Annotated in this window: 48 protein-coding genes and 2 tRNA genes; 29 read left to right on the top strand and 21 right to left on the bottom strand. The window is 64.7% G+C overall.

What is annotated here, in order from left to right; genetic code table 11:
* Nucleotides 1–730: 730 nt before the first annotated feature.
* From ACN0T5_RS11865 to prfB, 3 genes are all read left to right on the top strand, one after another.
* Entirely contained in the window at nt 731–2,044 is a 1,314-nt protein-coding gene (locus ACN0T5_RS11865; RefSeq protein ID WP_417768812.1) for an N-acetylmuramoyl-L-alanine amidase, read from the top strand.
* Nucleotides 2,045–2,373: 329 nt separating this feature from the next.
* Nucleotides 2,374–4,833 (top strand): penicillin-binding protein 1A, encoded by a 2,460-nt coding sequence (locus ACN0T5_RS11860; RefSeq protein ID WP_417768811.1) that lies wholly within the window; start codon nt 2,374–2,376, stop codon nt 4,831–4,833.
* 192 nt (nt 4,834–5,025) lie between these two features.
* Nucleotides 5,026–6,157, top strand: a protein-coding gene (gene prfB, locus ACN0T5_RS11855; RefSeq protein WP_417768810.1) for a peptide chain release factor 2 whose coding sequence is annotated in 2 segments (ribosomal slippage) — nt 5,026–5,094 and nt 5,096–6,157 — 1,131 coding nt in all. Because the reading frame shifts where the segments join, the coding sequence is not laid out codon by codon here.
* Nucleotides 6,158–6,265: 108 nt separating this feature from the next.
* Here the strand turns inward: prfB and ACN0T5_RS11850 are convergent.
* The 3 genes from ACN0T5_RS11850 to bcp form a co-directional block, all read right to left on the bottom strand.
* The gene (locus ACN0T5_RS11850) at nt 6,266–7,642 is read right to left on the bottom strand and encodes a peptidoglycan DD-metalloendopeptidase family protein (protein ID WP_417768809.1); all 1,377 of its coding nucleotides are present in this window, start codon (nt 7,640–7,642) and stop codon (nt 6,266–6,268) included.
* A gap of 118 nt (nt 7,643–7,760) precedes the next feature.
* A complete protein-coding gene (locus ACN0T5_RS11845) occupies nt 7,761–8,612 on the bottom strand; it encodes a ferritin-like domain-containing protein (RefSeq protein WP_417768808.1) in 852 nt (283 codons plus the stop codon).
* A gap of 28 nt (nt 8,613–8,640) precedes the next feature.
* Nucleotides 8,641–9,111: a thioredoxin-dependent thiol peroxidase gene (gene bcp / locus ACN0T5_RS11840; protein ID WP_417768807.1), complete on the bottom strand. Its 471-nt coding sequence runs from the start codon at nt 9,109–9,111 to the stop codon at nt 8,641–8,643.
* A 231-nt stretch (nt 9,112–9,342) separates the two neighbouring features.
* On the opposite strand from bcp, the gene ACN0T5_RS11835 reads away from it, so the two are divergent.
* Nucleotides 9,343–12,582 carry an AsmA-like C-terminal domain-containing protein gene (locus tag ACN0T5_RS11835; RefSeq protein ID WP_417768806.1) on the top strand — a complete coding sequence of 1,080 codons (3,240 nt, stop codon included), beginning with the start codon at nt 9,343–9,345 and terminating at the stop codon, nt 12,580–12,582.
* 115 nt (nt 12,583–12,697) lie between these two features.
* Here ACN0T5_RS11835 and tyrS read toward each other — a convergent pair whose 3' ends face one another.
* The 5 genes from tyrS to rpsF all read right to left on the bottom strand — a co-directional run bounded on the left by tyrS (nt 12,698) and on the right by rpsF (nt 16,748).
* Nucleotides 12,698–13,954 (bottom strand): tyrosine--tRNA ligase, encoded by a 1,257-nt coding sequence (gene tyrS / locus ACN0T5_RS11830; RefSeq protein WP_417768805.1) that lies wholly within the window; start codon nt 13,952–13,954, stop codon nt 12,698–12,700.
* A gap of 458 nt (nt 13,955–14,412) precedes the next feature.
* Nucleotides 14,413–15,147 (bottom strand): hypothetical protein, encoded by a 735-nt coding sequence (locus ACN0T5_RS11825; RefSeq protein ID WP_417768804.1) that lies wholly within the window; start codon nt 15,145–15,147, stop codon nt 14,413–14,415.
* Between the two features lie 177 nt (nt 15,148–15,324).
* Complete coding sequence (gene rplI / locus ACN0T5_RS11820; RefSeq protein WP_417768803.1) at nt 15,325–15,936, bottom strand: 50S ribosomal protein L9; 612 nt, start codon at nt 15,934–15,936, stop codon at nt 15,325–15,327.
* 98 nt (nt 15,937–16,034) lie between these two features.
* The gene (gene rpsR / locus ACN0T5_RS11815; RefSeq protein ID WP_029057383.1) at nt 16,035–16,283 is read right to left on the bottom strand and encodes a 30S ribosomal protein S18; all 249 of its coding nucleotides are present in this window, start codon (nt 16,281–16,283) and stop codon (nt 16,035–16,037) included.
* 12 nt (nt 16,284–16,295) lie between these two features.
* Nucleotides 16,296–16,748 carry a 30S ribosomal protein S6 gene (gene rpsF, locus ACN0T5_RS11810; RefSeq protein ID WP_417768802.1) on the bottom strand — a complete coding sequence of 151 codons (453 nt, stop codon included), beginning with the start codon at nt 16,746–16,748 and terminating at the stop codon, nt 16,296–16,298.
* A 390-nt stretch (nt 16,749–17,138) separates the two neighbouring features.
* On the opposite strand from rpsF, the gene fabD reads away from it, so the two are divergent.
* The 7 genes from fabD to gmk all read left to right on the top strand — a co-directional run bounded on the left by fabD (nt 17,139) and on the right by gmk (nt 23,695).
* On the top strand, nt 17,139–18,086 hold the full coding sequence (gene fabD, locus ACN0T5_RS11805) for an ACP S-malonyltransferase (RefSeq protein WP_417768801.1): 948 nt from the start codon (nt 17,139–17,141) through the stop codon (nt 18,084–18,086).
* Nucleotides 18,087–18,120: 34 nt separating this feature from the next.
* Nucleotides 18,121–18,858 carry a 3-oxoacyl-[acyl-carrier-protein] reductase gene (gene fabG, locus ACN0T5_RS11800; protein ID WP_417768800.1) on the top strand — a complete coding sequence of 246 codons (738 nt, stop codon included), beginning with the start codon at nt 18,121–18,123 and terminating at the stop codon, nt 18,856–18,858.
* 291 nt (nt 18,859–19,149) lie between these two features.
* Nucleotides 19,150–19,386: an acyl carrier protein gene (locus tag ACN0T5_RS11795; RefSeq protein ID WP_186389281.1), complete on the top strand. Its 237-nt coding sequence runs from the start codon at nt 19,150–19,152 to the stop codon at nt 19,384–19,386.
* 65 nt (nt 19,387–19,451) lie between these two features.
* On the top strand, nt 19,452–20,717 hold the full coding sequence (gene fabF, locus ACN0T5_RS11790; RefSeq protein WP_417768814.1) for a beta-ketoacyl-ACP synthase II: 1,266 nt from the start codon (nt 19,452–19,454) through the stop codon (nt 20,715–20,717).
* A gap of 156 nt (nt 20,718–20,873) precedes the next feature.
* Nucleotides 20,874–22,055, top strand: a complete 1,182-nt coding sequence (mltG, locus tag ACN0T5_RS11785; protein ID WP_417768799.1) for an endolytic transglycosylase MltG — start codon at nt 20,874–20,876, stop codon at nt 22,053–22,055.
* A gap of 34 nt (nt 22,056–22,089) precedes the next feature.
* Nucleotides 22,090–22,986 (top strand): YicC/YloC family endoribonuclease, encoded by an 897-nt coding sequence (locus ACN0T5_RS11780; RefSeq protein WP_417768798.1) that lies wholly within the window; start codon nt 22,090–22,092, stop codon nt 22,984–22,986.
* Nucleotides 22,987–23,002: 16 nt separating this feature from the next.
* Entirely contained in the window at nt 23,003–23,695 is a 693-nt protein-coding gene (gmk, locus tag ACN0T5_RS11775) for a guanylate kinase (RefSeq protein ID WP_417768797.1), read from the top strand.
* A gap of 39 nt (nt 23,696–23,734) precedes the next feature.
* Here gmk and rsmA read toward each other — a convergent pair whose 3' ends face one another.
* The 6 genes from rsmA to lptF form a co-directional block, all read right to left on the bottom strand.
* Complete coding sequence (rsmA, locus tag ACN0T5_RS11770) at nt 23,735–24,577, bottom strand: 16S rRNA (adenine(1518)-N(6)/adenine(1519)-N(6))-dimethyltransferase RsmA (protein ID WP_417768796.1); 843 nt, start codon at nt 24,575–24,577, stop codon at nt 23,735–23,737.
* Nucleotides 24,577–25,593 (bottom strand): 4-hydroxythreonine-4-phosphate dehydrogenase PdxA, encoded by a 1,017-nt coding sequence (pdxA, locus tag ACN0T5_RS11765; RefSeq protein WP_417768795.1) that lies wholly within the window; start codon nt 25,591–25,593, stop codon nt 24,577–24,579. The genes rsmA and pdxA overlap by 1 nt, the downstream gene beginning before the upstream one ends.
* A 9-nt stretch (nt 25,594–25,602) precedes the next feature.
* Nucleotides 25,603–26,529 (bottom strand): SurA N-terminal domain-containing protein, encoded by a 927-nt coding sequence (locus ACN0T5_RS11760; RefSeq protein WP_417768794.1) that lies wholly within the window; start codon nt 26,527–26,529, stop codon nt 25,603–25,605.
* Between the two features lie 189 nt (nt 26,530–26,718).
* Nucleotides 26,719–29,157 carry an LPS-assembly protein LptD gene (locus ACN0T5_RS11755; protein WP_417768793.1) on the bottom strand — a complete coding sequence of 813 codons (2,439 nt, stop codon included), beginning with the start codon at nt 29,155–29,157 and terminating at the stop codon, nt 26,719–26,721.
* Nucleotides 29,157–30,263, bottom strand: coding sequence for an LPS export ABC transporter permease LptG (gene lptG, locus ACN0T5_RS11750; RefSeq protein ID WP_417768792.1), 1,107 nt, complete (start codon nt 30,261–30,263; stop codon nt 29,157–29,159). Before lptG ends, ACN0T5_RS11755 begins: the two co-directional genes overlap by 1 nt.
* A gap of 1 nt (nt 30,264) precedes the next feature.
* Nucleotides 30,265–31,452, bottom strand: coding sequence for an LPS export ABC transporter permease LptF (lptF, locus tag ACN0T5_RS11745; protein ID WP_417768791.1), 1,188 nt, complete (start codon nt 31,450–31,452; stop codon nt 30,265–30,267).
* A gap of 366 nt (nt 31,453–31,818) precedes the next feature.
* Here lptF and ACN0T5_RS11740 point away from each other — a divergent pair, with 366 nt between their 5' ends.
* The 3 genes from ACN0T5_RS11740 to ACN0T5_RS11730 all read left to right on the top strand — a co-directional run bounded on the left by ACN0T5_RS11740 (nt 31,819) and on the right by ACN0T5_RS11730 (nt 35,070).
* Nucleotides 31,819–33,315, top strand: coding sequence for a leucyl aminopeptidase (locus ACN0T5_RS11740; protein ID WP_417768790.1), 1,497 nt, complete (start codon nt 31,819–31,821; stop codon nt 33,313–33,315).
* Between the two features lie 604 nt (nt 33,316–33,919).
* The gene (locus ACN0T5_RS11735) at nt 33,920–34,369 is read left to right on the top strand and encodes a DNA polymerase III subunit chi (protein ID WP_417768789.1); all 450 of its coding nucleotides are present in this window, start codon (nt 33,920–33,922) and stop codon (nt 34,367–34,369) included.
* A complete protein-coding gene (locus tag ACN0T5_RS11730) occupies nt 34,366–35,070 on the top strand; it encodes a class I SAM-dependent methyltransferase (RefSeq protein WP_417768788.1) in 705 nt (234 codons plus the stop codon). The genes ACN0T5_RS11735 and ACN0T5_RS11730 overlap by 4 nt, the downstream gene beginning before the upstream one ends.
* A gap of 34 nt (nt 35,071–35,104) precedes the next feature.
* On the opposite strand, the gene ACN0T5_RS11725 is transcribed toward ACN0T5_RS11730, so the two are convergent.
* Both ACN0T5_RS11725 and ACN0T5_RS11720 read right to left on the bottom strand, forming a co-directional pair.
* On the bottom strand, nt 35,105–35,809 hold the full coding sequence (locus ACN0T5_RS11725; protein WP_417768787.1) for an HAD family hydrolase: 705 nt from the start codon (nt 35,807–35,809) through the stop codon (nt 35,105–35,107).
* Between the two features lie 21 nt (nt 35,810–35,830).
* Nucleotides 35,831–37,735: an ABC-F family ATP-binding cassette domain-containing protein gene (locus ACN0T5_RS11720; RefSeq protein ID WP_417768786.1), complete on the bottom strand. Its 1,905-nt coding sequence runs from the start codon at nt 37,733–37,735 to the stop codon at nt 35,831–35,833.
* 139 nt (nt 37,736–37,874) lie between these two features.
* Here ACN0T5_RS11720 and ACN0T5_RS11715 point away from each other — a divergent pair, with 139 nt between their 5' ends.
* Complete coding sequence (locus ACN0T5_RS11715; RefSeq protein ID WP_417768785.1) at nt 37,875–38,699, top strand: cyclase family protein; 825 nt, start codon at nt 37,875–37,877, stop codon at nt 38,697–38,699.
* A gap of 93 nt (nt 38,700–38,792) precedes the next feature.
* Here the strand turns inward: ACN0T5_RS11715 and glnA are convergent, their stop codons facing one another.
* Nucleotides 38,793–40,202, bottom strand: a complete 1,410-nt coding sequence (gene glnA, locus ACN0T5_RS11710; protein WP_417768784.1) for a type I glutamate--ammonia ligase — start codon at nt 40,200–40,202, stop codon at nt 38,793–38,795.
* 102 nt (nt 40,203–40,304) lie between these two features.
* On the bottom strand, nt 40,305–40,643 hold the full coding sequence (locus ACN0T5_RS11705; protein WP_186389296.1) for a P-II family nitrogen regulator: 339 nt from the start codon (nt 40,641–40,643) through the stop codon (nt 40,305–40,307).
* Between the two features lie 406 nt (nt 40,644–41,049).
* Here ACN0T5_RS11705 and ACN0T5_RS11700 point away from each other — a divergent pair, with 406 nt between their 5' ends.
* From ACN0T5_RS11700 to clpX, 6 genes are all read left to right on the top strand, one after another.
* Nucleotides 41,050–41,457, top strand: a complete 408-nt coding sequence (locus ACN0T5_RS11700; protein WP_417768783.1) for a VOC family protein — start codon at nt 41,050–41,052, stop codon at nt 41,455–41,457.
* On the top strand, nt 41,454–42,986 hold the full coding sequence (locus ACN0T5_RS11695; RefSeq protein ID WP_417768782.1) for an NAD(P)H-hydrate dehydratase: 1,533 nt from the start codon (nt 41,454–41,456) through the stop codon (nt 42,984–42,986). Before ACN0T5_RS11700 ends, ACN0T5_RS11695 begins: the two co-directional genes overlap by 4 nt.
* Before the next feature lie 154 nt (nt 42,987–43,140).
* Nucleotides 43,141–43,225 (top strand) — tRNA-Leu (locus tag ACN0T5_RS11690).
* A gap of 122 nt (nt 43,226–43,347) precedes the next feature.
* Nucleotides 43,348–44,697, top strand: a complete 1,350-nt coding sequence (gene tig / locus ACN0T5_RS11685) for a trigger factor (protein ID WP_417768781.1) — start codon at nt 43,348–43,350, stop codon at nt 44,695–44,697.
* Nucleotides 44,698–44,970: 273 nt separating this feature from the next.
* Nucleotides 44,971–45,612: an ATP-dependent Clp endopeptidase proteolytic subunit ClpP gene (clpP, locus tag ACN0T5_RS11680; RefSeq protein ID WP_417768780.1), complete on the top strand. Its 642-nt coding sequence runs from the start codon at nt 44,971–44,973 to the stop codon at nt 45,610–45,612.
* A 246-nt stretch (nt 45,613–45,858) separates the two neighbouring features.
* On the top strand, nt 45,859–47,124 hold the full coding sequence (gene clpX, locus ACN0T5_RS11675) for an ATP-dependent Clp protease ATP-binding subunit ClpX (RefSeq protein ID WP_306030140.1): 1,266 nt from the start codon (nt 45,859–45,861) through the stop codon (nt 47,122–47,124).
* A 491-nt stretch (nt 47,125–47,615) separates the two neighbouring features.
* Here the strand turns inward: clpX and ACN0T5_RS11670 are convergent, their stop codons facing one another.
* Complete coding sequence (locus ACN0T5_RS11670; protein ID WP_369293117.1) at nt 47,616–47,729, bottom strand: hypothetical protein; 114 nt, start codon at nt 47,727–47,729, stop codon at nt 47,616–47,618.
* Between ACN0T5_RS11670 and lon the strand changes: the two genes are divergently transcribed.
* The 3 genes from lon to ACN0T5_RS11655 all read left to right on the top strand — a co-directional run bounded on the left by lon (nt 47,677) and on the right by ACN0T5_RS11655 (nt 50,911).
* Entirely contained in the window at nt 47,677–49,998 is a 2,322-nt protein-coding gene (gene lon, locus ACN0T5_RS11665; protein ID WP_417768779.1) for an endopeptidase La, read from the top strand. The genes ACN0T5_RS11670 and lon overlap by 53 nt on opposite strands.
* Nucleotides 49,999–50,181: 183 nt before the next feature.
* On the top strand, nt 50,182–50,457 hold the full coding sequence (locus ACN0T5_RS11660) for an HU family DNA-binding protein (RefSeq protein ID WP_417768778.1): 276 nt from the start codon (nt 50,182–50,184) through the stop codon (nt 50,455–50,457).
* 378 nt (nt 50,458–50,835) lie between these two features.
* Nucleotides 50,836–50,911, top strand: a tRNA-Val gene (locus ACN0T5_RS11655).
* Between the two features lie 37 nt (nt 50,912–50,948).
* Here ACN0T5_RS11655 and ACN0T5_RS11650 read toward each other — a convergent pair.
* Nucleotides 50,949–51,701 carry a FadR/GntR family transcriptional regulator gene (locus tag ACN0T5_RS11650; RefSeq protein ID WP_417768777.1) on the bottom strand — a complete coding sequence of 251 codons (753 nt, stop codon included), beginning with the start codon at nt 51,699–51,701 and terminating at the stop codon, nt 50,949–50,951.
* 189 nt (nt 51,702–51,890) lie between these two features.
* On the opposite strand from ACN0T5_RS11650, the gene ACN0T5_RS11645 reads away from it, so the two are divergent.
* The 5 genes from ACN0T5_RS11645 (at nt 51,891) to ACN0T5_RS11625 (ending at nt 56,337) form a co-directional block, all read left to right on the top strand.
* On the top strand, nt 51,891–52,895 hold the full coding sequence (locus ACN0T5_RS11645) for a TRAP transporter substrate-binding protein (protein WP_417768776.1): 1,005 nt from the start codon (nt 51,891–51,893) through the stop codon (nt 52,893–52,895).
* Between the two features lie 113 nt (nt 52,896–53,008).
* Nucleotides 53,009–53,512 carry a TRAP transporter small permease gene (locus ACN0T5_RS11640; protein ID WP_417768775.1) on the top strand — a complete coding sequence of 168 codons (504 nt, stop codon included), beginning with the start codon at nt 53,009–53,011 and terminating at the stop codon, nt 53,510–53,512.
* Nucleotides 53,513–53,514: 2 nt separating this feature from the next.
* Nucleotides 53,515–54,795, top strand: coding sequence for a TRAP transporter large permease (locus tag ACN0T5_RS11635; protein ID WP_417768774.1), 1,281 nt, complete (start codon nt 53,515–53,517; stop codon nt 54,793–54,795).
* Nucleotides 54,796–54,817: 22 nt separating this feature from the next.
* A complete protein-coding gene (locus tag ACN0T5_RS11630; RefSeq protein WP_417768773.1) occupies nt 54,818–55,564 on the top strand; it encodes a ribonuclease activity regulator RraA in 747 nt (248 codons plus the stop codon).
* A gap of 11 nt (nt 55,565–55,575) precedes the next feature.
* Nucleotides 55,576–56,337 carry an SDR family NAD(P)-dependent oxidoreductase gene (locus ACN0T5_RS11625; RefSeq protein ID WP_417768772.1) on the top strand — a complete coding sequence of 254 codons (762 nt, stop codon included), beginning with the start codon at nt 55,576–55,578 and terminating at the stop codon, nt 56,335–56,337.
* Nucleotides 56,338–56,478: 141 nt separating this feature from the next.
* Here ACN0T5_RS11625 and ACN0T5_RS11620 read toward each other — a convergent pair.
* Nucleotides 56,479–57,056, bottom strand: a 578-nt coding sequence (locus tag ACN0T5_RS11620; RefSeq protein WP_417768771.1) for an ABC transporter permease, incomplete at its 5' end; no start/stop codon positions are given.

The following is a 57,056-nucleotide window of genomic DNA, read 5'->3' as shown; positions in this document are numbered from 1 at the left end:
CGAGCGGAACCGGCGATGCCAGAAACGGCCGCCTTGTGTCCCTGTCGGATCGTCTTCGCGCAAAGGTTCATTGCAGCGCCTAATGGACCATATCTGTAGGGCACCGGCCAAAATGGCGGGCCGTGATTGCATCATGCCAGTTGCCGGGTTGGCGCGCGGGCGGCCGTGAAGCCGGCAAACTGATAAACGGGTCCTGTTCTGGCCCGTCCCTGTTGCCATCATGCGCTCCGGAACCGGCTTTCGCCGCCTGGGAGCTTTCGTACGGATCGATCCTGTTTCCGTCCCGGCGCGATACCGCGTTCGCGAGACCGGGACATTGCAGGCCGCCAGCCGCAACGCACCGCGCTTCCGGCCGGATCCCGAGATTTCCGGAGAGAGCCGGAGACCGAGGGACGCACAATTTTGATGGTCACCCTCACGGGTTCCGACGCCAATTGATCGATCGCGGGTGACGCAAGGACAGTTGGCTGGGCCGGACGCCGTTTCGGGGCACCAGGACGTCCCGACCTGAATCATCTTCAAAGTCGGGACCCGTTCGGTTTCTTTTACGGTCGCGGGCGCCATAAGGCAAGTACGCATACGCGCTTCCGTCGACTTGTGCTTGCGGCTCGCCTCGGGACATGAAGGGGCGTATTGTCAATGAAAGGTTAACTTGCCTAAGGGTATTCCTTGAAACGGCTGGCCCTTGCCACAAGGGCGGGTGAGCAGGATCGGCAAGAGGCGAAATCCGGTGACGAGCTACGGATGCATGGCGCGGCTTCTGGCTTGCGCAATCACGTTCGCATTGCCTGCGGCAACCTGGTCCGTGGTTGCGGTGGCGACGGCTGCGCCCGCGCGCGCCGAAACGCCGGACGTGCCGGTGGCGCGCGAGGCGCGGGTGGCCGGAGACGATGCGCGCACCCGCTTCATCATGGACCTGTCCTCGCCGGTGGAGTTCGCCGTATCGACGCTGTCCGACCCCTACCGCGTCGTCATCGACCTGCCGCGCGTCGCCTTCGATCTGCCGGAGACCGCCGGGCAGGAGGGGCGGGGGCTTCTCACCGCCTGGCGTTTCGGCATGTTCGCTGCGGGAAAATCCCGGGTGGTGCTGGACGCCAAGGGGCCTGTCGCCGTCGACAAGGCCTTTGTCCTGCCGCCGGTTTCCGACCAGCCGGCCCGCTTCGTTCTGGACCTGGTCGGCACCAGCCGCGAGGCCTTCCTGGAAACGGCTCGCAAAAGCGCGCCGGCGCCGGCCGTGGCCCGCAAGGGCGACCGGCTGACGCCTCCGCCGGAGGGCAGGAAGGGATTGCCGGTCATCGTGCTGGATCCCGGCCATGGCGGCATTGACACGGGTGCGGCCGGCAATGGCGGCACGCTGGAAAAGGCCAGCGTCCTCGATTTCGCGTTGATGCTGCGCGACAAGCTGATTGCCACGGGGCGCTATGACGTGCGCATGACGCGCGACACCGACGTGTTCATTCCCTTGCGCGAACGGGTAAAGATCGCCCGCTCGCTGGAGGCGGACCTGCTTTTGTCCGTTCATGCCGACTCTGTGCGAATCGGCCGCGACCAGGTTCGCGGAGCCGGCGTCTACACCCTGTCGGAAAATGCCAGCGATGAGGTTGCCGCCGCGCTGGCCGAGCGCGAGAACCGTTCGGACATCATCGCCGGCATCGACCTTGCCGACGAACCGGACGATGTGACGGACATCCTGATCGACCTGGCCCGCCAGGAAACCAAGAAATTCTCCTTCCTCTTTGCACGCACCCTGGTCAGTGAACTGCGCGGCACCGCGCAACTGGTCAAGAATCCGCAGAGATCGGCCGGATTTCGGGTTCTGACCGCGCATGATGTGCCGTCGGCGCTGGTCGAGCTCGGGTATCTTTCCAACAAGCTGGACGAGAAGCTGATGACCACGGACGAGTGGCGCGGCCGGATGTCGGCAGCTCTCGTGGCCGCGATCGACAGCTATTTCGGGCGTCGTTTCGGCAAGCCTGGAGTGAAGCTGTCGCAGAGCGTGGGCGACGCGCAGGACGGGGACGAGGATGCCAAGGTCGAGCAATAGCGCCGGACGCCTCAGCATCGCCATATTGGTCAAGGATTGAGAGGGTCGGCGCGGGGCTGTTTGCGAGCTCTTCAGGTCCGGTCGCAGGCCGGACCGATTCCGCAGACAAAGACAGGGCGACGAAGGTCGGCGAATCCTGTACCCGCTTGGCACCGGAACCGGACATGGCGCGACAGTCGCCGTTTTCCCGGCCCGCCGCAAAGCGCTGCCAGGGACGCTGAGGTCCCGGCCTCGCAGACTGACAGGGGCCTCCCCGGGCCGCGCCCTCCCGCGCGGAACGGAAGAGGCCAACGGAACAACCGACTTTTCGGGATAGACGAGCCGGATATATGAAGGTCTTGATCAAACTCTTCGGCTACCTGTTCGGCATTGGCGCCGTGCTGGGGCTTCTGGTCGCCGCCGGCGTCTGGATCTACCTGCAGGACATGTCGCAGGACCTGCCGGATTACACCGCGCTGAAGAACTACGAGCCGCCGGTGATGACCCGTGTGCACGCGGCCGACGGCCAGTTGATGGCCGAATACGCCAAGGAGCGCCGGCTGTTCCTGCCGATCCAGGCGATTCCGGAGATGCTGAAGCAGGCGTATCTGTCGGCCGAGGACAAGAACTTCTACTCGCATCTGGGCATCGATCCGGAGGGCATCGCCCGCGCGGCGCTGGCCTATGCGCGCAATTACGGCTCCGGCCGCCGCCCGCAGGGCGCCTCGACGATCACCCAGCAGGTCGCCAAGAACTTTCTGCTCACCAACGAGGTCTCGGTCGAGCGCAAGGTGAAGGAGGCGATCCTGTCGCTCAGGATCGAGCAGGCCTACACCAAGGAAGAGATCCTCGAACTCTATCTCAACGAGATCTATCTGGGGCTGGGCGCCTATGGTGTCGCCGCCGCCTCGCTGCTTTATTTCGACAAGTCGGTGCATGAACTGACGCTCGAGGAAGCGGCCTATCTCGCAGCCCTGCCGAAGGGCCCCAACAACTATCATCCGTTCCGCGAGCGCGAAGCGGCCATCGTTCGCCGCAACTGGGTCATCGACCGCATGGTCGAGAACGGTTACGTCGACAGCGTCGCGGGCGAGGAGGCCAAGGCCAAGCCGCTCGATGTGACGCCCCGCACCCGCGGCTCCCAGCTTTTCGCTTCGGAGTATTTTTCCGAGGAAGTGCGACGCAAGATCGGCTCGCTCTATGGCGAGAAACGTCTCTACGAGGGCGGCCTTTCGGTCCGTTCGACGCTCGATCCCAAGCTTCAGGTGAAGGCGCGCAAGGCGCTGATGGACGGGTTGATCGCTTTCGATCAGCGCCGCGGCGGCTGGCGCGGCCCGATCTCGCGCATCGAACCGGGCGCGGGCGACTGGGGCGCCGAGCTGGCCAAAGTGGAAGGCATGTCCGACGTGCCCGAGTGGCGGCCGGCGGTGGTCCTGTCGGTCTCGGACGAGACCGCGGAGGTCGGCCTGCAGCCGGAGCGGCTGGTGGGCGGAGCCCTCTCGACGGAGCGCGAACGGGTCAGCCTGGCCTTGTCGTCGATGAAATGGGCGCGGGTGAGCGGCCGTGCGCCGAGCCGCGTCGATGACGTTCTCAAGGTTGGCGACGTGGTCTATGTCGAGGCCGTCGACGGGCCGGCCGGCCTCGTGCACGAATTGCGGCAGTTCCCGAGTGTCTCCGGCGCGCTGGTCGCGATGGACCCCTATACGGGCCGGGTGCTGGCCATGGTCGGCGGCTTTTCCTTCGCCCAGAGCGAGTTCAACCGCGCGACACAGGCCTATCGCCAGCCCGGCTCGTCGTTCAAGCCGTTCCTCTACGCCGCCGCGCTCGACAACGGCTACACGCCCTCCAGCGTGATCCTCGACGCACCCGTCGAGATTGCACAGGGGCCGGGCCTGCCGGTGTGGCGGCCGCAGAACTACGGCGGCAAGTTCTACGGTCCTTCGACGCTGCGCCTCGGCATCGAGCTGTCGCGAAACGTGATGACGGTGCGCCTGGCGCAGGACATGGGCATGCCGCTCGTGGCCGAATATGCCAAGCGCTTCGGCATCTATGACGAGATGACACCGGTGCTGTCGATGTCGCTGGGCGCCGGCGAGACCACCGTGATGCGCATGGTCACCGCTTACGCGATGATCGCCAATGGCGGCCGCAAGGTCACGCCGACGCTGATCGACCGCATCCAGGACCGGTACGGCAAGACCGTCTACCGCCACGAGGAACGTGTCTGCGAGACCTGCGCGGCCGACCATTGGGCGGGACAGGGTGAGCCGGAGCTGATCGACAATCGCGAGCAGGTGCTCGACCCGATGACCGCCTACCAGATCACTTCGATGATGGAGGGCGTCGTGCAGCGCGGCACGGCAACCAGCGTTCAGGCGGTCGGCCGTCCGGTCGCCGGCAAGACCGGCACGACCAACGATGAAAAGGACGCCTGGTTCGTCGGATTCACGCCGGACCTGACCGTCGGCGTCTTCGTCGGCTACGACACGCCCAAGCCCATGGGCCGGGGCGCGACCGGCGGCCAGGTGGCCGCGCCGATCTTCACGGAGTTCGTCAGGACGGCGCTGGAGGACACGACGCCGGTCGAGTTCCGCGTTCCCAAGGGGCTTCAGCTGATCCCGATCAACCGGCGCACGGGCCTCAGGGCCTCGGCCGGCACGCCGGGGACGATCCTCGAGGCGTTCAAGCCAGGCACCGCTCCGCCGGACGAATACTCGATCATCGGCTTCCAGGACGATATCGGCATCCCGCGCACGGTTTCCCCGGAAGCCGGGCAGGCCGTGATGAGCGGCACCGGCGGTCTCTACTGATCCACGGACATGGCGGCCGGGCGCGCGTTTGCGAAAGCCCGGCCGATCCACTATTGTCCGGCCCCGAAACGGGTGTCCCGGCTTCGCAAACGCCTTTCCGGCGGCTTGCCGGAGCGGGTGTCCGGCCCCACCTTCCGGACACCGTTCCCTTTTCCGAACACCGACTGCAACACGAGAACAGAAGGACGAGCGATGCGCGCCGAAACCGAGGCCGTCGTTAACGAAATCAAGCAGGCCATAAGCCTGCTGAGGAGGCATCTTTGACTGGGACAACGCGATTGTCCGGCTTGATGAACTGAACGCGGCTTCCGAGGATCCGTCCTTCTGGGACGACCCGGCCAAGGCACAGAAGCTGATGCGCGAGCGCCAGCAGCTCGACGACGGGCTGAACGGCGTGCGCAAGCTGGAGGCCGACCTCCACGACAATCTCGAGCTGATCGAGCTTGGCGAGATGGAAGGCGACAAGGAGGTCGTGAGCGAAGCTGAAACGGCGCTCAAGGCTCTGCGCGGCGAGGTGCAGTCGCGGCAGATCGCCTCGCTCCTGTCGGGGGAGGCGGACGGCAACGACGCCTATATGGAGATCAACTCCGGCGCCGGCGGCACCGAGAGCCAGGACTGGGCGAGCATGCTGCTGCGCATGTACACCCGCTGGGCGGAGCAGCATGGCCACAAGGTCGAGGTGCTCGAGTTCCATGATGGCGAGGAGGCCGGCATCAAGTCGGTGACCCTCAAGATCAAGGGCGAGAACGCCTATGGCTGGCTGAAGACGGAGTCCGGCGTGCACCGCCTGGTGCGCATCTCTCCCTATGACAGCCAGGCGCGGCGGCACACCAGCTTCGCCTCCGCCTGGGTCTATCCGGTGATCGACGATTCGATCGAGATCGAGATCAACGAGAGCGACTGCCGCATCGACACCTATCGGGCCTCGGGCGCCGGCGGCCAGCACGTCAACACGACCGATTCGGCGGTGCGCATCACCCACCAGCCGACCGGCATCGTCGTGCAGTGCCAGTCGGAGCGCTCGCAGCACAAGAACCGGGCGACCGCCTGGTCGATGCTGAAGGCCAGGCTCTACGAGCTGGAGCTGCAGAAGCGCGAGGAGAAGGCCAATGCCGACGCCTCGTCAAAGACGTCGATCGGCTGGGGCCACCAGATCCGTTCCTACGTGCTGCAGCCCTACCAGCTGGTCAAGGACCTGCGCACGGGCGTGGAAAGCACCAGCCCGGACGACGTCCTGAACGGCGACCTCGACGCGTTCATGGAGGCGACGCTGGCGCAGCGGGCCTTCGGCGGCGTTCCCGAGGCGGTCGAGGACGTGGAGTAGGGCGGGTCTCGCCTTCCTGCTTCCTGCGAACGGCATCACGAAACGCGAAGGGCGGCTCTCGGGCCGCCCTTTTGCGTTCACGGAAGACAATGTTACGGGATGTGCGCCTCAGCGGGCGAGAAGCGGAGCGATCTTCTCTCCGACGCGCAGGAAGCGCGCCGGGTTGAGCGGCCGGTCGTCGATGCGGATCTCGTAATGCAGGTGCGGACCCGTGGAGCGACCCGTCGTGCCGACGCGCCCCAGCACGTCGCGAGCGGCGACCTTCTGCCCCTTGGAGACCGAAATGCGGCTCATATGGGCGAAACGGGTGGTGACGCCGCTGGGATGCAGGATCTCGACGGACTTGCCGTAGCCGCCGTTGCGACCGGCGAAGACGACGGTGCCGGGGCCGGGGGCGATGATCTTCGTGCCGGTGACGGCCTTGAAGTCCATGCCCGTATGCATGGCCATGCGGCCGAGAAAGGGATCGAGCCGGGGACCGAAGGAAGACGAGACTGGCGCGCCGTTGACCGGCCGGGCCATGGGGATGCCGCGCGCGGCATCCTTGACGCTGGCGAGCGTCGCGAGCGCCTGCTCGGCGCGTTCCAGGCGGGCGTCGAAGTCGGCGACATCAAGGGCGACGAACGGACCGCCCTGGTCGCTCGCGGTTGCCTTCTGCAGGCCCGCAAGCCGCAAGCCGAGTTCGTCGGCGGCATCGGCGATGGCAACGACGTCGCGTTCCGCGGTCACGGCGATGACGTCGAGGGCGAGATGGGCCTCCTTGTCCATGCGCTCCAGCGAGGCGTTGACGTCGTCGATCAGCTCGACGCGCTTGTCGGAGGGCTGCTCGGGGGGCGGGGCCATGTTCTTGAGCGGAACGCCGGGAGAGCCGGCGCCCTGGCGTGCCGCGGCCTCGGCTGCGGGGTTCGTCTCGCCTTGCGAGCCGCGCAGGCTCAGCACGGGAGAGATTTCGATCGGTTCCGGCGTTCCACCGATGCCCGTGGGGGCGGCGGCTGCCGATCCCAGCGCGATCTGCGGCAGGGCGATGTCCGGTTTGGCCGGCGGTACGGGGCCGCCAAGGGCGACGCGGATGCCGCTTTGCGCCGCACGGGCGAGGAGATTCGCAACCCGCGCCTGACGGGTGTCGAGATCCCGCTGGCGCTCGACCACGTCGTCGAGCTGCTCGTCAATGCTGCGGCGTTCCAGAACGCGGCGACTCGTCAGCTGGTCGATGCGGGAGCGGAGCGAGGCAATACGGTCCTCGTAGGAAAGCTGCATCTGGGCCTGGCGTTCCGCCGACGACTGGATGATGTCGTCGCGCAGGACAAGATAGGCGGTCGCACCGATATAGCCGACGGCCAGCATCGTCCCGAGCGCGGTTCCGAGCCCGGCGATCCAGGGAGAAATCGTGAAACTGCGAACGTTGTCGCCACGGGCTATGATGACCCGATGTGGCTCCTTGCGTTTGCCGAATACCCTTTGGGCGTTGCCAGCGTGTCCTGTCATTACTCTCTGGACCCGTTTCCGACGACACCGCGCTTGCACGCCGCGCCAATGAACAGGGTCCGATTGGACGCCATTAAGGTTAACAAATGCTAAGGAACTGTCGGATTTTGCAGGGAAGTCATCCGATCAGCCGCGCCAGCGGGCGGTAGAACCCTGGCGTCAGTCCGGCCTCGGCACGGGCGCGGTCATTGAAGGGCGGCTTCAATCCGCCGCGGAAATGGCGACGCACGAGATCCTGGAAACGGCGCTCGGGGTCGGTGCGATCCCGGTCGCAGAGAAAGCGGAACCATTTCGCGCCGAACGCCACATGGCGCTTCTCGTCGCGGTAGATGATCTCGAGTATGGCCGCGCTCTCCTCGTCGCCGCGGGCGCGCGCCTTGGCGATCATCGGCGGCGTGATGTCGAGGCCACGGGCTTCCAGCACGAGGGGGATGATGGCAAGCCGGCCGCCAAGATCGTCTCCGGTGCTTTCCGCCGCTTCCCACAGGCCGTGATGGGCGGGAAGGGCGCCATAGAACGATCCGAGATCGTCGAGCCGTTTGCGCAGCAATGAGAAGTGCTTGGCCTCCTCGAGACCGACGCGCACCCAGTCGTCGAAGAACGAGCGCGGCAGGGGGCGATCGGCGAACCGGCCGACCATGTCCCATGTCAGGTCGACGGCATTCAGCTCGATATGGGCCAGGGAATGCAGCATCGCGATCCGGCCGGCCGCGCCGCCGATCGCCCGCTTCGGCATGTCGCGGGGCGGCAGCAGCACGGGCCGATCGGGGCGTCCGGGCTGGCCTGGCATGGGCTCCGAGCCGGTGCGCCGGCGCAGGGACAGGGTCCGGGAGAACCAGGCGCGCGCCGTCGCGTGGGCGACGGTGATCTTCTCGTCGAGGCAGGTGGCGGCAACGACCCGGCGCGCGCCGCAGGCAAGTGACGGCGGCAGGAAGGCTGCGGCCTCGGCCTTTGCGGGAGAAACGCGCATGTGATTGTCCGCCACCTTTTCGATACGCCTAGCCGTTGGCTCTCACGGCCTCGAGAACCGCCTCGGCGTGGCCGGGCACCTTCACCTTGCGCCACGTTTCGGCGATCTTTCCGGTAGCGTCAATGAGGAAGGTCGCGCGCTCCACGCCCATGTATTTGCGGCCGTACATGGATTTCTCGACCCACACGCCATAGGCTTCGGCGACGGCAGTGTCCGTGTCGGCGCCGAGGGTGACGGTCAGCGCGTGCTTGGCCTTGAACTTGTCATGTTTGGTGGTGCCATCGGGGGAGATTCCGACGACAAGGGCGTCGGCCGCGTCGAATTCCGATTGCAGGGCGGAGAAGGCTATGGCCTCCTTGGTGCAGCCGGGCGTATCGTCCTTGGGGTAGAAGTAAAGAACGACCTTCTTTCCGCGCAGATCGGACAGGCGCAACGTGCCACCGCCATCAGTTGCGACTTCAAAATCCGGGGCCATGTCTCCGCTTACGACTTCGCTCATGTATTGCCTTCCTTTCGTCACTTCGGCGGTGAAGAATCGCTTCTTCCCTGTCAGATGCAGATACGGGCGCCAAACGGGCACGGATCCCTCAGCCGACATATTATGATGTGTGCGATTCGCAGGTGCGGATCGCATCATGCCCAGAGGACCAGGACACTGTTTAGACGACTGATCCATCGCGACAAACCGTTGCGAGACGTCTTGCGTCATCGCCGTCGTCGGCGGTGGCCGGTGGCTCTTGCCGTCGTCGGTGTCCTTGTCCTCGCGATGTTCGGCGGCCTGTTGGTCACGCTCTATCACGGGCCGGTCTCGCTTCCCTACCTGGCGCGAGCGATAGAGGACCGCGCCTCGACCGGCAATGCAAGGCTGACGGTCGGTGCCGCGACGATCGACCTGTCGGAAGGCCTGCCGCTGCGCATCGAGCTGGAAAATGTCGCGATGGACATCGGCGGGGGGCGGCCCGTGTCTCTCAGCGTGCCGCGTATCTCCGCGCCTGTCGACCTGTCGGCAGCCTTGCTCGGCAAACTGCAACTGGCCGAGATCGTGCTGGACCAGGCGAGGCTGAAAGTCTCGACCTTGAGCGAATCCACGTCGCCGACCGAGATCCCGGACATGTCCGTCCTGGTCGAGGCGGCGGACCGCACCGCAGGCGCGGCGTTGCACCAGCTTGCCGAGCGCGGGGTCGCCCGCATTGAACTGCTCGCCGCCGAAATCGTCGCGGAAGGGGAGGAGACCTATCGCATCCGGGGCATCGATGCGGTCCTCACCCGGAGCGGACAGGACGATCTCAATGTCTCCGCCGAGGTCGCCGGACGGCTCGGCCAGTGGCGGGCGGAGGTCAGCCGCGTCACGGACCCGACCTCCAGGGAACGCCTCATGCGCGTCGACCTGCACGACGTGTCGCTGGGCGAGTTCATGCCGCTCGAAATGACGATGGGTGCGGGACGGGGGCTGGGTGTCCCGGTCCGGGCCCGGCTTGACGCGACGCTCAACGAGCGCGGCGGGTTCAAGGAGACCCGTGTCGGCTTCATCGTCTCTCCCGGTTGGGTGAACACCGGCCGCTCGATCGTCAGCTTCGACAAGATCGACGTGCAGGCGCTGTGGGAAGCGGGCTCCCCCGGTTTCAAGATCGCGCCGTCGAGCTACATCCGGGGCAACACCTATTTCCCCTTCGAAGGCGTGGTCGAGCCGCCGCGCGAATGGCAGGATCTGTGGTCCTATCGCATCGTCTCGCGCAATGCGGAAATCGGGCCGAGCGACGTTCCGGGCCCGCCCTTCGCCATGGAGGCCTTCGTGGTCGAAGGACGGGCCGACCCGGCGGCGCGCGAGATGCATTTCGACAAGATCCTGCTGCGCTCGGGGTCGGCCAATCTCGACGGCGCCGGGTCGGTGCGCATCGGAGATGACGGCCCCTATCTGGCGCTGGCGATCGAAAGCGGCCCGATGTCTGTCGCGACACTGAAGCGGCTGTGGCCGGTCACCATGATCCCGCCAGCACGAGCCTGGATCATCGAACACCTGGTCGACGGCCGGGTGAACGACGGGCGCGCGACGGTTGCGCTGCAGCCGCCGGCCTTCGATGTCTCCGATCCGGATCCCGGCTGGTCGGGCAATGACGTCAATGTCGATATCAGCTTTTCCGACATGAGCCTGAAGACCGTGGGCACCGTCCCGGTTGCGCAATCGCTGTCGGGCCGCGTGAGGGTCGTGGACGAAGTTCTGACCGTGACGTCCGGGAATGGTGTCATGGTGGCCCGTTCCGGCGAGCAGATCTCGTTGCCGGACGTCGTCTTTTCCGTTCCCGACATCCGCAAGAGCGGCGACAAGACCGGCGTCCTCGAACTGACCGCGAGCGGCCCGGCGCCATCGCTTGCGGCCCTGCTGGATGCCGAACCCTTCACTGTGCTGTCGCGCAACGACCTTGGCCCGGACGATGTCGACGGGACAGGCGAGATGACCCTCAACGCACGTTTCGCACTGGTGAAGGACATGCGGATCGACGATGTCGACTGGAGCCTTGCTGGCGCCTTGCGAGGGTTTTCCAACTCGAAGCCGATCCGCGGGCACAAGCTGGGAGCAGGGAACCTGAGCTTCGATGTCGACGCGCGCAGCATCGCGCTGAAGGGCAAGGCGCGGCTGGACGGGCTGCCCGCCGATCTCGATATCGTCGTGCCGTTCGGGGATGCGGGCCCCGACGGGGTGGCCGCGCGACAGGGCGTCACACTGGACGTGACGGCCCGGCAGCTGGCGGACCGGGGCATCGACCTGCGGCAGTTCGTCAACGGGTCGCTGCGCCTGTCGAGCGAGGAGACGGCCGCAGGCCAGACCTATGACATCGACCTGACGCGGGCCCGCATCGACCTGGCCGAAGTCGGCTGGACGAAGAGCCCGGACGTTGCCGCAAGGGCGCGTTTCACAATGACCGAAAACAACGGGCGCCGGGAGATTCGCGGCTTCACGCTGGACTCCGAAGGGGTGGAGATCACGGGCTCGATCAACCTGACCAAGTCGGGCGACCTCGAGAGCGCGCAATTCTCGCGCTTTGCACTGCGGGCCAATGACGACGCGAGCATGCGCGTGTCGCGGGACGGTCGGCAGATCGTCGTCGATTTCCGCGCCAAGCGGTTCGACGGGCGCGGCCTGATCGCCAGCCTGACACGGGCGCGCGGCGGCGACGGCAGCGGCGGCAATACCGCACTGCGGCTGACTGCCGACATCGAGCAGCTCACCGGCTTCAACGGGGTCAATCTCGCAGGGGTCAAGCTGAACCTTTCCTCCGCCGGCGGCGAGACGCGCAGCCTGTCGGTGAGCGGAACCTCCAGCGGACGGGCGGCATTCAAGCTCGATCTGGCGGGCAAGGGCAGCGAGCGGGTTCTGAGTGGCACCATACAGGACACGGGTGCGCTGCTGCGTTTCGCAAATCTCTACGAACGGATGCGGGGTGGTGTTGGTTCCCTTTCCGTTTCAATGCCTTCGGCGAAGAACTGGACAGGAAGATTCAAGATCAGGCGGCTGGCGATCACCGAGGATCCGGCGATTCGCGAACTGGCCCGCGCCCGTGTCGTGACCGAAACCGGCGATCGGCGCCGGCAGCAGTTGCTGGCCGGCGCCGAGCGCAGCGGAGAAGCCTCGTTCAGCGCGCTCGATCTGGAATTCCGCCGGAGCGGCGATATCCTGACGATCACCGACGGAACGCTTGCTGGGGCGACCGTCGGCGGCACGGTGTCCGGCAATGTCGACCTGGCGACGCGCACGCTCGACATGACCGGCACCTTCGTGCCGATCTTCGCTCTCAACAACCTGTTCGCCAAGATCCCCATCCTCGGTTTCGCGCTTGGCGGTGGCTCTGACGAGGGGCTGATCGGGGTCACCTACAAGCTGACAGGTTCGATCGGCGATCCGGTTCTGACCGTGAACCCGGCCTCCGCGATGGCGCCGGGCATCTTCCGCAAGATCTTCGAATACCGGTGACACCGGGGCGCGCGGCGGCCTGAGGCTGACTGGATTGCCGGGCGGAGAATGAAAAAAGGGGCGGCCAGTGGCCGCCCTTCTTGCGTTTCCGGTCCGTTGAAGGCGCGCTGCCCGCTCAGACGGTTTTCAGCAACACATGCTTCTTCTTGCCGAGCGAGAGCTTGATCACCCCGTCCTCGACGAGGTCGGCCGTGCCGAGCACGCGCTTCTCGTCCTGCACCACAGCGTCGTTGACCCGAAGGCCGCCACCCTTGACCTGGCGCCGCGCCTCACCGTTGGAGGCGCAGAGCCCGGCCGTGACGAATGCGGCCAGAAGGCCGAGGCCCGCTTCCAGCTCGCCCGCCGGCACGTTGACGGTCGGCAGGCCTTGCGCCAGCGCCCCTTCCTCGAAGGCGCGCCGGGCGGTCTCTGCTGCGTCCTCGGCGGCCTGGCGGCCATGCAGGATGGCGGTGACCTCGGTGGCGAGCACCTTCTTCGCCTCGTTGATCTCGGAGCCGCCAAGGGCTGCGAGGCGGGCGATCTCGTCAAGCGGCAGTGTGGTGAAGAGCTTGAGGAAGCGCTCGACGTCGGCATCCTCGGTGTTGCGCCAGTACTGCCAGAAGTCATAGACCGACAGGAGGTCGGCATCGAGCCAGACCGCGCCCGAGGCGGTCTTGCCCATCTTGGCGCCCGAGGCGGTGGTCAGAAGCGGCGAGGTCAACGCGTAGAGCTGCGGGGTGTCCATGCGGTGGCCGAGATCGATGCCGTTGATGATGTTGCCCCACTGGTCGGAGCCGCCCATCTGGAGCCGGCAATCATAGCGGCGGGCCAGCTCGACGAAGTCGTAGGCCTGCAGGATCATGTAGTTGAACTCGAGGAAGGACAGCGACTGCTCGCGGTCGAGGCGCGTCTTGACGCTGTCGAAGGACAGCATCCGGTTGACCGAGAAATGGCGGCCGACGTCGCGCAGGAACTCGAGATAGTTGAGCGGGCGCAACCAGTCGGCGTTGTTGATCATCAGGCCGCCGCCGAGCGGGCCCTTGTCGTAGTCGATGTAATTGGAGAAGGACCGTTTGATCGAGGCGATGTTGTCCTCGATCATCTCGACAGTCATCAGCTTGCGGGCCTCCTCCTTGAAGGAGGGGTCGCCGACCATACCGGTGCCGCCGCCCATCAGCGATATCGGCCGGTGGCCGGTCGCCTGGAACCAGTGCAGCATCATGATCTGCATCAGATGGCCGACGTGAAGACTGGAGGCCGTCGGATCGTAGCCGATATAGGCGGTGACCGTCTCAGTCCGCAGGAGATCGTCGAGACCGGTCTCATCCGACATCTGGTGGATGAAACCGCGCTCGCTAAGGGTCCTCAGGAAATCCGACTTGAATCCGGTCATCTTGCCAATCTGCATCTTGTGGTGACGTGAAACGCCCCGAAGGGCTCGCACGTCTTAGCCGAACTGGCCGCCGAGATCACGGGGAAATCCGGCGGATGCGGTGGTCAGGCCGAAACCGGGAGAGCGCAGGCGGGGCAGCGCAAAAAAAAACGGCCGGGGAAACCGGCCGTGGGGAAGTTTTGCGGGTCGGGGTCGGCGAGGGTATCGCGCCGACGCCGGATGTTTCGTAGCAAGGAGGAATGACGCGGTGGTGACAGGCGGGCGAAAGCGCGGCGGGCAGTGCTAGCTGAAGGGATGTGCCTGTGCAATAATAATAGCAATATGGTCAGTAAGGTCGTTGAAATCCGCCGATAACTAGCAATTGAACTGGGATCATCCATGTTTCCGAGTGGCGACTCGCCTATAAATATGAACAAATCATAAAAACTATAGAGAATTTTTTTATACGCATTTCGAAACTATTTTCTATTTTTCATAAATGTAACGTTACGAAGATAGGATTCAATTTCCTCTCGCTCTTTTCTCCCCCCAATATAGACTAGGTGCACCATCCCCAGCCACCCGCATGCCATGAGCCACGAAAGCGTGGCCGTAAAACCATAGACCGCAACAGGCGCTGCCCAGAAATCGCGATTCAAAACCAGCTTTCCATCATCAACCTCTAGCATATATAGTAATGCGAAATTGAATGAATACATTACAAAGTACCAAATAACTAAAAGCAGCTCTCCCCTGAAGGGGAGATTGCAAGAGCTATTTATTCTTGTAATTCTCGCTATAAATAAAAGAAAATAACAAAAAATAGCCAGAAATAAACTCGAAAAACAAAATAAATTCAATGAATATATTCTTTTATTTTCATATAATATACTATATGAATCTGTCGAGAGTATGTTTGTGTAAAGCAATATGAGTAGATTGCCGATTGTAATATTTGAAACAAGAACCAATAATAATTCAATAGAAAATACTATTGCTATAAATTTAATGATTTTTTTCATGAATTTAATTTCTTTTCTTTCTGCTGGCGACCGGCTCTCGTGGAACTGCTGGCGCGAATAGCTCATCACCTTGCAGGCTCTCGACAGGTTGGAGAGCTCGCAAGATCGAGCAGCGACAGCTTGCGACGTGCTCTCTTGTCCTTCGTGGTCATGTTCGTTGGTCCTCGGATTTGTGATGTTCAGCAACACCATCAAACCCGCTCCAACGCGGCACGGCCATACCCTCTCAGGCAGGCCAACTGTCAGGCGATTACCATCTCAGGACAAGCTAGCTTTCTGATCGGGGTATGCAAATCATAATATAGCTAAACAAAAAGGCCCCGCCGGAGCGGGGCCTTTTCAATTCGTCGGTCCGAAAAAGGGGAAGGCTCAGTGAGCCTCCTCCTCGGAAGCCTCTTCGCCGGCCTCAGCCGAGGTTTCGCCTTCGGCGTCGTCGCCCTCGGCGTCCTCATCCTCGTCTTCGTCTTCCTCGAATTCGAAGATGTCCTGCTCACGACCGGTCAGGTCCTCGCCGCGCGCCTGGCGCTCGGCTTCGTCCGCGGAGCGGGCGATGTTGAGGCTGATCGACACTTCGACTTCCGGGTGCAGGACGACGGTGACGTCATGCAGGCCGATGGTCTTGATCGGACGGTCGAGGCGAACCTGCGAACGGGACGAGGAGAAGCCGCCTGCGGTCATCACGTCGGCAATGTCACGGGTGGAGACGGAGCCGTAGAGCTGGCCCGTCTCGCCGGCCTGACGGATGATGGTGAAGGACTGGCCGTCCAGCGTCTTGGCGACGCCTTCGGCTTCGCTCTTGCGCTCGAGGTTGCGGGCCTCAAGCTGCGCGCGCTCGGTCTCGAAGCGCTGCTGGTTGACCTTGGTGGCGCGCAGCGCCTTGCCCTGCGGCAGGAGGTAGTTGCGCGCGAAGCCGTCGCGCACCTTCACCACTTCGCCCATCTGGCCAAGCTTGGCGACGCGCTCGAGGAGAATGATCTTCATGTCGGTGGTCCTTGTCGTCTGTCCCGCGCCGTTTCGGGCGCGGTTAGGGGCGGCGGCACGATGCCGGGCCGCCCCAGCCGATGGTAAAGAGCGCGATCTTACTTGATCACGAAGGGCAGAAGACCGAGGAAGCGGGCGCGCTTGATGGCGCGGGCCAGCTCACGCTGCTTCTTGGCGGACACGGCCGTGATACGGCTCGGCACGATCTTGCCACGCTCGGAAATGTAGCGCTGCAGGAGGCGGATGTCCTTGTAGTCGATCTTCGGTGCGTTGGCGCCGGAGAACGGGCAGGTCTTGCGACGACGGAAGAACGGGCGGCGCGTCGGCAGCTGTGCGATATCGACCATTGCGATGGCTCCTTATTCTTCTTCGAAGCGGCGGGGGCCGCGATCACCGCGATCACCACGATCGCCACGGTCACCACCGCGATCGCCGCGGTCACCACGCTCGCCGCGTCCACCGCGTCCACCGCCACGGCGGTCGTCACGGTCACGCTTCTGCATCATCGCGGACTGCTCTTCCTCGTGCTCGTCGACCTTGAGGGTCATGAAGCGCAGGACGTCCTCGTTGAGGCGCATCTGGCGCTCCATCTCGGCGACGGCGGCCGGGGAGGCGGTCAGGTTCATCAGCGTGTAATGAGCCTTGCGGTTCTTGTTGATGCGGTAGGTGAGCGTACGCAGACCCCAGGTCTCGACCTTGCCAACCGAGCCTTCGTGCTCGGCGATCAGGGCCTTGTACTGCTCGACCATCTGCTCGACCTGCTGGGCCGAGACGTCCTGGCGTGCCAGGAACACATGCTCGTAAAGCGGCATGAAGATGTGCCTTTCCTTAGATCCAAAGTCCCCGGAACACGGCGCTAAGCCTCTTCGAGCCTTCAAGAAAGGCGGTTCGAAGCAACTTCGAAGGCGGAGACACGGGAAGACGGATGGCGCATTGTTCCATCCTGCCCGGCTGGGACCGATCCCGAGGGACCTGCCGAATGACGGGCCTTCCGTTCAGCCCCCGGCCAGAGTTCCGAACGAAACGTGGCTTATACACCAGTTGGCCGCGTTCGCAAGCCGCGCGCGGTTGAAAGGTCCGCTTTTTCGCGCTTCAACCTTGACAGGGCACGCAAGGGCCGTGTCTTTGCGGCACACTTCGACAGCGCACGGTCCGGCCACGCCAACGATCCGGATCGCAAACGAACGGTGGGAGCCATCGACATGAGCATCGCATTCACGTTTCCAGGCCAGGGCAGCCAGACGGTGGGCATGGGCAAGGAACTGGCGGACCGGTTTCCCGAGGCGCGGGCGGTCTTTGCCGAGGTGGACGAGGCGCTCGACCAGAAACTCAGCGCGATCATGTGGGAAGGGTCGCAGGACGACCTGACGCTGACCGCCAACGCGCAACCGGCTCTGATGGCGGTCAGTCTCGCGACGATGCGCGTCGCCGAGGCCCGTGGCCTCGACCTCAAAGCGTCGGTCGCCTATGTGGCGGGACATTCGCTCGGCGAGTATTCGGCGCTTGCCGCCGCGGGCACCCTGTCGATCGGCGATGCGGCGCGGTTGCTGCGCATTCGCGGCAAGGCGATGCAGCAGGCGGTGCCGGTGGGCGAGGGCGCGATGGCAGCGCTTCTTGGCCTCGACTTCGAGGATGCCGTGGCCGTGGCGGCGGAAGCCGCGCAGGGCGAGATCTGCCAGGCGGCCAACGACAACGCGCCGGGGCAGGTGGTGGTTTCCGGCCACAAGGGGGCGGTCGAGCGCGCCATCGAGATCGCCAAGGGGCGGGGCGCGCGGCGCGCGATCCTGCTTCCGGTCAGCGCTCCTTTCCATTGCGCGCTGATGGCGCCGGCAGCGGATGCGATGGCGGAGGCGTTCGCTTCCGTACGCTTCGACGCGCCGGCCGTGCCGCTTGTCGCCAATGTGCTGGCCACACCGATCACCGACCCGGGCGAGATCCGTGCACGGCTGGTCGAGCAGGTGACCGGTACGGTGCGCTGGCGCGAGACGATCGCCTGGATGGCGGGTGCCGGCGTCGACACGGTCTGCGAGATCGGTACGGGCAAGGTGCTTACCGGAATGGTCAAGCGCATCGCCAAGGACATGGCAGGCATGGCGGTCAACACGGCCGAAGACATCGACACGCTGATGGACCGCCTCGGCTCGGCCTGATACGGACAGACATTCTTGTAGAGGATACGAAATCATGTTCGATCTGACTTCCAAGACAGCCCTTGTCACCGGCGCGACTGGCGGTATCGGTGAATCGATTGCCCGTGCGCTGCATGCCCGCGGAGCGGTCGTTGCCCTGTCGGGCACCCGGGCGGAAAAGCTGGAAGCGCTGGCCGCCGATCTCGGCGAGCGTGTCCATGTCGTGCCGGCCAACCTGTCCGACCGCGACGCGGTCGATGCGCTTGTGCCGGCGGCCGAGGCCGCGATGGGTCAGCTCGACATTCTGGTCAACAATGCCGGCATCACCCGCGACAATCTCTTCATGCGCATGAAGGACGAGGAGTGGGACGATGTCATCGAGGTCAACCTGACCGCCGGCTTCCGGCTCTGCCGCGCCGCCGTGAAGGGCATGATGCGCCGCCGCTCGGGCCGCATCATCGGCATCGCCTCCGTCGTCGGCGTGACGGGCAATCCCGGCCAGGCCAACTATGCGGCCGCCAAGGCCGGCATGATCGGCATGGCCAAGTCGCTTGCGCGCGAGGTCGCCTCGCGCAACATTACGGTGAACACCATCGCGCCGGGCTTCATCGAAACGCCGATGACCGATGCACTGAACGACAAGCAGAAGGAATCGATCCTCACCAGCGTGCCGGCGAACCGCCTCGGAAGGGCCGACGAGATTGCGGCGGCAGCCGTTTACCTGGCCAGCGACGAGGCGGCCTACATGACCGGCGAAACGCTCCATGTAAATGGCGGTATGGCCATGATTTGATTTGACTATCTTCTCCCGGCGATTGCCGTCGGGGGAGCGGGGTCCGGTCGTCCTTCGGCGGCTGGTCAAGCCCTATAAAGTGTGTTACGAACCCGCCGGCCAGCGAACCCGTTCACGAATGACCGGCGCTCGGGCATGGCCTGTCGGGCCGGCGTTAAAACCCGGATCGGACAAGGTACGGGCTGGACCCCATTCGTCTCGTTCCGGCACCTCGTTCCGAGGATCGGGTACGAGGTACGGCGCAGAGCGCTGAACTAGCGAAAACCGTTGGAAGCAACTGAGGAATCTAAAATGAGCGACATCGCGGATCGGGTAAAGAAGATCGTCATCGAGCATCTCGGCGTCGACGCCGACAAGGTGGCCATGGAGGCGAGCTTCATCGACGATCTGGGCGCGGACAGCCTCGACACGGTCGAACTCGTCATGGCGTTCGAGGAAGAGTTTGGCGTCGAGATTCCGGACGATGCCGCCGAGACGATCCTGACTGTCGGCGATGCCGTCAAGTTCCTGGAAAAGAACGCCGGCTAATCCATTTTTTACACGCATCGGGCGGATGACAAGATCCGCCCGAAGCACCCACATACAGGTTCATGATGAGGCGAGTAGTCGTTACCGGCCTTGGCATGGTCACGCCCTTGGCGTGCGGTGTCGAGGAAAGCTGGTCCAGAATTCTCGAAGGCAAGAGCGGGGCGTCCCGCGTCAGCCATTTTGAGGTCGATGATCTCGCCTGCCAGATTGCCTGCCAGATTCCCCGCGGCGACGGCTCCGAGGGAACGTTCAATCCTGACGACTGGATGGACCCGAAGGAACAGCGCAAGGTCGATGATTTCATCGTCTTTGCCATGGCCGCGGCCGAACAGGCCATCGCCGATTGCGGCTGGAAGCCCACCACCCGCGAGGAGCAGGTCCGCTCGGGCGTGCTGATCGGCTCGGGCATCGGTGGCCTGCAGGGCATCGAGACGACCGCCCATATCCTGCGCGACAAGGGACCGCGCCGCGTTTCCCCGTTCTTCATTCCCGGCCGGCTGATCAATCTTGCCGGTGGCTACGTTTCGATCCGTCATGGTCTCAAGGGCCCGAACCATGCGGTGGTCACCGCCTGTTCGACCGGTGCCCATGCGATCGGCGACGCCGCGCGCCTGATCGCGCTGGACGATGCCGACGTGATGATTGCCGGCGGCGCGGAATCACCCGTCTGCCGCCTGGCGCTGGCAGGCTTTGCCGCTGCCCGGGCCCTGTCCACCGGCTTCAACGACCGTCCCGAAGAGGCCTCGCGTCCCTATGACGCGGACCGTGACGGCTTCGTCATGGGCGAAGGCGCCGGTGTCGTCGTGCTCGAGGAATACGAGCGCGCTGTCGCTCGCGGCGCCAAGATCTACGGCGAGGTTGTCGGTTACGGCCTGTCGGGCGACGCCTATCACATCACCGCTCCGGCCTCCGATGGCGATGGTGCCTATCGCTGCATGCAGGCTGCATTGAAGCGTGCCGGCCTTGCCGCGTCCGATGTCGACTATGTCAATGCGCACGGGACTTCGACCCCGCTCGGCGACGAGATCGAACTGGGCGCAATCCAGCGCCTGGCCGGCTCGTCGGCTGCCAAGCTGACCATGTCCTCCACAAAGTCGTCGACCGGTCACCTGCTTGGTGCCGCAGGTGCGATCGAGGCGATCTTTTCGTTGCTGGCGATGCGTGACGGCATTGCACCGCCGACCATCAATCTTGACAATCCCTCTGTGGAAACCGAGATCGATCTCGTGCCGAACACCGCGAAGCGCATGACGATCGATACGGCGCTGTCGAATTCCTTCGGGTTCGGCGGCACCAACGCATCGCTTGTGTTCCGCAAGGTCGCTTCCTGAACAGAGCATTCCCGCCCCGGCGAATGACCGGGGCGGTGGCGGGGCAGGGGCTTTCCCTCAAGGCGCCGAGTTTGGGCATGGTTCTTCGCGGTTTGGCCATATTTGGCAGTCAAGTGGCAGAGCCATTTCCTCGATCAACCTGACCGGACGGGACATATGACCGAGACGCCTACCGACGAGTCCGACCGCGCCAAGGATGGCGAGACGACAGCCTTTCGCCCGAACCCCAAGAGCCCGCGCGAAGCGATCCAGCCGGAGCCGGCGCCGCAACCGCCGGCCCGCTCCCGTCATGTTCGCAATCCCTTCGTCATCGTCATCAACGCCATCCTGTCGATCGCCGTCCTGACTGTGATCGCGGTCGGCGGCCTGCTTTACTGGGGCAAGGCGGAGTTCGAGGCGCCGGGGCCGCTGACGGCCGAAAAGACCGTGATCATCTCGTCCGGATCAGGCCTTCAGGCGATCGCCGACACGCTGGAAAACCAGGGCGTGATCGAGAATGCCTATGTGTTCCTTGCCGGCGTGCGGGCCTACAAGAACGCGGGCAAGCTGAAGGCAGGCGAGTATGCCTTCGCCGCCGGCAGTTCCATGCACGAGATCATGCAGGACCTGGTCGGGGGCAAGGCCGTCTACCATACGGTCACCGTGCCGGAAGGCTGGACCAGCGCCCAGGTGATCGCGCGGGTGCGCGAGCACCCCGTTCTTACCGGTACGATCGACGAGATCCCGCCGGAGGGCGCCTTGCTGCCGGAAACCTATACTTTCACGCGCGGCACGACCCGTGCCCAGATCGTCCAGCAGATGCGCGATGCGCAGGCAAAGGCCGTTGCCGAAATCTGGGAGCGGCGCACGGACGGGCTGCCCGTCGAGACGCCTGAAGAGATGGTCATCCTTGCCTCCATCGTGGAGAAGGAAACCGCCCGGGCAGACGAGCGCACGCGGGTCGCGGGTGTTTTCGTCAACCGGCTGAACAAGGGCATGCGGCTGCAGTCCGATCCTACCATCGTCTACGGCCTCTTCGGCGGCGAGGCGTGGTCCCAGGACCGGTCCGCGATCACCCGGTCCCAGCTTGATGCTCGCAACCCCTACAACACGTATCAGATCGACCGGCTTCCGCCGGGGCCGATCGGCAATCCGGGCCGGGCGGCGATGGAGGCGGTCGCCAATCCGTCGCGAACCAAGGACCTCTATTTCGTTGCCGACGGCACGGGCGGCCACGTCTTTGCCGAGACCTACGAGCAGCACCAGCGCAACGTCGCTCGCTGGCGGCAGATCGAGCGGGAGCGGCGCGAGCGCGAGGCGCAGCAAGCGGCGCCTTCCGCCACGGGCAGCGGCGGATAGCGGACGCAGCGATCCACGGGGGCAGGAACGCGATATGGCCGGATCACTTGCAAGCATGACGGGTTTCGGGCGTGCCGATGGCGCGGCCGGCGCGGCGCGCTGGACCTGGGAAGCCAGATCGGTGAACGGCAAGGGGCTTGATGTCCGGGTCCGCCTTCCGGGCGGACTGGAGAGCCTCGAGGCGACCTGCCGCGAGATGGCGGGCAAGCTGTTCGCGCGTGGCAATGTCACAATAGGCCTGAGCTACCAGCGCGGTCAGGGCGAAGCAGTGCCGCGTATCAACGAGGCGGCGCTCAACGCTGTCCTGGCGGCACTGGAGACCATCCGCCGGCGGGTGCCGGACGCGGCTCCCGTCGGGCTTGAAGGCATCCTGTCCCAGCGCGGCGTCATCGAATGGGCCGAGCCGGAAGAGGCGGAGGCCGAGAAGGAAGCGCTCGGGAGCGCCTTGCGCGCCAGCCTCGAGGAGGCGCTCACGGCGCTTGCAGCCATGCGTCGCAGCGAAGGGGTGGCGATTTCCGAGGTGCTCGCAGGGCAGCTTGCCGAGATCGCCCGGCTGACGGAGCTCGCGGAGGCGGCGCCCTGCCGCCAGCCCGAGGCGATCCGTGCCAGGCTGGCGGCGCAGGTGGAAGCGCTGGCAGGCGCGTCGGTCGCGCTCGACCCGGCGCGTCTTCACCAGGAAGCGGCCCTGCTGGCGACGAAGGCCGACATTCGCGAGGAACTCGACCGGCTGGTGGCGCATGTGAACGCGGCGACCGCCCTGCTTGAGGCGGGCGGACCGGTCGGGCGCAAGCTTGACTTCCTGGCGCAGGAGTTCAACCGAGAGGCGAACACGCTGTGTTCCAAGTCCAACGGCACGGAACTGACGGCCATCGGCCTTGAGCTGAAAACAGTCATCGATCAGATGCGCGAACAGATTCAGAACCTGGAATAGGGCGGGACGGAGTGTCATGACGACAGCGACAAGCGGAACGGTGGTGACCTCCGAGGAGGCCGAGGCGCGCCGGCGCGGGCTGATGCTGGTGCTCTCCTCGCCATCGGGCGCGGGCAAATCGACCATCGCCCGCCAGTTGCTCGACCAGGAGACCAATCTGAAGCTCTCCGTGTCGGTGACGACGCGGTCACGCCGGTCGAGCGAGATCGACGGCGTGCACTACCATTTCATCAGCCGCGAGCGTTTCGAACAGATGCGGGATCGCGGCGAGCTTCTGGAATGGGCGGAGGTGCACGGCAATTACTACGGCACGCCGCGCGACCCGGTCGAGGAGGCGCTCGGACGCGGCCAGGACGTGCTGTTCGACATCGACATCCAGGGCACCTTCCAGCTTTACGAAGCGGTGCGCCCGGATGTTGTCTCGCTGTTCATTCTGCCCCCCTCCATCGCCGAGATGAAGTCGCGCCTGCACCGGCGGGCCGAGGATGCGGAAGACGTCATCCAGCGCCGACTGAAGACGGCGGTTGGCGAGATGAAGCACTGGGACGAATACGATTACGTGATCATCAATGACGACCTGCAACGCGCCTATGACGGCGCCCGTTCGATCCTCAGGGCGGAACGGTTGCGGCGTGAGCGCAGTCCGGCAATCGGGTCGTTCATCGAGGGGATGGTCGAGGACCTGAAGCGCGAGACCGGCGAGGACTGAGCCTGTCGAACCCGGTCGCGGGCGTGCCGTTCGGCTCTCTCAGGGTTCTGCGAAAGCGTTGGCAAGCGCCACGAATTCCTCGATGGAAAGCTGCTCGGCCCGTTCCGTCGGTTCGATCCCCACACTCCGGATGCGGTCCTCGGCGTCGCTCGCGAGCGGCTTGAGGCTGGCGCGGAGCATCTTGCGACGCTGGCCGAAGGCGGCGGCGGTGAGTTTTTCCAGCGCCTTGAGATCGCAGGCAAGGGGAGAGGCGCGCGGCGTCAGGTGGACGATCGCGGAGGTCACCTTCGGCGGCGGCGTGAAAGCCTTCGCCCCGACCTCGAAGGCAAGCGTTGCATGACAGCGCCAGCCGGCAAGCACGCCAAGCCGGCCATAGGCCTTGCTGCCGGGCGGCGCGACGATCCGCTCTGCGACTTCCTTCTGGAACATCAGCGTCAGGGACTGCCAGACGGGCGGCCAGTCGCGGCCCGTGATCCAGTCGATCAGGAGCTGGGTGCCGACATTGTAGGGCAGGTTGGCGACGATCTTCAGCGGGCCTCCGGCGGCGATCTCCGGCAGCGACAGGGCGAGCGCGTCACCCTGAACGATTTCCAGCCGGCCCGGATAGTGCGCGGCGATCTGCTCCAGCGCCGGCAGGCAGCGCGGATCCTTCTCGACGGCAACCACCCGCTGCGCACCGGCCACCAGCAGGGCACGGGTCAGGCCGCCCGGTCCGGGGCCGACTTCCAGCACGGTCGTGCCGGACAATTCGCCGGCGGTGCGGGCGACCTTCAATGTCAGGTTCAGGTCGAGCAGGAAGTTCTGGCCAAGCGACTTGCGGGCCTGAAGGTCATGATCGCGAATGACGTCGCGCAATGGCGGCAGCGTGTCGATCTGGCTCATCACACGAGGTCTGGATCGGCCAGAACGGCGGCAAGGCGAATGGCGGCCGACAGGCTGTCGGGGCGGGCCGTGCCCTTCGCGGCGATGTCGAGGGCGGTGCCGTGGTCGGGCGAGGTGCGCACGAAGGGCAGCCCCAGCGTGGCGTTGACCGCCTCGTGGAAGGCCAGCGTCTTGGCCGGGATCAGCGCCTGGTCGTGATACATGGCGAGGGCGCAATCATAGTTCTTGCGGGCTTCGGCATGGAACATCGTGTCCGCGGGCAGGGGGCCGGTGGCATCGATTCCCTCCGCGCGCAGTTCCGCGACCGCCGGCATGATTACCTCGACATCCTCGTGGCCGATCGCGCCGCCTTCGCCCGCATGCGGGTTCAGCCCGGCGATGGCCAGGCGCGGTTTCTCGATGCGGAAACGGCGCACCAGGTCGCGGTGCACGATGCGCGCGGTGCGGACGATCAGTTCGCTCGTCAGCGTTGCCGGGACCTGCGACAGCGGGATGTGAATGGTCACCGGCACGACAAGCAGGTCCGGCCCGGCGAGCAGCATCACCGGTTCGTGGTCACCGTCTCCGGAACGCCGTGCCAGTTCGCCAAGAAACTCGGTGTGGCCGGGATGCTTGAACCCCGCGTCGTAGAGCGATTTCTTGTTGATCGGATTGGTGACGACGCCGGCCGCAGCTCCGCTCATCACATCGCTGACGGCGCGCTCGATCGAGGCAATCACCGAGGTGGCATTCGCCGGATCGGCTGTTCCCGGCGTGTCGGTGACGGTTGTCCCGAGGGGCACGACGGGGAGGTAGTCAGCGAAAGCCTCCAGCGCCTCTCCGGGCGTCAGTTCGGCGAGCGGCACGCTCAGGCCCAGCCGGCCGGCACGCGCGGCCAGGAAGGCCGGATCCGCCAGAACGTAGAACGGCGGCAATTCCCGCGCGACACGGTCGCGCCAGGCGGCAAGCAGGGTATCGGGCCCGATGCCGCCCGGTTCGCCCATGGTCACCGCCAGCGGAAGAAGACTGGTACGCATCCGGACCGTCTAGCGGTAATCGATGATGGCGCGACGGCGGAGCTCGCGCAGATAGCGCCGGCTGAGCTGCTGCCCCTCCTTGTCACGCAACTCGTCCTCGATCGCCGTACGCGCGGCGACGTTGCTCGCGATCTCCTGCTTGTCGCAGAGCGCGAACATCTCATAGCCGTTCGACGTGGTCTGCGGCGCCGTGACCTTGCCGACCGCGGTCTTGTCGAGCTCCTTCTTCAATTCGCCGGGAAGCTCGGTTTCCAGCCGCGTCTTGATCGGCAGCACGACGATTTCCCGGTACTGGCGGGCCAGCGTCTCGGCTTCGTTGCAGGAGGTGAACTGGGAGCGGTACTGGTCGGCCTCGCGGCGTCGCTGCGCCTTGGTGCCGGCCGAGGACTTGGCGGGCACGACGACGACGATACCCTGGACCCGGTATTCCATGCTCGTGTTGGTGTCCTCGTCGTCCTTCTTCCGAAGGGCGGCGACGACATCCGCTTCGGCGATGCGCACTTCCTGCTGGAACCGCGCCCGCAGGACCTGCGTCCATGCAATCTCGCTTTCCAGTCTGGAACGGAGCGTATCGGGATTGATGCCCGACTGGCGAAGCACCTGGGTGAGGCGGCTGGGCGAGAGCTTGACCCGGCTGGCGAGCGTGGCATAGGCCTCGTCGACCTCGGCCTTGGAAACATTCAGACCGGCGCGCTCGGCTTCCTGCTTCTTCAGCGCGTCGTTGACGAGTTCTTCCATCGCCTGACGGGTCGTCCCGGAGCCGCCGCGACCGGTGGTCAGGCGCAGCAGGCCGGCGCGCTGCTTGATGTCGTAGGTGGTGATGGGCTTGTTGTTGACGATCACCTTGATGGCGGTCTGCGCTGCCACGGGTGCGCCCGCAACACTCGCTGCGAACAGCATCGCCAGAGTGGCGAGCATCCAGCGCTTTCCAGTCATTCCGTTCCCCCTGTCGTCGCTTCTCGCGGAACCGTGTGCGTCATCCGGGGCTCCAAGCCGCCGGGTCATGCGTGTCGCTCGTCGGTTCACGCGCAAGTCCGGCGAGCGTGTGCATGCGCTCTCCGGCATCCCGGTTCGTTCACCGTCATCCCTGCTTTCGCACCAGAAAACGGCCAAATTCCGTCGGGCCTAATTGTCGCCGTTGGTCGAGAACTGCGTGTCGCCAAGCGTCCGCAGGCCGAAGCGGAAAAAGAACAACCGGTCCGTGGTCTGGCCATTGTTGCGACTGCGATCCTCGGCATAGGCGAGCGAGACGGAGAAGCCTTCGTCGTCATAGCCGATGCCGAAGCTGTCGCGCACCATGTTCTTGCGCTGCAGATCGTAGCGTACCGATCCGAAGAGGCGCCAGTTCTCCTGCAGTCTCAGGCTGGCGGATCCGATCACTTCCTCGCGCGGCGTGGTGATGCCGAGATTGGGCTGAGCCGACAGATAGGCATAGGCGAGGTTGCCGGTCAGCGGCCCATAGATGCCGGTTGCTTCGATCTGGCCGCGGCGGATCGAGAAATCCTGGTGGTCGAAGCGCGCCTGTGCGCCGACACGCAGGCCCTGACGGCTGTCGAAATAGAGGCTGCCGACATAGTCGCTGTAATTCGTCTCGAGGCCTGAACTGCTGGTCGCATCGAGAATGTCGGCGGTCTTGAAGGAGTTGGTGCCACCCATGTGGAACGACCGGCCGAACAGCGCGCTGACATTGAAGCCTTCATCGAACTGCAGGCTGTATTTCAGGCCGATATTGGCGCGTGTGCCGCCCTCGCTGCGGTCGAAACCGGAGAACTTGTCATACTCGAAGAGAGTGGTGGAATCGAAGACGATGCTTTGCGCGTCCTCGTTCGGCAACTCGCCGATGCGTCCCTCGTTGGGGCGGACGATGACCTGCGCGACAGGCTCGATGATCTGGTTGCCGCCGTCGAACGTGCCGATGAAGGGGAAGCGGTAGTCGATGCCGACCGCCGGCATGATGCGGCCGACAAAGGATTCGTCGGTCAGCGCGGCGACATTCTTGTCCTGCGAGGACAGGAAGTAGAGGTCGCCCTTCACATAGGCGAAGGGTGTGAACACCTGTCCGAGCGGGTCTATCACCGTGGAACGCCAGTCGGCGCGCAGGCTGGTCCGGGTGAAGGTACCCTCGACACCGCGGAACCGGGTGGTGGTGCCGACCTGGATCGCATCGGTCTGGTCGCGCGTCAGGCTGGTCAGGTTGCCGGTGAAGGACAGCTCGCCGCCCGCGATCGGGTCATCGAAGATGTAGTTGTAATCGAGAACCGGATGGACGAAGGGCTGCTTGTCCTGCAAGCGGCTGCCGACCGGAATGAAGCCCGGTGCGTCGAAGCCGGCAGTTGCAGTGTAGTCCTCCTGCGAGATGCGGAACGCGTAGCTTCGCAGGTCGAAGCGGTTTCGCTCGCTCTGCCCGGTAAGGTAGATCTGCGACACGTCGGCCGCATTGCCGAAATTGGTGAAACTGTAGTCGGCGAGGAAGGACCGGTCGGTTCGCCAGGACGCGTCCCACCCCCATTTCCAGCGCTCGTTGATATCAAATTCGCCCTTGGAGGCGACGACGCCACGGAACCGGCGATTGCCACTCGAGGTCGTGTATTCGCCCGGCTGGGCCTGGACGAGGCCGCCGACATGGATCGAATAGGAACCGTTGATGAGTTTCTGGCGCCACTCGGCCTGGCTGAGCACGCCCTGCTTCGTCAGCGGCGTCGCCGACAGCAAGAGGTCGTATGTTTCGCCCAATGCCAGGTAGTAGGGTATGCGCACGCCGACGCCGACCCGGTCGCCGTAGACGCCCGAAGGGATGAGGAAGCCGGACTTCCGCTTCACGCTGGGGTCGGGCATCGACAGGTAGGGCAGATGGACCAGCGAGCGACCGAAGAACTCGAGCGAGGCCTTCTCGAACTCGATCGTCCGTTCCTGCTGGTTGTGCACGATGGTCTGCGCACGGATGCGCCACAGGGGCGGCTTTTCCGGCGGGTTCCGGGGCTTGGTGTAGACCGTGTAGAGCCCGTTCTCGAAGGTCGTGCGGTTGCCGTCCTCGCGCCTGGCGCTGTCGGCCAGAAAGCGGGTGCGCTCGGGCGTGTCGAGCTGCAAGGCGGAAGCGAAGCCGTCGCGCAGGTCCTCGGAAAGGTCCATGGAACCGGCACGCAGCACGTTGCCGTCCGGTTCCGTCAGCCGGACATTGCCATCGGCGCGCAGCCGGCCATTGCGCCGGTCGAAGTCGACGCGATCCGCTTCAACCGTGTTGCCGCCGTAGTAGATCTGCACATTGCCGACAGCCGAGATCACGTCCCGGTCGAAATCGTATCGCAGTTCGTCGGCCTCAAGCAGCAGCGGATCGGCGGGATCGACCTGGCTGGCGAGCGTGTTGACGAGATCCGCTTGCGCGGCGGCGGGAACCGCGTGGAAGGGCAGGGCGGCAAGGGCAACGAGGAGCGTTCCGGACAGGACGGTGCCGGCAAGCATTGCCGCGCGCATGCGGGTACGCATGCGCGCATGCCCACGCGCCGCGTCCGTTACGGACAGGCGGCGCGGCAATTCGGCAACGCTTGCAGGAACGGCCAAGTTCATTAGCCGTCCTCCAGGTGAAGGAGGATCGTGATCCCCATCAAGACTCCAAACACTCCAGGTGCCCACGCGGCAAGGACCGGGGGCACGATTCCCGCACCGCCGAGGTCCTTGCCCAATTCCGACAGAACGTAAAGCACGAACCCGGCAAGGATTCCACCCAGAATCAGGCGGCCGACACCCCCCATCCGCGAAACCCTCAGGGAAACGCAGGCGGCGATCAGCACCATTGCGGCCAAAAGCGCCGGTCTGGCCAGAAGTGTCTGATATTGAAGTGAATAACGATATGCCGGTAAACCCGCGCGCTGTGACAATTCGATCACACGCGGCAGGTCCCAGAATCCGATGGATTCGGGGGCCGCGATGCTCTCGCGGACCTCCGTCGGCGTCAGGTAGGTGGACACCGAATAGGACGTGAACGCGCGAGGATCGCCGCTGGTTGAGTAGACGGTTCCGTTGGAAAGTCGCCAGGACTGGTCGGCGAGGAAGGCCTCGCGCGCCTCGATGCGCTCGACGAAGGATCCCTTCCTGTCGAAGGTGAAGACCGTGACGCCGAGCAACCGTTCGCCGTTGTCGAGGATCTGCTTGGCGTGGAGGACCGATTCGCCGTCGATGCCGTCCTGGCGCAGCCATATGTCGCCCGTGGTCTGCAGCAGGAAGTTCTGTTCGCGGCCGAACAGGCCCGAGGCGATCTCGTCCGACTGGGTGCGAAGGACCACCGCGAGCGGGTTGTAGACCAGCACGGCCGCGATGCCGATGAGGATGCCGACAGCCAGTGCGGGGGCCGTGAACTGCCAGACGGAGACGCCGGCGGCGCGCGCCACCACCAGTTCCAGCTTGCGGCTGAGCCCGAGAAAGGCCGTGATGGCGCCGAACAGGACGGCGAAGGGGAGCACCTGCTCCATCAACTGAGGCACCCTGAGGAGCGATATGAGGCCGATGCGGGCAAGGCTTGCGCCTTCCTGATCGCTGGCCCGGCGCAGCAGTTCCAGCGCGTCGAAGACGAAGATCAGGACAGCTGCGAGCAGGAACAGTCCGCTGATCGCGACAAGAAAGCGCGCGGCCAGATAGATGGCAAGGGTACGACCGGAGCGTGCGGCGGCGAGCATGTCAGGCGGCTCCGCCATGCTGGCGGCGCTGCAGCCGCGAGACGAGATGCTCGACCTGTTCGACCAGCCGTTCCCCGGTCACCGCAAGGGCGCTCATCCAGCGCGGCCTGCGGGAGACGGCAATCGCCCAGGCCGCGACCGCGATGGCGGCGAGCGGAACCAGATAGAGCGCGAAACGGGCGGCAGGCAGCCCGGGAACGAGCGTGAGGACGCCGAAACCGGCCGTGCGCAGCAGGATCGCCAGGACCAGCGCCGCAAGGATCGAGAGGTGCCGGTTCTGCCGCGTCGTCTTTGGCTCGCCGGCAAACAGGTAGACGATCAGGGCAAAGGCGAGCGGATAGAGCGGCTGACTGAGTCGGTCGTGCAGTTCCGCCACGAGGCGGCTCTGGTTGTCGGCCGCGTAGGTGTCGCTGTCGTCGGGGGCAAGCAGGTCCAGAGTGGAACGCTCGCTCGACTTGTAGGTGGACACCGTGCCGGTCGGCACCATGCTCGACAGGTCGAAAGCGTAGGACTGGAAGCGGACGATCGAGATGCTGCCATTGGCACGCGTGCGCCGCTGGATCGTGCCGTCCTGCATCACCAGCAACGTTCGGCCGGCGGCCTCGACGATCTGGCCGCGCGCGGCCTCATAGGTGAAAATGGTGTCCTCGGCCCGCTCGTCATGCATCAGCAGGCCGTCGAGCTGGCCTTCGCCGCCCCGGTTGCGGATGTGGAAGGTGAGGCCGTCCTCGATGCCGATGAAGCGGCCGGGGCGGACGATGTTGGCAACAAGATCGACCCGCACCTGGGTGATCTCGTCACGGAGTGCGGCAAGTCCGGCTGGCGCCAGAACAAGCGACAGGGCCGCGCACAGGAGGCTGACGGCGGCAGCGAAGCACAGGACCGGGCGCAGGAGTACGGAACGCGAGGCGCCCGAGGCATTGATGACGATGAGTTCGCTGTCGTTGGAAAGGGTGTTGAGCACGACGATCAGTGCGATCAGCAGCGCGAAAGGCGCGATTGCCAGCACCAGGAACGGCATTGCCAGCATGGTCATGCCGACGAACTGGACGATGGTCTGGCCCTTTGCGGTTACCAGATCGAGCTGGCGCAGGGCCTGCGTCGCCCAGACGACGCCTGCAAGTGCTGTCAGCGTCACCAGAAAGACGGCTGCCAGGCGCCGGAAGACGTAACGCTCGAAGGTGGTCATCAGGTCCGTGTCGTGCTGTGCCGCTAATGGCCGATGGCCCGGTTGTAGGAATCGGCAAGCGAGGCCTGCGCCGGTGCATCGGCGGCCTGCTTGGCCACTGAGCCCGATTAGGCGCGAGTTTAGGTAAATACTCCAAGAAGAAAAAGGGTTAAGCAGAAATTAACAGCGTGACGGGTTTGCCGCCGGCTTGCCCGCGGGCGAAACTGGTACCATTGTATGGCGGGAACGCGCCGGTTGGGTCGCAAATCCCGCCGGTCGGCCGCGTTGTGCGGTCTCCGCCGCCATCCGACGGCTTCCCGCCGGTCGGACGCGCGGGCGGCACGGCGCCGGTGACTCTCCTTTTTCCTCAGACAAGAGGTTTCAACCTTGCTCCCCAAGATCTCCTTCGCAAAGCTGGCCGCCCCTGAAAAAGGCGTGGCCGTTGTCTTCGCCGACGATGCCCTGACCCTCGGCAAAACCGCCGGCACGATCGGCGACGGCATCGAGGCCCTCGTTAAGCGCGCAGCCGACGCGGCCGGTTTTTCCGGAAAGTCGAAAACCGTACTGGACCTGCTGGCACCGGCCGGCACCGGTCTCGACCGGCTTGTGGTCATCGGCCTTGGCAAGGCCGGGGCGGTCTCGGAGCTTGGCGAGAACGACTGGGCCGCGCTCGGCGGCGTCGCCATGGGTGCCATCGGCAAGGCGAAGGCGGCCGAGATGGTGCTGGAAACGGCAGAGGGCGAGGTTGCTCCGGTCATGGCGGCGGCGTTCGCGATGGGCGTGAAGCTGCGCGCCTATACGTTCGACCGCTACAAGAGCCGCAAGGATGACGACGACAAGCCGAAATCGGCGGCCAAGGTCACGCTCATGACCGGCGATACAAAGGCCGCGAAGAAGGCATGGGCGGACGCCGATGCCGTCAGCGACGGCACGCTGCTTGCCCGTGACCTGGTCAACGAGCCGGCCAACGTGCTGACGACGCTTGAATTCGCGAAGCGCGCCAGCGATCTCGCCGGGCTCGGTGTCGAGATCGAGGTGCTTGACGAAAAGGCGATGAAGAAGCTCAAGATGGACGCGCTGCTGGGCGTCGCGCAGGGATCCGACAGCCCGCCGCGCATGGTCATCATGCGCTGGAACGGCGGCAAGAAGGATGCCGCGCCGGTGGCATTCGTCGGCAAGGGCGTCGTCTTCGACACGGGCGGCATCTCGATCAAGCCGGCCGCCTCGATGGAAGACATGAAGGGCGACATGGGCGGTGCGGCGGCCGTCACCGGCCTGATGCACGCACTGGCGGCCCGCAAGGCCAAGGTCAACGCCGTCGGCGTCATCGGCCTTGTGGAGAACATGCCGGACGGCAAGGCGCAGCGCCCGGGCGACATCGTGACGGCGATGTCGGGCGCGACGATCGAGATCATCAACACCGACGCGGAAGGCCGTCTGGTGCTGGCCGACGCGCTCTGGTACACGCAGGACCGGTTCAAGCCGGCCTTCATGATCAACCTGGCGACGCTGACCGGCGCGGTGCTGATTGCGCTCGGCAGCCAGCATGCCGGCATCTTCTCCAACGACGACGAACTGGCCGGACGCCTTGCCGACGCGGGCCTTGCAACCGAGGAACGGGTCTGGCGGCTGCCGCTGTCGGCGGAATACGACAAGCTGATCGACACGCCCAATGCCGACATGAAGAATACCGGAGGACGGCTTGCCGGCTCGATCACGGCGGCGCAGTTCCTGCAACGCTTCGTCAACGACGTGCCGTGGGTGCATATCGACGTCGCGGGCACCGCGATGAGCAGCCCGAAGACGGAGATCAGCAAGGGCTGGGCGTCGGGTTACGGCGTGCGGCTGCTCGACCGCCTGGTGCGCGACCACTACGAAGGCTGACGGTCGATGCGGGAAGGGGCCTTGCTCCTTCCCGCCCCCTTTTCCGAAAGGGGGCTTGCCGGATACAAAAAACCCGCCGGAAGGGCGGGCTGCTCTGTCTGTTCGTATCCTGGCCGGGACGCGTGCCGAAAGCAGGCGCCTTTCCGGATCAGCAGGTCTTGTAGGCCGCGCAGGAACCGGCCGGTTCGCTCACCACAGTGCCCATGGCCGTCGTGACGCCGGCAAGACCGAGCACCAGACCGAAAAACAACACAATCCGCAAAGCCATCAAATGTCTCCCGTTGCCCCGGCATCTCGACTTTTCTACCGTCTTGCCACTGTCCCGGATGCTAGCCTGCGGCGTGTGTCACGGATGTGATCGTGACCACAGTCGAGGCGATCGTCGCGGGTTGCGGAAAACGGCAGCGATGCCGGGTCCAGCCCGGTCGTGAATCTGCCGGGCCGAAGTTGGGAAACCGTTAATCGTGAATCCTTTGCAAATCAAAGCCGCTGTCCGTCGCTGCGTCACTTCCCGCGCGAACTGTTGCAAGCTTGCCGCAGGGCGGGGGCGCGGAGGGTGTTGCGACGGGGAAAGAAGGCGTTCTTCGACAAGGGGATTGGAGCGATGACGGAGGTCCTGTTCTATCACCTGATGATCAAGCCGCTCGAAGAAGTGCTGCCGGGCCTGCTGGAGAAAAGTCTCGCCCGGGGCTGGCGCTGTGTCGTGCAGGCCGGTTCACGGGAGCGGTGCGAGGCGATTGATTCGCTGCTGTGGACCTATCGTGACGATGCGTTCCTCCCGCATGGCACCACGGCAGATGGCCATGCAGAGGCGCAGCCCGTCTACCTGACCGACGGGCCGGAGAACCCGAACGCGGCGAGCGTGCGGTTTCTCGTCGACCGTGCCGCGCCGCCCGACCTGTCGTCCTATGAACGCGGGGTCTTCCTGTTCGACGGCCATGATCCGGAGGCGCTTGCCGATGCACGGGCGCACTGGAAGGCGATGAAGGCGGCCGGGCACGAACTCACCTACTGGCAGCAGGCCGAGAACGGCCGCTGGGAGAAGAAGGCATGAGCAGCGCTCCGGGAGACGAGGGCTTCCTGCATCGGCGCGGTGCGGCGCGCGCGCGCCTCGACGGATTGTTCGGGGCGAAGGGCGGCGACAAGGCGGACCGGTCCGCGTGGTTCGATGCGGTCTACCAGACGGCCGATGGCGACCCTGCCGCCGTCCCCTGGGCGGATCTCGCGCCGAAAGCGGAGCTTGTGGCGTGGCTGGCCGCGCATCCCGGCAAGGGACTGCGGGCCGTCGATGTGGGGTGCGGCCTCGGCGACAACGCGGAGGCCATTGCGGGTGCCGGCTACAAGACCACGGCGTTCGACCTGTCGCCAAAGGCCATCGAATGGGCAAAGGCGCGTTTCGAGCAAACCCGTGTCGATTACCGTGCAGCGGACATGTTCAATCTGCCGCGCGACTGGATCGGCGCCTTCGATCTCGTCCACGAATGCTACACGCTTCAGGCCTTGCACGGGGACATGCGGGAGGAGGGCTTCGCCGCCATTGCCCGGCTCGTCGCGCCGGGCGGCCGGTTGCTGGTCCTGACGCGCACGACGGCCGAGGACAGTTCGCCGGACGGACCGCCCTGGCCGCTGACGCCGTCGGAACTCGGCCGCTTCGCCGGACTGGGCCTCACCTGCCAGGAGACGTTCGCCTATGAGATCCGAAAAGGCGAGCGGGTGATTCCGCATGTGCGCCAGGTCTGGCAACGCGAGGGCTGAGGCCGAAGACTTTCGCAGACGATTGGGATCCCGCCTATTGCATCCCGGCAAGGATGCCATTCAGTTCGCCCAGATGCGCGACCTGGTGGAAGCGGTCATGGGCGACGGGCTCGTTGGCATGTTCAAGCGCCCAGGTCAGTTCATAGGGCACGTGAACCGCATGGCTGCCCGCCTCAAGCGCCGGCAGGATGTCGGATTTCAGGGAGTTGCCGACCATCATCGCCCGCTCCGCGCCGTCGCCATGGCGCGCGAACAGGGTTTCATAGGTATCGCGCGTTTTGTCAGGCACGATCTCCACCGCGTGGAAATGCTCGCCAAGGCCGGATGCGGCGATCTTGCGCTCCTGGTCGAACAGGTCGCCCTTGGTGATCAGCACAAGCCGGAAGTCGCCCGCCAGTGCGCTGAGGGTTTCCTTCACGTGGGGGAGTGTCTCGATCGGATGCGAGAGCATGTCGCGGCCGGCTTCAAGGATCTCTCCGATCACGGAGGCCGGCAGCGTGCCGTCGGTCACCTCGATGGCCGTCTCGATCATCGACAGGGTAAAGCCCTTGATGCCGTAACCGTAATGCCGGAGGTTGCGCCGTTCCGCCGCCAACAAGCGCTCCTCCAGGCTTTCCGGTTCGCTGTAGGCGGCAAGAAGTCCGGCGAACCGTTCCTGCGTCAGCTTGTAGAAGCGCTCGTTGTGCCAGAGCGTGTCATCGGCGTCGAAACCGATCGTCGTCAGTCGCGAAGGTGCCATTACCGGCTCCCGTTGCTGGTGTCAGGTGCCTTCCAGCTCGGCAGACAGTTCGAGCCAGAGCTCTTCGGTGCGAACCAGTTTCTTTTCGAGATAGGCTCGCTCCTTGGCGAATTTGGTCGCGCGTTCGGCATCCTTGAGAAAAAAGTCCGGATCGGCAAGGGCAGCGTCGAGCTTGCCGATCTTGTCTTGCAGCCTCGCGATTTCCTTTTCGGCGGCCTGGACCTCCTTGCGCAGCGGAGCAAGACGGGCCCGGCGTTCCGCCGTCCCGCGCCGCCGCTCCGGATCGCCTTGCGGCGTCTCGCTTGAGGCCGCCGCCTGGATCTTGGCGGCAGGCGCGCCCTTCTTGCCGTTGCGCTCGCCCTTGTCGCGCTTCAGCACCAGCCGGCGATAGTCCTCCATGTCGCCGTCGAAGGACTGGACGCCACCATCGGCGACGAGCCAGAGCCGGTCGGCACAGGTCTCGACCAGATGCCGGTCGTGGCTGATCAGGATGACGGCGCCATCGAAGGCGTTGACCGCCTGGATCAGTGCTTCGCGGCTTTCGATGTCGAGATGGTTGGTCGGCTCGTCGAGGATCAGCAGATGCGGTCCCTCGAAGGTCGCCAGACCCAGCAGGAGACGCGCCTTCTCGCCGCCCGAGAGGTCCTTGGCGGGCGTGTCCATGCGGCTTGTCGGCAGGCCGAAGCGGGCGACGCGGGCGCGCACCTTGGCTTCCGGCGCGCTCGGCATCAGGCGGCGCACATGGGCGACGGGGCTCTCGGCCGGCATCAACTCGTCGAGCTGGTGCTGGGCGAAGAAGGCGACCTTCAGCTTCGAGGCCTTGGTGGTCTCGCCGGACTTCTTTTCCAGCCGGCCGGCGACGAGCTTGGCGAAGGTCGACTTGCCGTTGCCGTTCGAGCCGAGCAGGGCGATGCGGTCGTCATTGTCGATGTTGAGCGACAGGCGCGAGAGCACCGTCGTGTCGCCGTAGCCGACCGAGACGTTTTCCATGCGCACGATCGGCGGCGCCAGCCGGCCGTCCGGGTCGGGGAAGGAGATGGGCAGGGCGTCGGTTTCCACGATGGCGGCGATCGGCTCCATCTTCTCCAGCATCTTCAGTCGCGACTGGGCCTGGCGGGCCTTCGATGCCTTGGCACGGAAACGGTCGACGAAGGCCTGCATGTGCTTGCGCTGGGCCTCCTGCTTCTCGCGGCTCTTTTCCTGAAGCATCAGGGCCTCGCGGCGCTGCCTGTCGAAGCTGTCGAAGCCGCCGCGGTAGAAGGTCAGTTTCAGCTGGTCGAGATGAACGATCGAATCGACGGCCTTGTTGAGCAGGTCGCGGTCGTGGCTGATCAGCAGCACCTGGTGCGGATAGCGTGCGATGTAGCTTTCCAGCCACAGCGTGCCTTCGAGATCGAGATAGTTGGTGGGCTCGTCGAGCAGCAGCAGGTCGGGCTCGGAAAAGAGCACGGCGGCGAGCGCGACACGCATCCGCCAGCCACCGGAAAAGGCGGAGCAGGGACGGGCCTGCGCCTCGGCGTCGAAGCCGAGGCCGGCGAGAATGCGCGCGGCGCGCGCTTCCGCCGTGTGGGCATCGATGTCGGCGAGCCGGGTGTGGATCTCGGCGATGCGCAGCGGATCGCTGGCGGTTTCGGCTTCCGCAAGCAGCAGGGCGCGCTCCGTGTCGGCGGCAAGAACCACCTCCAGCAGCGTCTCCTCGGTGCCGGGCGCCTCCTGGGCGACCCCGCCGATGCGCAGGCCCTTGGGCATGCGGATCTCGCCGCTCTCGGGAGTGCTTTCACCGGTGATCAGGCGAAACAGGGTGGATTTGCCCGCGCCGTTGCGGCCGATGAAGCCGGTCTTGGCGCCGGTCGGCAGCATGACGCTCGCCCGCTCCATCAGCGTGCGTCCGGCAATGCGGTAGGTGAGGTCGGTGATCTGCAACATGGGCGGATCAATGGCGGGAAACGACGGTTCGCGCAAGGGGTGGCGGGCGCGTTGTCGCGTGCAGGTGACCCAATTGCAACGCTGGCCCCGCACAGCCTAGGATGCTTGTCGTACCTATCGCAATCGAGAGGGGAAAAGCATGTGTGTTCCGGGTTGTCAGGAAGTCGTGGCGCGCCGTCTGAGCCGGCGCGGCCTGTTCAAGGGCGTCGCGGGAGCGGCGGCGGGCGCGGCCGTCTTCACCGCCTTTCCCCCGCCGCGCGCCGCACAGGCGGCGGATGTGTCCTTCACGCGGGCCGTCGATCTCACCCACGCGCTGGGGGAGGATTTTCCGACCTTCTTCGGCAAGCCGCAATTGCAGATGGAGCGCACGGCGGAGTTCGCCAAGGACGGCTTCAACATGTACACGTGGCATCTGGCGGAACACACGGGAACGCATCTTGATGCACCGCTGCATTTTTCCGCCGACGGCGCGTCCGCCGACGAACTCACCATGGAGCAGCTGGTCGTGCCGCTTGCCGTGGTCGATGTCCGGGAGAAGGCCGCGGCCGATGCGGATTACCAACTCTCGGTGGAGGACCTGAAGGCCTATGAGGCGGCCCATGGCGACCTGCCGTCCGGCGGATGCGTTGCCATGAATTCCGGCTGGGCCGCCCATGTGGCGAGCGAGAAGTACCGCAACGCGGATGCGGACGGGGCAATGCATTTCCCCGGCTTTTCCAAGGAAGCGTGCCTCTACATGATGGAGAAGGGCTTGGTCGGAATGGCCTCCGACACGCTGTCGCTCGACCATGGCGCGTCGAAGACCTTCGACACGCATTACACGTGGCTGCCGTCCGGGCGCTGGGGGCTCGAATGCGTTGCCGGGCTCGACGAGGTGCCGGCCAAGGGGGCGACGCTGGTCGTCGGAGCGCCGAAGATCAAGGGCGCGACCGGCGGACCGAGCCGGGTCCTGGCGCTGGTTTAAGGCAGCGGCCAAAGAAAAACCCCCGGCCGAGGGCCGGGGGTTCGTGCGGGGCTTGGAAGGCCCCGGAGATCGCGTTGCCGAGAGGCGCGCGGATCAGACCGAGTAGTACATGTCGTACTCGACCGGATGCGGCGTCATCTCGTAACGCATGTTCTCTTCCATCTTCAGCTCGATATAGGCGTCGATCTGGTCGTCGTCCATGACGCCGCCGGCCTTCAGGAAGTCGCGGTCGGCGTCGAGGGCTTCCAGGGCTTCGCGCAGCGAGGCGGCGACGGTCGGGATTTCCTTCAGCTCCTCCGGCGGCAGGTCGTAGAGGTTCTTGTCCATCGCGTCGCCCGGATGGATCTTGTTCTTGATGCCGTCGAGGCCGGCCATCAGCAGGGTGGCGAAGCACAGGTACGGGTTTGCCGAGGGATCCGGGAAGCGAACCTCGACACGCTTCGCCTTCGGCGAGGACGTGAAGGGGATGCGGCAGGAAGCCGAACGGTTGCGCGACGAGTAGGCGAGCAGGACCGGAGCCTCGTAGCCCGGGACCAGGCGCTTGTAGGAGTTGGTCGACGGGTTGGTGAAGGCGTTCAGCGCCTTGGCATGCTTCAGGATGCCGCCGATGTAGTGCAGGCAGGTCTCGGAGAGATCCGCATACTGGTTGCCGGCGAAGACGGGCTTGCCGTCCTTCCAGATCGACTGGTGCACGTGCATGCCGGTGCCGTTGTCACCGAAGACCGGCTTGGGCATGAACGTCGCCGTCTTGCCATAGGCATGGGCGACCTGGTGCACGACATACTTGTAGATCTGCATCTTGTCGGCGTTGCGGGTCAGAGTGTCGAACTTGATGCCGAGCTCGTGCTGGGCAGCGGCCACCTCGTGGTGGTGCTTCTCGACGGTGACGCCCATCTCGGTCAGGACGGTCAGCATCTCCGAGCGGATGTCCTGGCAGCTGTCGATCGGCGGGACCGGGAAGTAGCCGCCCTTGGTGCGCGGACGGTGGCCGAGATTGCCCGTCTCGTATTCCGAGCCCATGTTCGACGGCAGTTCCATGCTGTCGACGCGGAAGCCGGTGTTGTACGGGTCTGCCGAGAAACGGACGTCGTCGAAGACGAAGAATTCGGCTTCCGGACCGACGAAGACGGTGTCGCCGATGCCGAGCGAGCTCATGTAGGCCTCGGCCTTCTTGGCGGTCGTGCGCGGGTCGCGGTTGTAAGCCTCGCCCGAGATCGGGTCGATGATGTCGCAAACGATGGCGATGGTCGACTGGGCAAAGAACGGATCAACATGGACCGACTCGGGATCGAGGATCAATGTCATGTCAGACTCGTTGATCGCCTTCCAGCCGGCGATGGAGGATCCGTCGAAGGCGACGCCCTCGGCGAACATGTCCTCGTCAACGAGGCCGGCATCCATCGTGACATGCTGCAGCTTGCCGCGCGGGTCGGTGAACCGCAGGTCGACAAACTTGATGTCCTTTTCCTTGATTTCCTTCAGAATATCGCTGGCGCTCGTCATCTATAGCTTCCCTGTTTTCCTTGGGTGTCAGTGTTTTCGTTCACGAGAGACGGGGTGGCCCTGCCTGGATGGCGTCCACTCGGTCCGTTTCTCGCGCACGGGTCAGATTGCGTCGGTGCCGGTCTCGCCGGTACGAATGCGGACCGCTTCCTCGACGGTGGATACGAAGATCTTGCCATCGCCGATGCGGCCGGTCTGGGCGGCGTTGCGGATCGCCTCGACGGCCTTGTCCACCAGATCGTCGGTGAGCACGATCTCGACCTTCACCTTGGGGAGAAAGTCGACCACGTATTCGGCGCCGCGGTAGAGTTCGGTGTGGCCCTTCTGGCGACCGAAACCCTTGGCCTCCGTCACGGTGATGCCCTGGAGACCGACCTCCTGGAGCGCTTCCTTGACCTCATCGAGCTTGAACGGCTTGATAATTGCCTCGATTTTCTTCATCGCCTCCGCCACTTCGCGTCGTTTCTGTTTCGAAATGCCGACCGTTCCGGGCCTGTGCCAACTCCTCAGTAGCACGCGGCGTGCCAACTTTGCCTGCCGAAAAAAGAGCCTGTAATTCGGGCAGTTTACCCGGAATTCTCCGCCCCGGCTAACGGACTGCCGGTTTGTGCTGATTAAACACTATGCATCATGAACAAGAAATAGGCAGGAATCGCCTTGTCGATCCGCCGACGACCGACGATGCACGGCTGCTCGCGGGAGCGGCAGTCTTGCCCGCCTTCGCAACGATGCCGTCTTGCGCATCCGTGCGGTTCGGGAAACTCTTCGAGAGGAGAACCGGAAGACGGACGCAAGCCGCGATCGCCCTTTGGCGAGGGTTCGCTCCGCAGAACAAGGGGAGACTGGGATGAGGATCGAGGCCCTCGATCATCTTGTGCTCACGGTTGCCGACCTCGACCGGACGGTCGGCTTCTATTGCGGCGTGCTCGGCATGGAGGAGGTGGTCTTTGGCGGCGGGCGGCGTGCGCTGCGTTTCGGTGCCCAGAAGATCAATCTGCACCAGGCCGGGGCCGAGTTCTCGCCGGCGGCGCGCAAGCCCGTGCCGGGGTCCGGAGACCTCTGTTTCCTTGTCGCCTCGCTCGACGAGGCGATACGGCGGCTGACGGAGGCGAAGGTCGCGATCGAGGAGGGGCCGGTGTCGCGGACCGGAGCAATGTCGCCCCTGCGCTCGGTTTACATCCGTGATCCCGACGGCAATCTCGTCGAGCTGTCCGAGCCCCAGGCGGTCGTGCTCGCCGGTGGGGCCGAGGCGTGAACGAGCTTCTGTCTCCGGAAAGGATGGCGGAGGCGGACGCGCTTGCCATCGCCGGCGGCACACCTGGCATCGAGCTCATGCGGCGTGCCGGTCTGGCGGTTGCCGATGCCTGTGCCCGGATGGTTCCGCTGGCGGCGCGGGTGCTGGTGCTCGCCGGTCCGGGCAACAATGGCGGCGACGGCTTCGTCGCCGCCACGGTCCTGCGCCGGCGCGGCTACCGGGTCGAGGTGCACCTGCTGGGCGCGCGCGAGCGGATCGCGGGTGATGCGGCGCTGGCGCTGGAGGAGATGGAGGCGGCCGGCATCGCCGTCATCCCGCTGAACGCCGGGAGCCTCTCAGGATCGCTTGCGACCGCCGGAGTTGTCGTCGATGCGCTGTTCGGTGCGGGCCTTGCCCGTCCGCTGAGCGGCGTTGCCGCCGAGGCCGTGCACCTTGTCAACGTGTCCGGATGCTTGGTGCTCAGCGTCGACCTGCCCTCGGGCGTGGAGGGCGAGGGCGGTTCGGTCCTGGGCAGTGCCATCGAGGCCGACCGGACGGTGACCTTCTTCCGGGGCAAACCGGGGCACTACCTGTTTCCCGGGCGCCGGCTGCGCGGCCTGCTGGAGATTGCCGATATCGGCATCCCAGGGGAGGTCCTGCGCACGGTCCATGCGGACTGCCGCGAGCGAACCTGGCGCAACGATGCAGGGGTGTGGGGTGCGGCGCTGCGCGCGCCGGGCTCAAGCGATCACAAATATGCGCGCGGGCATGCGGTTGTCGTCTCCGGTCCGGCCCTGTCGACGGGCGCGGCGCGGCTGGCGGCGGGCGCGGCCCTGCGTTCAGGCGCGGGGCTTGTCACCGTGGCGACCCCGCCATCGGCGGCGCTGGTCAACGCCATGCACCTGACGGCGGTGATGCTGCGCAAGTTCCAGGGGAAGGAGGGGCTGGGCGAGCTTCTTGCCGACCGGCGGCTCAATGCCATCGCCATCGGACCCGGTGCGGGCACGGGCGCGGGCACGCGCGAGCTGGTGCTCGTGGCGCTGGCCTCGGGCTTGCGTGCGGCGGTTCTCGATGCGGATGCGCTGACTGCTTTCGAAGGTGCAGCCGGGCAACTGGCGCAGGCGATCTCGTCACGGTCCGGCAAGCGCGCCGGCGATGTGGTGCTGACACCGCATGACGGCGAGTTTGCGCGCCTGTTCGGTGACACCGACCGGGTCGGCGGGCAATCGAAGCTGGCAAGGGCGCGGGCCGCCGCGCAACTGACCGGCGGGGTCGTGGTGCTGAAGGGGCCTGATACGGTGGTTGCGGCGCCCGACGGACGGGCGGTCATCAACGACAATGCTCCTGCATGGCTGGCAACGGCCGGATCGGGCGACGTCCTGTGCGGGATCGTGACCGGCCTGCTGGCGCAGGGAGTGCCGGCGTTCGAGGCGGCGGCAGCTGCTGTGTGGCTGCACGGACGGGCCGGCGTCCTCGCCGGTCCGGCGCTGACGGCGGAGGATCTTGAGCCGGCGTTGCGCCTGGCGCTCGGCGAACACTTCGCCGGATAGCGGCGCGAGGGCACGGCGAGCCGGCGGAAGGCTCCGGAAATCCGTGGCTCGCCGGGGCAGCGGCAGGCGGTGGACCATGCCCGGATTTTCCTTTGACCGCGCCAAGCGGGGTGTTATAGAGGCCGCGCCTTGACTTTGGGCGCCTATGCACGTCGCGGGCGTGGTGGAACTGGTAGACACGCCAGATTTAGGTTCTGGTGGCGCACGCCGTGGGGGTTCAAGTCCCTCCGCCCGCACCACGTCAGGCCCGAAGCGATGAGCACCGGATTTTAGCGAACCCGGCCAGACACTCCCGAGCCGGGGACCACAATCACACGAGCTGTCGGAAAGACGTTCTCGATCAAGGACGAAGCACACGACCATGCAGGTAACCGAAACGCTGGCCGAGGGGCTGAAACGCGAACTGAAAGTCGTCATTCCGGCGTCTGAGCTTGCTAGCCGCCTCGACACCTATCTTGAAGACCTCAAGGACAAGGTGAAAATCAAGGGCTTCCGGCCGGGCAAGGTGCCGATGGCGCACATGAAGCGCATGTACGGCCGCCAGGCGACCGGCGAGGTTCTCAACGAGATGCTCAACGAGACCACCCGAAAGGTGGTCGAGGAGCGCAACGAGAAGCCGGCGATGCAGCCGGAGATCGACCTGCCGCAGGACGACGCCGAGGCCATTCTCGGCGGCTCCGCCGACATCGCCTTCACGCTCAGCTACGACATCCTGCCGGAGTTCGAGATCATCGACTTCAAGAGTGTCGAGATCGAGCGTCCGATCGTCGAGATCGACGATGCCGAGGTCGATGAGCAGATTGCGCAGATCGCCGCCAACAACAAGCCGTTCACCACCAAGGACGGCGCGGCGGAAGACGGCGACCGGGTGCAGATGAGCTATCTCGGCAAGCTCGACGGCGAGCCCTTCGAGGGCGGTGCCGACGAGAACGGCCAGCTGGTCATCGGCTCCAAGCAGTTCATCCCCGGCTTCGAGGAGCAGCTCGTCGGCCTGAAGGCCGGTGACGAGAAGGTCATCGAGGTCAGCTTCCCCGAGGACTATCCGGCCAAGCACCTGGCCGGCAAGGGCGTGACCTTCGACATCGTCGTCAAGGAAGTGCAGGCCCCGGGCGAGGTCGCGGTCGACGACGACTTTGCCAAGGGACTGGGCCTTGAGGGCCTCGACAAGCTGAAGGAGATCATCCGCGGCCAGATCGAGAGCCAGTTCGGTGCGATGACCCGCCAGAAGGTGAAGCGCCAGCTTCTCGACAAGCTCGACGAGGTCTACCAGTTCGACCTTCCCGAGCGTCTGGTCCAGTCCGAGTTCGACGGCGTCTGGCGCCAGGTCGAGCAGGACATGGAGCGCTCCGGCAAGTCCTTCGAGGACGAGGAGACGACCGAGGAGGAGGCGCGCGCCGAGTACCGCAAGATCGCGGAGCGCCGCGTGCGCCTGGGCCTGGTCCTGTCCGAGGTCGGAGAGAAGAACGAGGTCAAGGTGACCGACGAGGAGGTGCAGCGCGCCCTCTACGAGAAGGTTCGCCAGTTCCCGGGCCAGGAAAAGGAGGTTTTCGAGTTCTACCGGAGCAATCCGACGGCACTCGCCAGCCTGCAGGCCCCGATTTACGAGGAGAAGGTCGTCGACTACATCCTCGAGCTCGCCAAGGTTACCGACAAGACGGTCACCAAGGACGAGCTGATGGCGGAAGACGAGGGCGACGAGACCGCTGCCTGATCCTTCGCCGGCCAGTGAAACGAGGAACGGCCCCGGCATCATGCCGGGGCCGTTTCGTCTCGCGGACCTTGTGGGTTTTAACCCTTGCCCACGGCTGGCCAGTACCTATCTTTCGGAACAAGGCGACATCCCTTATGTATGGGTGTCGCTTTTTTCGACTCAAGACCGATACAGAGACCGCTCCTTTCCGATCGTGCCGTGGCACAGTGCCCGAAAGGTCGAGCCTTCAAGACAAGGAAGGCGAGGGGCGTTCCTCCAGAGCATGGACGAGGCATGAAGGATCCAGTCGATTTCGCCGTGAACTCACTCGTTCCGATGGTCGTCGAGCAGACGAACCGGGGCGAGCGCGCGTTCGATATCTATTCGCGGCTCCTCAAGGAGCGCATCATCTTTCTCACGGGGCCGATCGAGGATCACCTGGCGACGCTGATTTGCGCCCAGCTTCTGTATCTCGAAGCGGAAAACCCGACCAAGGAGATCGCGATCTACATCAATTCGCCCGGCGGACTGGTGACGTCGGGTCTCGCGATCTATGACACGATGCAGTTCATCCGGCCGGAAGTGTCGACGCTGTGCATCGGCCAGGCGGCCTCGATGGGGTCGCTGCTTCTGGCGGCCGGCGCCAAGGGCAGCCGTTTCTCGCTGCCCAATTCGCGCGTCATGGTGCACCAGCCTTCCGGCGGGTTCCGCGGGCAGGCGGCAGACATCATGCTGCACGCCCAGGAGATCCTGAAGCTGAAGAAGCGGCTGAACGAGATCTACGTCAAGCACACCGGGCAGACGCTCGACCAGGTCGAGGCTGCGCTCGAGCGCGACAACTTCATGACGGCCGAGACGGCCAAGTCGTTCGGCATCATCGATGAGGTCATCGCCGACCGGTCGAGCCTGGGCGGCGGCGAAAGCAAGCCGAAGTGACGTGACGGACTACGGGAAAGCCGCGAATCGATGGATGTTGCGGTTTCCCACCGCCGGGCAAAACCGGTGCCATGCGTTCGCCTTAAACGTATATTGATTTTTGAGGTGGAAGCATGATGACAATTGCGGGACGAGTGCGGGCGCGTCGTAGGTCCGGTTCCGGGAAAGAGATGGACACTTGAACGTTCATCTCGCCAAGACACAGCGGAAGACCGGTAGTCTTCCGAACCACGCGGGGTTTACCTGATGACTAAGGCCAGCGGCGGCGACTCGAAAAACACGCTCTACTGCTCTTTCTGCGGAAAGAGCCAGCACGAAGTGCGCAAGTTGATCGCCGGCCCCACCGTTTTTATCTGCGACGAATGCGTCGAGCTGTGCATGGACATCATTCGCGAGGAGAACAAGTCCTCGCTGGTGAAGTCGCGTGACGGTATTCCGACGCCGCAGGAGATTCGTGCCGTTCTCGACGACTACGTGATCGGCCAGGGTCCGGCGAAGAAAGTTCTCTCGGTCGCGGTGCACAACCACTACAAGCGGCTCAATCACGCGTCGAAGAACAACGACGTGGAACTGGCGAAGTCGAACATCCTGCTTGTCGGCCCGACCGGCTGCGGCAAGACGCTGCTGGCCCAGACGCTGGCGCGGATTCTCGACGTGCCCTTCACGATGGCCGACGCCACCACCCTGACCGAAGCCGGTTATGTGGGCGAGGATGTCGAGAACATCATCCTCAAGCTGCTCCAGTCGGCCGACTACAATGTCGAGCGGGCGCAGCGCGGCATCGTCTATATCGACGAGGTCGACAAGATCAGCCGCAAGGCCGACAACCCGTCGATCACGCGCGATGTATCGGGCGAGGGTGTCCAGCAGGCGCTTCTGAAGATCATGGAAGGCACGGTCGCCAGCGTGCCGCCGCAGGGCGGCCGTAAGCATCCGCAGCAGGAATTCCTGCAGGTGGACACGACCAACATCCTGTTCATCTGCGGCGGCGCTTTCGCCGGCCTGGAGAAGATCATCTCCGACAGAAGCCGCAAGACGTCGATCGGCTTCAAGGCGAATGTCGAGGCGCCGGAAGACCGGCGCACCGGCGAACTGTTCAGCGAGCTGGAGCCGGAGGACCTGCTGAAGTTCGGTCTGATCCCGGAATTCGTCGGCCGTCTGCCGGTGATCGCGACGCTTGGCGACCTCGACGAGGAAGCCCTGGTCGAGATCCTCACCGAGCCGAAGAACGCGCTGGTGAAGCAGTACCAGCGGCTGTTCGAGATGGAGAATGTCGAGCTCACCTATCACGAGGAAGCGCTCAAGGCGGTTGCCCGCAAGGCGATCGAGCGCAAGACCGGCGCGCGCGGACTGCGCTCCATCCTCGAGGCGATCCTGCTCGACACGATGTACGAGCTTCCCGGCCTCAAGGGCGTCAAGGAAGTCGTGATCTCGGCCGAGGTCGTGACCGGCGAGGCTCGTCCGCTCTACATCTATGAGGACCGGGCGGAGAATTCCGCGACGACGGCCTGATCCGGCGCACTGGCGCTTGTTGTCAAAAGACCCCGGGCTGCCTTGCGGCCCGGGGTCTTTTCGCGTCCGCGAGCCGTCATGCAGGCAGATCTTCTCCGGCTCAGGATCCGTCCGCCGACAAGGATGCCGGAGAATTGCGGGATTTCCACCGTTTGCTCCCGCGCAAACCGCAGTTTTTCGGCGAATCAGCGCGTATTGGGCGTAGTCTTGTGGCAACGCGGGGCGAACGTGCCGACGGCGCGCCTTGACACGCTGGAGGGGGCTCGCCACCTATTGGCATAACAGGCAAGCGGGGCGACCGCCGCCGTGCCCGGAAAACGGGGCAGCGGGGATCGGCCAGCCAGGACACCGAAGCGCATGCGCAAAGGCGATCCGGCACCGCTTTCCGGCAATGCGCCCGTCGTGTCTGCCACTCCCCGGGGCGGCGGGTTCGCAAGGAAAGGAAAATCCATGACTGAGTTCGATGTGCGGCCCGAGGGCGAAGATACGCTTCATCCCGTCCTGCCCCTGCGCGATATCGTCGTTTTTCCGCACATGATCGTGCCGCTCTTCGTGGGTCGCGAAAAGTCGATCCGCGCGCTTGAAGAGGTGATGAGCGCCGACAAGCAGATCCTGCTTGCCACGCAGATGAATGCCTCCGATGACGAGCCGGACCCTTCCGACATCTATGAAGTCGGCACGCTGGCCACCGTGCTGCAGCTGCTCAAGCTGCCGGACAACACCGTCAAGGTGCTGGTCGAGGGCGTTTCGCGCGCGAAGATCACCTCCTACACCGAGCGCAGCGACCTGTTCGAGGCCTATGCCAGCGTCCTGACGGACGAGGAGAGCGACACTGTCGAGGTCGAGGCGCTGTCGCGTTCGGTCGTCTCGGAGTTCGACAATTACGTCAAGCTCAACAAGAAGGTGTCGCCCGAGGTTCTCGGCGCCATCGGACAGATCGACGACAATTCCAAGCTCGCGGACACCATCGCCTCGCACCTGGCCGTCAAGATCCCGGAGAAGCAGGAGATCCTCGCGATCACCTCGGTTGCCGGGCGGCTGGAGCGGGTGCTCGGCCTGATGGAGAGCGAGATCTCCGTCCTGCAGGTGGAAAAGCGCATCCGCTCGCGCGTCAAGCGCCAGATGGAGAAGACCCAGCGCGAGTACTATCTCAACGAGCAGATGAAGGCGATCCAGAAGGAGCTCGGCGACGGCGAGGAAGGCCGCGACGAGGTGGCCGAACTGGAAGAGCGCATCACCAAGACCAAGCTCTCCAAGGAGGCGCGCGAGAAGGCCAATGCGGAGCTCAGGAAGCTCAAGCAGATGAGCCCGATGTCGGCGGAAGCCACGGTCGTGCGCAACTATCTCGACTGGCTGCTCGGCATTCCGTGGAGCAAGAAGGGCAAGGTCAAGCACGACCTGAAGCATGCCCAGGAGGTGCTCGACGCCGACCATTACGGGCTGGAGAAGGTCAAGGAGCGCATCGTCGAGTATCTCGCCGTGCAGAAGCGCGCCAACAAGCTGAAGGGGCCGATCCTGTGCCTCGTCGGCCCTCCGGGCGTCGGCAAGACCTCGCTTGGCAAGTCGATCGCCAAGTCGACCGGGCGCGAGTTCGTGCGCATGTCGCTCGGCGGCGTGCGTGACGAGGCGGAGATCCGCGGTCACCGGCGCACCTATATCGGCTCGATGCCCGGCAAGGTCATCCAGTCGATGAAGAAGGCGAAGAAGTCCAACCCGCTCTTCCTGCTCGACGAGATCGACAAGATGGGCATGGATTTCCGCGGCGATCCCTCGTCGGCGCTGCTTGAGGTGCTGGATCCGGAGCAGAACTCGTCCTTCATGGATCACTACCTGGAGATCGAATACGACCTCTCGGACGTGATGTTCGTGACCACGGCGAACACGCTCAACATCCCGGCGCCGCTGATGGACCGGATGGAGATCATCCGTATTGCCGGCTACACCGAGGACGAGAAGGTCGAGATCGCCCGCCGTCACCTGTTGACCAAGGCCGAGAAGGACCATGGCCTGAAGGACGGCGAGTTCGAGGTGTCCGACGCCGCGCTGCGGCTCGTCATCCGTCGCTACACCCGCGAGGCGGGCGTGCGTAACCTTGAGCGCGAGCTGGCGACGCTCGCCCGGAAGGCGGTCAAGGAGATCCTGATGTCCGAGAAGCCGGCCATCAAGGTCGACGAGGCGGTCGTCGAGGAGTTCCTGGGTGTGCCGCGCTATCGCTACGGCGAGGCAGAGCTTGAGGATCAGGTCGGTGTCGTCACCGGTCTTGCCTGGACCGAGGTGGGCGGCGAACTGCTGACCATCGAGGGCGTGATGATGCCGGGCAAGGGCAAGATGACGGTGACCGGCAACCTGCGCGACGTGATGAAGGAGTCGATTTCCGCCGCTGCGTCCTATGTGCGCTCGCGGGCCGTCGACTTCGGCATCGAGCCGCCGCTCTTCGACAAGCGCGACATCCACGTGCACGTGCCGGAAGGGGCGACCCCGAAGGACGGACCGTCGGCGGGCATCGCCATGGCCACCGCCGTGATCTCGGTGATGACCGGCATTCCGGTGCGTCGCCACGTGGCGATGACCGGCGAGATCACGCTGCGCGGGCGGGTGCTGCCGATCGGCGGCCTCAAGGAGAAGCTCCTCGCGGCCCTGCGCGGCGGCATCACCACGGTGATGATCCCGGAGGACAATGCCAAGGATCTCGCCGAGATCCCCGACAACGTCAAGAACGGGCTGGAAATCATCCCGGTGGCGCGGATGGAGGATGTCCTGAAGACGGCCCTGGTGCGCACTCCGGAGCGTATCGAATGGGACGAGGCCGCGGCGGAGGCGGCAGCCAAGGCGGTTGTCAAGGATGACGATAGCAGCAAGCTGATCGCCCATTGATCCACCGCTTATTCACAAAAAAGGGGCCCCGACGCCGGTTGGGGCCCCTTTGCCATTAAAAAAGGCCAAAAATCGCGGATTTCTGCGCTTTTCAGCTTGCCACGGGCTCGATTTCGCAAGAGTGTCCCTCCCCGAAGCCTGTCACGAATCGTCGGGCTTTCTGTTTCCAGGAAAGGGACTGCCATGAACAAAAACGATCTGATCGGCTCTGTCGCAGAGAAGACGGGCCTCACCAAGGCGCAGGCCGGCGAAGCCGTCGATGCGGCGCTCGACGCGATCACCGGAACCCTGAAGAGCGGTGGCGAAGTCCGTATCATCGGCTTCGGCAACTTCTCCGTTTCCGCGCGCGCTGCCTCTGAAGGCCGCAACCCGCGCACCGGCGAGACGATCCAGATTCCGGCGTCGAAGACCCCGAAGTTCAAGGCCGGCAAGGACCTCAAGGACGCCGTCAACGCCTGAAGGCAGACCGTTCTGATTTACCCGACGGCCCCGCGGGCGAAAGCCCGCAGGGCCGTTTTGCGTTGAGGCGCGGGTTTCGCGGGGCAGGGCAGGGCCTTGCAGGGCCGGCCGGCGGCCACGGTCCTTCCCGAAGGATGATGCAGAGCGGCGCCCGGGATGCGGTCCTGAGCGTGGCGGGGCGGCGGCATGCGTTGCGACACGGGTCGCTAAGACGGGGCGGGGCATCCGCGCTCTTGCGGAGACGGGACAAGACGCACGCGGCTGTTGAATTCGCTGGCGGCTCGGCTTAAAAGGCACGGGCCTCGAACGCGCCGCCGGTAGCGGCGCCAGTTTCGCGGCACTCGCGCGGTCCGGCTCCTGCAGCCCGACCCTGTCGCGGGGCGGTTAGCTCAGTTGGTAGAGCGCCTCGTTTACACCGAGGATGTCGGGAGTTCGAGTCTCTCACCGCCCACCATTTTCCGGTCGGGCCACGCCCTCAGACGTTTTCGACCCTAGCCGCCCGTTGCGATGAAGCGTTTTTCGCTCTGAAGAAGATGGTCCCGCATGGCGGTCCGGGCACCCTCCGCATCGCGCCGGGAGATCGCCTCCACGAGGCGGGCGTGCTCGCTTTCCAGCATGGACAGTTGGTAGAGCTTGCGGGACTGTTCGCCGCCATACAGCGAACCGGAGGCCGTCAGCGTCGCGTGACGGGAGATGTAGTCGAGAAACTCCAAATAAAACCGGTTGTTCGTCGCCTCGGCGATGCAGCGATGGAGTTCGAAATCCTTCTCCGACGCGTCATCATTGTTCTGGAGGGCGATGCGGAAGGCCTCGAAGGCCTCCTGGATACGCTCGTACTGGGCGGGTGAACGTCGCTCGGCGGCCAGGCCCGCCGCCTCGATCTCGACGCCCTTGCGCAGTTCCAGCAGTTCGAGGAGGTCCGACCTCTTCTTCAGATCGTCCGGCAGAAACGGGATTCGTGTTTCCCGCGCCGGCGGTTCGCACACGAAGGCACCCACGCCGTGCCGGATCTCGATCAAGCCTTCCGCCCTCAATTGTGCGAGTGCCTCGCGCACCACCGTCCGGCTCACGCCGAATGCGTCCACAAGGTCCTTTTCCCGGGGAAGCTTGTCGCCGACGGAAAAGGCACCGTTGCGGATCTTTTCGCCAAGCTCCGACTGGACCCTTTCAGTCAGGGAAAGCCGGGCCTGTCCGCCCTTGTCTGCCGGAACCTCGGGCAGGGAAGGTGTGTGGGACGCGTTCATCGGGAGGCTCCTGCATGGAACGGGCGAGGGGACTTCGCCAACCGGTACAGCATAGGGCATCGGGGTGCAAAACCGAACGCTCATCTGACCTCGAACGATAAGAGATATTATCTCTTGAAAATGAGATTTCAATGAGATTATATCTCCGGCGTGCGCTGGAGGGCGCATCACTCGTTCCGGGAGGATCCAATGAACACAGCACTTTCCATTTCCAGGCTGGCGCGCGCGGGCGCCGTTGCCCTTGCCATCGCCATTCCGTTTGGCGCAGCCTCGCAGGCAGGCGCGGCCGAGTGGCGCGGCTGGAACATTCACGTTGCGGACTATCCCGTCTCCCATGGCATGGAGGCGTTTGTCGCGGAGGTCTCGGAGAAGACGGACGGCCGGCTGGGCGGCAAGGTCTATCACTCGGGCGTGCTGGGGTCCCAGCCGGACGCCATCGAGCAGATTCGCCTTGGCGCGATCGACTTCGGCGTCTTCAGCCTCGGGCCGATGGGCCAAGTGGTGCCGGAGGCCAACGTCGTCTCGTTGCCGTTCATCTTCAAGAGCGTCGACCAGATGTACCGCCTGATGGACGGGGACGCCGGCGCCGCGATCGGCGAGGGGCTGGAGAAGAAGGGAATTGTGGCGCTTGGCTGGTACGATGCCGGGGCGCGCTCCTTCTACAACTCCCGCAAGCCGATCAGCGTACCCGCCGACGTTTCGGGGATGAAGGTCCGCGTGATGAACAACGACCTGTTCGTCGGGATGATCGAGTCGCTTGGCGGCAATGCGACGCCGATGGCCTTCGCCGAGGTCTACCAGTCGCTGAAGACCGGTGTGGTGGACGGTGCGGAGAACAATCCTCCGTCCTACGAATCCACCAATCACTATGAAGTGGCGAAATTCTACTCGATCTCGGAACACCTGATCATTCCCGAGTGCCTGTGCATGAGCAAGAAGACGTTCGACGCCCTTTCCGAAGACGACCGCAAGATCGTCCTGGAGGCCGGCAAGGCGAGCGCCGAGATGCAGCGCAAGCTCTGGGCCGAGCGCGAGAAGAAGAGCATGGAGACCGTGCTGGCTGCCGGTACCCAGGTCAACGAGATCTCCGACAAGGCTCCGTTCCAGCAGGCGATGGCGCCGGTCTATGACGGCTTCCTCAAGGAAAACCCGCAGCTGACCGAACTGGTCGACCTGATCCGCAACGCGGACTGAGGACTTCGACCGCCATTCCGGCCGAACCGCCCGCGGCGCCATCCGGCGCCGCGGGTTCACAAGCCGATATCCTCGAGGTGACATCCGTGTTCCGGAAAACGAGATCCGAGAGCATGTTCGCGCAAGCGCTGAACCTGCTGAGCCAATTGTGTCTTTTTGCCAGTTCCTGCGCGCTCGTGCTTCTGGTCGTCGTTTTCGGCTGGCTGGTGTTCGGGCGCTATGTGCTCAACGTGACGCCGACCTGGGTCGAACAGCTGTCGCTGCTGCTTGTCGGATACATCGCCTTCGTGGGCAGCGCCGCCGGCGTACACGAGGACACGCATCTGGGCGTGACGCTCTTTCGCGAGATGCTGGCCAGCCCCTTTCGCGAGATCGCCGAGGTCCTTGCCGATGTGATCATGGCGGGGTTCGGCGTGGTGATGACGCTCGCCTGCCTTGAACTGATGCAGTTCGGCTGGTCGACCAAGCTGCCGATGCTCAACATTCCGGAAAGCTTCCGTACGCTTCCCGCTCTGTTGTGCGGAGCGTTCACCTTCCTCTTCGCCGGTTCGCGTGCACTCGTTCAGGCCGGGCGACTGCTGCAGGTGACGGGCCCGGCAGACAAGGGAGGCCTCTGATCATGGGACTTGCAATCCTTCTCGGCGTGTTCAGCGGCTGTCTTCTGCTCGGCGTCCCCGTTGCCTTTGCCATGGGCATCGCGGCCGCGTCGGCCTTCTACTATGAGGGCTTTCCTCTTCTCCTCACGTTCCAGAGAACCATTTCGGGCATCTCGGTCTTCTCGCTTCTGGCGATTCCGTTCTTCGTGTTTGCCGGTGAAATCATGCTGCATGGCGGCATCGCCGCGCGGCTCGTGCGCTTCGCATCGACGCTGGTCGGGCATGTGCGGGGCGGCCTTGCCAAGGTGAACATCTTTTCCAGCATGCTCTTCGGCGGCATCTCCGGGTCCGCCGTTGCGGATATCTCCGCCCTTGGCTCGCTGCTGATCCCGGTCATGAAGGAAAAGGGGTACAGCGCCGATTATGCGGTGAATGTCACGGTGACCTCGTCCATCGCGGGGATCGTCATTCCGCCCAGCCACAACATGATCATCTTCGCCGTTGCGGCCGGTGGCGGCCTGTCGATTTCCAAGCTGTTCCTGGCCGGTGTCGTGCCCGGCATCCTGATGTGCGTGTGTCTGGCGATCGCTGCCTATCTGGTCGCATTGCGGAAGAACTATCCGGCCGAGCCGTTCCCCGGCTGGCGTGCGGCGGCTGCCTCGGCCGTTTCCGCGGTGCCGGGTCTTTTCACCGCAGTGATCATCGTCGGCGGCGTGCTGTCGGGCATCTTCACCGTTACCGAGTCGGGCGCATTCGGCGCGATCTACGCGCTGGCACTGACGGTGCTCGTCTATCGCTCGCTGTCGTGGAGCGCGTTCCGCACGGCCGTCACCTCGGCGGTCCGCACCACCGCCATGGTGATGATCCTGATCGGCTTCGCCAGTGCCTTTGCCTATCTTCTGGCGCTCTACCAGGTGCCGCTGCTGCTCACCGATCTGCTGATCACGATCTCCGACAATCCGCTGATCATCCTGCTGATGATCAACGTGATGCTGCTGATGCTCGGCATGATCATGGACATGGCGGCCCTGATCCTGATCTGCACGCCGATCTTCCTGCCGATCGCACGTGAGATCGGCATGGACCCCGTTCAGTTCGGCATCATGCTGCTGATGAATCTCGGACTGGGTCTGTGCACGCCCCCGGTGGGAAGTTGCCTGTTCGTCGGCTGTGCCGTGGGGAAGGTGCGGATCGAACAGGCGCTGAAAACGATCTGGCCCTTCTATCTGGCCCTGCTGGCAGCCTTGCTGCTGGTGACCTACGTCCCGGCGGTGTCGCTGACATTGCCGGCCCTGTTCGAATGATCCTGGCTGGAGAGGATACGACATGACTGTTTCCGGAGAAACGCTGGCCGAGGCGACCCTCGAGGTCTTCCGCCACGCATCGACCGCGAGCGTCGCGACCTTGCTGTACAAGCGGGGGCTTCGAACCAACTTCGTGCAAGGCGTCCGGCGTCTGGGCGGGGACCGGCCCAACATGGTCGGACAGGCCTTTACCTTGCGCTATGTTCCAGCCCGCGAGGACCTCAACGGACTGGAGGTCTTTCAGGATCCGGAACATCCGCAGCGCGTGGCCGTCGAAACGGTGCCCAAGGGACAGGTGCTCGTGATGGACTGCCGCGGGGATGCAAGCGCGGCCTCGGCCGGAGGCATCCTGGCCAAGCGCCTGGAGTATCGCGGGTGTAGCGGCATCGTGACCGATGGCGGATTGCGTGATACCCGTGAGATTGCCCGCATGAGCCTGGCCGCCTATTGCGGCGCCCCTTCGGCACCGACGAACCTGACCAAACACCAGGCGATCGACATCAATGTTCCGATCGGGTGCGGCACGGCCCCGGTCTTTCCCGGGGACCTTGTCGTTGGTGATGCGGACGGGGTGATCATCGTGCCCCTGCACATGGCCGGCGAGATCGCGGAGGAACTCGTGCAGATGGAGGCCTTCGAGGCTTATGTTCTCGAAGAGGTCACCAAAGGGGCAAGCATTATCGGGCTCTATCCGCCAAATGCGGCGACGCGGGCCCGGTTCGAAAAGCAATTCAAGCCCGACAGGCTCCAATCCGCAAGAAACTCGTGAAAGGTTCGAGAATGAATATCAGCATGAAGGACAAGGTCGTTCTGGTCACCGGCGGCAGCACCGGTATCGGGGCAGCGACGGCCAAGGCATTTGCCGCAAATGGCGCGAAGGTCGCGATCAATTATGCGCGCAGCACCGACGCGGCCCAGGCGGTATGCGACGAGATCAAGGCCGCTGGCGGTGTTGCGGACCTGTTTCAGGCGGATGTCAGCCAGTCGTCACAGGCGCGCGACGTGGTTGATGCCGTGGTCCGGCGGTTCGGCCAGCTGGACGTCCTGATCTGCAACGCGGGCGGTCTCGTCGACCGGAAAGGGCTTCTGGACCTCACCGACGAATTCTACGACCAGGTTCTCGACCTGAATGTCCGGTCGGTGGTGGCCTCGTGTGCGGCCGCCATTCCGCATCTGGAGAAGACGCGCGGAAATGTCATCGTGACGGGCTCGGTCGCATCGCAGATCGGGGGCGGGGCGGGGGCCAGCCTTTACGCCGCGTCCAAGGCGGCCGTGCAGAACCTGGTCAAGACCTACTCCAAGGAGTTCGCGGGCAAGGGGATCCGGTTCAACTCGGTGTCGCCGGGCACCATCTACACGCTGTTTCACGAGCGGCACACCAAGCCGGAGGTGCTGGACATGATCACCAAGTCCATCCCGATGGGGCGGCTTGGCAAGCCGGAGGACTGCGCAGGCGCGTATCTGTTCCTCGCCTCGCATGACCTTGCCGGTTACATCACCGGGCAGACGATCGAGGTGAATGGCGGGCAGTTCATGGCGTGATACCGGACGGCGGCGGATGACGGATCCCGCCGCCACGCACCGCGAAACAAAAAGGGCCGGCGTTCCCGCAGGAGGAACGCCGGCCCTTTTCGGTTGTCTGGCCGGTTGTTCGGCCGGTTTCCGTCCGGGTCGTCGGGCTGGTCAGCGCCGCCAGCGAACGAAGTAGCGCTCCAGAAGCGTCACGAAACCGAAGACCGAAAGCCCCATCAGGCTGAGCAGCAGGATCTGCGCGAAGACGCGTCCCACACGCAGCTGGCTCGCGGCGACACGCACCAGTTCGCCAAGGCCTTCGCCGCCGCCCATGTACTCGCCGACGACCACGCCGATGACGCTCCACACGGCCGCGAGCTTCAACCCTGCGAAGATGTAGGGCGTTGCGAAAGGCATCTGCAGCTTGACCAGCGTCTGCCAGCGGTTCGCCTCCAGCGAGCGGAACAGCATCGTCATGTTGCTGTCCGTTGCCGCCAGTCCCGCCGCCGTGTTGATGGTGACCGGGAAGAAGGAGATGAAGGCCGCCATCATGATCTTGGATTCAATGCCGAAGCCGAACCACGCCACGAACAGCGGCGCGAAGGCGACCTTCGGCATCGTGTTGATCGCCACCACATAGGGCATGATGGCCTTCCGGCCGAATGCGGTCGCGCCGATGATCATGCCAAGCCCCAGACCGACGGCGGAGGCCAGCATGAAGCCGAACACCACCTCAACCAGGGTGATCC

The sequence above is a fragment of the Stappia sp. genome (assembly GCF_048261845.1).
GTDB lineage: Bacteria > Pseudomonadota > Alphaproteobacteria > Rhizobiales > Stappiaceae > Stappia.
Note: the sequence above shows the minus strand (reverse complement) of the source record. Positions and strands in the feature narration are given on the sequence as shown.

Excerpts from the sequence above, each read along its gene's own strand:
- ACN0T5_RS11860 (WP_417768811.1), top strand. The coding sequence starts at position 2,374 with ATGAAGGTCTTGATCAAACTCTTCGGCTACCTGTTCGGCATTGGCGCC.
- ACN0T5_RS11850 (WP_417768809.1), bottom strand. The coding sequence starts at position 7,642 with ATGACAGGACACGCTGGCAACGCCCAAAGGGTATTCGGCAAACGCAAG.
- ACN0T5_RS11845 (WP_417768808.1), bottom strand. The coding sequence starts at position 8,612 with ATGCGCGTTTCTCCCGCAAAGGCCGAGGCCGCAGCCTTCCTGCCGCCG.
- bcp (WP_417768807.1), bottom strand. The coding sequence starts at position 9,111 with ATGAGCGAAGTCGTAAGCGGAGACATGGCCCCGGATTTTGAAGTCGCA.
- tyrS (WP_417768805.1), bottom strand. The coding sequence starts at position 13,954 with ATGACCGGATTCAAGTCGGATTTCCTGAGGACCCTTAGCGAGCGCGGT.
- ACN0T5_RS11825 (WP_417768804.1), bottom strand. The coding sequence starts at position 15,147 with ATGGTGTTGCTGAACATCACAAATCCGAGGACCAACGAACATGACCAC.
- rplI (WP_417768803.1), bottom strand. The coding sequence starts at position 15,936 with ATGAAGATCATTCTCCTCGAGCGCGTCGCCAAGCTTGGCCAGATGGGC.
- rpsR (WP_029057383.1), bottom strand. The coding sequence starts at position 16,283 with ATGGTCGATATCGCACAGCTGCCGACGCGCCGCCCGTTCTTCCGTCGT.
- rpsF (WP_417768802.1), bottom strand. The coding sequence starts at position 16,748 with ATGCCGCTTTACGAGCATGTGTTCCTGGCACGCCAGGACGTCTCGGCC.
- fabD (WP_417768801.1), top strand. The coding sequence starts at position 17,139 with ATGAGCATCGCATTCACGTTTCCAGGCCAGGGCAGCCAGACGGTGGGC.
- fabG (WP_417768800.1), top strand. The coding sequence starts at position 18,121 with ATGTTCGATCTGACTTCCAAGACAGCCCTTGTCACCGGCGCGACTGGC.
- ACN0T5_RS11795 (WP_186389281.1), top strand. The coding sequence starts at position 19,150 with ATGAGCGACATCGCGGATCGGGTAAAGAAGATCGTCATCGAGCATCTC.
- fabF (WP_417768814.1), top strand. The coding sequence starts at position 19,452 with ATGAGGCGAGTAGTCGTTACCGGCCTTGGCATGGTCACGCCCTTGGCG.
- mltG (WP_417768799.1), top strand. The coding sequence starts at position 20,874 with ATGACCGAGACGCCTACCGACGAGTCCGACCGCGCCAAGGATGGCGAG.
- ACN0T5_RS11780 (WP_417768798.1), top strand. The coding sequence starts at position 22,090 with ATGGCCGGATCACTTGCAAGCATGACGGGTTTCGGGCGTGCCGATGGC.
- gmk (WP_417768797.1), top strand. The coding sequence starts at position 23,003 with ATGACGACAGCGACAAGCGGAACGGTGGTGACCTCCGAGGAGGCCGAG.
- rsmA (WP_417768796.1), bottom strand. The coding sequence starts at position 24,577 with ATGAGCCAGATCGACACGCTGCCGCCATTGCGCGACGTCATTCGCGAT.
- pdxA (WP_417768795.1), bottom strand. The coding sequence starts at position 25,593 with ATGCGTACCAGTCTTCTTCCGCTGGCGGTGACCATGGGCGAACCGGGC.
- ACN0T5_RS11760 (WP_417768794.1), bottom strand. The coding sequence starts at position 26,529 with ATGACTGGAAAGCGCTGGATGCTCGCCACTCTGGCGATGCTGTTCGCA.
- ACN0T5_RS11755 (WP_417768793.1), bottom strand. The coding sequence starts at position 29,157 with ATGAACTTGGCCGTTCCTGCAAGCGTTGCCGAATTGCCGCGCCGCCTG.
- lptG (WP_417768792.1), bottom strand. The coding sequence starts at position 30,263 with ATGCTCGCCGCCGCACGCTCCGGTCGTACCCTTGCCATCTATCTGGCC.
- lptF (WP_417768791.1), bottom strand. The coding sequence starts at position 31,452 with ATGACCACCTTCGAGCGTTACGTCTTCCGGCGCCTGGCAGCCGTCTTT.
- ACN0T5_RS11735 (WP_417768789.1), top strand. The coding sequence starts at position 33,920 with ATGACGGAGGTCCTGTTCTATCACCTGATGATCAAGCCGCTCGAAGAA.
- ACN0T5_RS11730 (WP_417768788.1), top strand. The coding sequence starts at position 34,366 with ATGAGCAGCGCTCCGGGAGACGAGGGCTTCCTGCATCGGCGCGGTGCG.
- ACN0T5_RS11725 (WP_417768787.1), bottom strand. The coding sequence starts at position 35,809 with ATGGCACCTTCGCGACTGACGACGATCGGTTTCGACGCCGATGACACG.
- ACN0T5_RS11720 (WP_417768786.1), bottom strand. The coding sequence starts at position 37,735 with ATGTTGCAGATCACCGACCTCACCTACCGCATTGCCGGACGCACGCTG.
- ACN0T5_RS11715 (WP_417768785.1), top strand. The coding sequence starts at position 37,875 with ATGTGTGTTCCGGGTTGTCAGGAAGTCGTGGCGCGCCGTCTGAGCCGG.
- glnA (WP_417768784.1), bottom strand. The coding sequence starts at position 40,202 with ATGACGAGCGCCAGCGATATTCTGAAGGAAATCAAGGAAAAGGACATC.
- ACN0T5_RS11705 (WP_186389296.1), bottom strand. The coding sequence starts at position 40,643 with ATGAAGAAAATCGAGGCAATTATCAAGCCGTTCAAGCTCGATGAGGTC.
- ACN0T5_RS11700 (WP_417768783.1), top strand. The coding sequence starts at position 41,050 with ATGAGGATCGAGGCCCTCGATCATCTTGTGCTCACGGTTGCCGACCTC.
- tig (WP_417768781.1), top strand. The coding sequence starts at position 43,348 with ATGCAGGTAACCGAAACGCTGGCCGAGGGGCTGAAACGCGAACTGAAA.
- clpP (WP_417768780.1), top strand. The coding sequence starts at position 44,971 with ATGAAGGATCCAGTCGATTTCGCCGTGAACTCACTCGTTCCGATGGTC.
- clpX (WP_306030140.1), top strand. The coding sequence starts at position 45,859 with ATGACTAAGGCCAGCGGCGGCGACTCGAAAAACACGCTCTACTGCTCT.
- ACN0T5_RS11660 (WP_417768778.1), top strand. The coding sequence starts at position 50,182 with ATGAACAAAAACGATCTGATCGGCTCTGTCGCAGAGAAGACGGGCCTC.
- ACN0T5_RS11650 (WP_417768777.1), bottom strand. The coding sequence starts at position 51,701 with ATGAACGCGTCCCACACACCTTCCCTGCCCGAGGTTCCGGCAGACAAG.
- ACN0T5_RS11645 (WP_417768776.1), top strand. The coding sequence starts at position 51,891 with ATGAACACAGCACTTTCCATTTCCAGGCTGGCGCGCGCGGGCGCCGTT.
- ACN0T5_RS11640 (WP_417768775.1), top strand. The coding sequence starts at position 53,009 with ATGTTCGCGCAAGCGCTGAACCTGCTGAGCCAATTGTGTCTTTTTGCC.
- ACN0T5_RS11635 (WP_417768774.1), top strand. The coding sequence starts at position 53,515 with ATGGGACTTGCAATCCTTCTCGGCGTGTTCAGCGGCTGTCTTCTGCTC.
- ACN0T5_RS11630 (WP_417768773.1), top strand. The coding sequence starts at position 54,818 with ATGACTGTTTCCGGAGAAACGCTGGCCGAGGCGACCCTCGAGGTCTTC.
- ACN0T5_RS11625 (WP_417768772.1), top strand. The coding sequence starts at position 55,576 with ATGAATATCAGCATGAAGGACAAGGTCGTTCTGGTCACCGGCGGCAGC.